Source organism: Paenibacillus sp. E222, from assembly GCF_013401555.1.
Classification (GTDB): domain Bacteria; phylum Bacillota; class Bacilli; order Paenibacillales; family Paenibacillaceae; genus Paenibacillus.
Genome location: NZ_CP058552.1, coordinates 1845484 through 1903154 on the forward strand (window position 1 = coordinate 1845484; position 57671 = coordinate 1903154).

Consider the following 57671-nt stretch of genomic DNA (forward strand, 5'->3'; position numbering starts at 1 on the left):
CCATTCAGCAGGAAGAGAGCCACGGTGATATCATCGTATGGCCGCTGAAAGTGCTGGCGGACTACCTGACAGCGACTCGTGACTATGCGATTCTGGATGAGAAAGTACCATATACTGTAAAGCACAGCTTCGGATTCACGGAAGAAACGGCAACTGTATTGGATCACGCGAAAAAAGAGATCGAATATATCCGTTCACACTTCCTGCATGATACGTTCCTGTCTTCCTACGGAGATGGCGACTGGGATGATACGCTCCAGCCAGCCAATGCACAGCTCAAACAATATATGGTGAGCAGCTGGACCGTTGCTTTGACTTATCAGTCCGTGAATGTGCTCGCACAGGCGCTGCAACATAAAGACGCTGCATTTGCACAGGAGCTGGACGTTCTGGCTCAAGGCATCCGTGAAGACTTTAATCGTTACATGCTGGGTACAGATGTGATCCCAGGTTTCGTATACATGGAAGAAGCGGATCAGGCCAAGCTGATGCTTCACCCAACAGATACGGAGACAGGCATTCAATATCGCCTTCTGCCGATGACGCGCAGCATGATCGGTGAATTGCTGAATGCAGAACAGGCAGAGTCGCATTACGCATTGATTCGTGAGCAGTTCCTGTGTCCGGATGGCGTGCGTCTGATGAATCGTCCGGCTCAATATGCAGGCGGTGTGAGCAGCCACTTCAAACGGGCAGAGCAAGCGTCCAACTTCGGTAGGGAAATTGGTCTGCAATATGTACACGCCCATATCCGTTACGTGGAAGCGATGGCTAAGCTCGGTAAGACGGATCAGGTGTGGAATGGTCTTGCCATGATTAACCCGGTTGGCATCGGCGAAGTTGTACCTAATGCAGAGATTCGTCAGGCGAACGCGTATTTCAGCAGTTCCGACGGCAAGTTCAACACGCGCTACGAGGCGCAGGAGCACTTTGATCAACTACGCAAAGGAACAGTACAGGTGAAAGGTGGATGGAGAATCTACTCCAGCGGCCCTGGAATCTACATGAACCAACTGATCTCCAACGCACTTGGCATTCGTCAGGAAGGCGGAGATCTGGTTATTGACCCGGTACTGCCGGCTGAGCTGAATGGCATGCAATTCGAATTCGAATATGCAGGAGAGCCAGTAACCTTTATCTACCATCTGAACGAAGGTTCGGTTAACCGTGTAACGGTAAATGGCAAGGACATCCGCACCGAGCAAACGGCGAACCGTTACCGTCAAGGTGGGGCTCGTATCTCGCTGGATGAGTTCAAACAAGCGCGTAATGCTTCGGAGCGCACGATTGTTGAAATTTATATGTAAATTTAATACAAGCTCGATGTTTCACTAGAGTGGAAGGTCATCCTCCTTAACAGGCAGGGTGACCTTTTTTTTATTTGAGAAGGATTCATTGGCGGGTCAGAGGGACTTGTTACGGTGGGATGATCATTCTAACGCAAAGGAACGGCCAGTACCGTGTGCAGAAGCGCATTATGGCGTATATGCTTCGTCACATAGCCTGCGCCCTCCAGCGAGCCGCACAGCCCGTCCAGCAGTGGGAAATGGCGTTCCCTTATCGTTTGCAGCTGGTCCTCATGACCTGCTGCCTCAGCCTGTTGGATATACGCCTGTCGGTGAGCTGCATCAGCAAACATCAGATCTGTCAGGCAGATCCGTCCACGTGCAGTTAACACCCGCTGCATTTCCTGTAAAGCCAGTAGCTGCTGGTCTGGGCTCAGGTGGTGGAAGGCGAAGCTGGATACAACAAAATCGAAGGAATGGTCGGCGAAAGGCAGCGCCAGAAAGTTGCCAAGCTTCACGTGCATCTCTGGATATTTGGTGCGGCATGTACGCAGCATCTCCCGGGATTGATCGATGGCGGTCATTGCTGCGCCGCGCTCTAACAGTTTGCCTGCCAAATTCCCCGTGCCTGTACCGATATCGATTCCTTTTTCGCCGGGCACAGGAGATATCCAGCTTGCCGTCTGCTCCAGCGCCTCGTCATAGTTGTTATATATATTGAAAGGTGCTGTATCTACTCCTACTCCGCATTCTTTCAATCCTGATCCTGCATCTTCTGGATACGTTGCATCGCTGTTTGATCTGTGTGCTGTCAGGCTATTTTTCTTCTGACTGCGAACTTCATCGCCATAATGATCTGGTCCTCCTTCTCGATCTGACTCAACCGTTGCTTGCATGGCTCCAGGCCCCGAATCAATGCTGCCCTTAGAAGCAGTTTGACCGGTCATACGGCCATTCGCCGCCTGCACCCGCTGATCGTGGATGGCCGCCTGCGTATCGTAGTTCCAGCGATCATGCCAGTTCTGACGGGCTTCCCTGAGGCGGCGTGCACTGTCTGCAAGATCATGCAGATGGCTGACATCCAGTGGCCCCTCCTGGCGGTTGAGATCAATCATGCGCTGGGTTGTATCCAGCATGCGTTTGAGCTCGACCCACTGGGCATACATGACTGCCTGCTGCAGCTCCAGATATTCTTCCAGCCGCTGCTGATTGCCCTGGTCAATCTCTCCAAGTGCTTGGGTAATATCCTGAAGTGACATTCCAATCTCACGCAGGGCTGTAATGGTTTGCAGCCGCCAGATATCATTCTCGGTATATGTACGGTATCCGTTATTTGTCTGTTTGACGGGGGAGATCAGTCCTTTTTCCTCATAGAAGCGAATGGCTCTCGCCGATATGCCGAGTCTGTCCGCGGCTTCTTTGATGTTCATCACGTACACCTCCTTATCAATTCAGTATAAACGATGACGTTACGGCAAGGTTAAGTGTTCATTTCTTTCCACCGAGTGTAATTTTAGTCAAGCCTGAGGCTATGCTACAATATAAAGCAAAGGAGCATTTTGCACGTATTCAGCTGCAAAATGTCGAAATGAGTAAGGAACAAGCCATTTTTCTAACGCTGCTTTGCGCAGTGTTATCGACTATTGCACGAAAGGTTGAATTTTTATGCTTATCAGCCATACGTATACCATTCGGCCATCCGAAATCAAGGATGCTGCCCAACTAATGGAACTGGATGCACTGGTATGGGATAAGCATACCTCTCCGGCCCCGTTTCAGTGGCGATCCAGACAACAATATTTGCAGCATTGTCCGCCAGGAAGTCAGCTGATTGCCCTTCAGGGAGAGCGGGTATGTGGTTATGTGGGCTTTTATCTGCCAACAGGAATGCCCGTTAACCGCCATGTATACGAGATTAATATCGCCGTTCATCCCCATGATCGTCGCTGTGGTATTGCCACAGCTCTGATGGATGCCATGAAGCAGCATGCCTCTGAACAAGGGATCACCAAGCTTAGGTTGCGGGTGTTATCCAGCAATCCGGGGGCGATTGCTTTTTATAAACAGTGCGGATTTGTGACGGAAGGCAGACTGGTGTCGGAATTTTATATTGCAGGCAAGTATGTGGACGATATTCTTATGAGTTATTTCATCCAGGCCAACGGATAGAACAGAGTCGAAGGAGGAACAACAATGGACATGGGACTTCGAGGTAAAAAGGCGCTGGTGCTTGCATCCAGTCGAGGACTGGGCAAAGAGGTAGCCGCTCAATTGGCGGCAGAAGGCGCTGATGTCATGCTCGCCAGCCGGAGCGAAGAGAAGCTTGCAGCGGTGAAGCAGGAGCTGCTGGCGCTCGGTGGTGGCGGACGTATCGAATATTGTGCCACCGATGTGACAAGCAAGGAGGATATTGATGCCCTGATTCGCGAGACAGGCGAACAGTTTGGGCAGATTGATATTTTGGTGAACAATTCAGGCGGTCCGCCTTCAGGAACATTCGAGTCATTGACGGATGAAGATTGGGAACGTGCATTTGAGTTAAATGTACTCAGCTATGTCAGACTGATTCGCGGTGCACTTCCTTACATGAAGGAGAACGGCGGACATATCGTGAACATTGCCTCCACCTCTGTGAAGCAGCCGATTCCAGGTCTGATTCTGTCCAATACGTTCCGTACGGGTGTGTTCGGATTGGCCAAAACCTTGTCACAGGAACTTGCGCCATATGGCATTCTGATCAATACGGTTGCACCGGGTAGAATCGGGACGGATCGGATACATGAACTGGACGCAGCGCGTGCAGAGCAGAACGGAATAAGTGAGGAAGAGGTTGCCGAGCAATTCCGTAAGGAAATTCCACTGGGACGTTATGGTCAACCCGAGGAGTTCGCCAAAGCGGTTGTGTTCCTCTTATCAGGATCGAATACGTACATTACAGGTACATCTCTTGTGGTGGACGGTGGCATGGTACGTGCGCTCTAAGAAGAAGTCGGATCGAGAGATTACAAGTTATATGGATGCATAAATGCGCAAATAAGATAAGCCCCTCTTTAATCTCCACATGTTGTGGAGGAGGAGGGGCTTTAAGATTTAATGTATGCCTATGCCATTGTGTGAGGACCATATTCGCAATAAGAAATGGTCCTCCAACCATTTAAATTATGTAAGTCTAATTAGCGCAAAAGTTCCCATTCATGCTGCAGCATGCCATACACCGCATGGTTAACATAGCCCTTAGGCAGCTTCTCAGCCTGACGAATGACGCCTTCAAGGACGAATCCAAGCCGTTCAGGGATGGCCCGGCTTCGCTTGTTGTTGGTTGCTGAACGAATCTCGACACGGTTCAGATCCAGAGTGACGAGAGCGTAGTCCACCAGAACACGGCATGCGCTGGTCATCAGGCCTTGACCTTCAAAACCTTTGCCAAGCCAGTATCCGATGCTTACCGAGCGGTTGGTCCAGTTGATTTCGTGGAAGCCGATGATGCCTGCAAGTTCACCTTTCAGCCAGACACCTGCGGTGAAACCGCCGTTGTCCGCGCCCTGTTTCAGTGCATTGCTGATAAAATTCGAAGTGTGCTCAATCTCGGTCACGTTGTCCACCCACGGTAACCAATGTCTCAACTGATCCCGCGAGCGGTCCGTGAGTTCGAACAACGGTTTGGTGTGCTCCATGGCAAGTGGGCGGAGTTCGGTATATTCATCCAATGAATAGGTAAACATGAGTGCAACCTTCTTTCTTTGAAATAATGTATTATCGGGAAGTCTTCGGTAGCTTGCGCTCCAATGCAAACAGGTCTTCTTCCATCGAGGCCATGCGTTGATTCACCGTAGTACGGGCGTCACCCAGTGCCTGATTATATATGAAGGGAGCCAACTGGGTCATGAAAAGATCCAGCACACCCCAGGCTGCCAGATCGCCCAGTTCTTCGCCGCGTTCCTCTTCGAAATACGACTGGATGGTACGTATGGCTTCATCCTGTTGTTCTTTGGACAGTTTTAGCGCGTTCAATGGGAAACCCTCCCTTAAATTCTGTTTTTCTATCATGCTACATGATTCGCGCGAACCCGTCAAAATGGTTTTGGGCCTATCTTGTGTGTAACTGATCCTGATTTTGGGGCGTTATTTATTGAACTCCTCCCTCGTTAAAGGTATATTTAAATGAAACGCGTACGAAACTTTCCAAGAAAATAGATTTTTTCAGGAAATGACTTCGTTATAAAGGAATTTTAGCCGGAATTGCTGCAATTCCTGAAAGCTCCAATCAATTCATGAAAGGTTTGATACCTGTGGACAATCGTACAACCCCACCTAACTTTATCAAAAATATTATTACCGAAGATCTCCGGTCAGGGAAAGTCCAGGAAGTCATTACCCGTTTTCCTCCGGAACCGAACGGTTATCTGCATATCGGCCATGCCAAAGCGATCTGGATTAACTTTGCGCTAGGCGGCGAATTTGGCGGCAAAACAAATCTGCGCTTCGATGACACGAATCCGGTCAAGGAAGATGTAGAGTATGTCCAATCGATTCAGGAAGACGTGAAATGGCTCGGCTATGAGTGGAGCGAGAAACGTTTTGCTTCCGATTATTTTGATGAAATGTACAGACGCGCGGTCTTGCTGATCCAAAAAGGCAAAGCTTACATCGACGATCAAAGCGCCGACGAAATCCGTGCTATGCGTGGAACGCTCACCGAGCCGGGCAAGAACAGCCCATACCGTGACCGTCCGGTAGAAGAGAACCTTGACCTGTTCACACGGATGCGTGCAGGCGAGTTCCAGAACGGTGAGAAAGTGCTGCGAGCCAAGATTGATATGGCTTCACCGAACATCAATCTGCGTGATCCGGTCATTTACCGTATTGCTCATGCACATCATCATAATACGGGCGACAAATGGTGCATCTATCCGATGTACGCATTTGCACATCCACTTGAAGATGCCATTGAAGGAGTAACCCACTCCCTCTGCTCCCTGGAGTTTGAGGACCAACGACCATTCTATGATTGGGTTATTGCCGAATGTGAGATGGAGAACCAACCACATCAATATGAGTTTGGCCGCCTGAACCTGTCGCAAATGGTGACAAGTAAACGGAAGCTGAAACTGCTCGTGGATGAAGGACATGTGGATGGATGGGATGATCCGCGCATGCCAACGATTTCGGGTCTGCGCCGCCGGGGATATACACCGGAAGCCATTCGTGATTTCGTATTCGAAACAGGCATTTCCAAAAGCCAAGGCGTTATCGACCTGCAAACGCTGGAACACTTTGTACGTGAAGACTTGAAACTGAAAGCTCCGCGCACAATGGCTGTCCTGCACCCCCTCAAAGTGGTCATTACCAACTACCCTGAAGGGCAAGTGGAATGGCTCGAAGCGGAGAACAATGTGGAGAACCCGGAGATGGGCAATCGCCAAATCCCATTCTCCCGCGAGATTTATATTGAACAAGACGATTTCATGGAAAATCCGCCGAACAAATATTTCCGTTTGTTCCCGGGCAACGAAGTTCGTCTGAAACATGCGTATTTCATCAAGTGTAACGATGTAATTAAGGATGCAGAAGGCAATGTGACTGAAATCCATTGTACCTATGACGTGGAAACGAAGAGTGGCAGTGGCTTCACTGGCCGTAAAGTTAAAGGGACCATCCACTGGGTAGAAGCGACTCAAGCGGTACCGGCTGAATTCCGTCTGTATGAACCTCTGATCTCCGCAGAAGCACCGGAAGCCGATACCGAGCCAGAAGTGGCCGTGGCAGGCGCTGAGGTGGAGGTTGTGGAAGAGCAACCGGAGAAAACGTTCCTGGATCAATTGAATCCAAACTCTCTTGAAGTGGTTCAAGGGTTTGTGGAGCAAGAGATGAAGGAAGCGAAAGCACAGGATAAATTCCAGTTCTTCCGTCACGGTTACTTCAGCGTTGACCCGAAACATTCCGAGCCAGGCCGTCCGGTATTTAACCGGGTTGTATCCCTGAAAAGCTCGTTCCAACTGCCGAAGGCATAAGGTCGATGGATGAAATTAAGGTTGTTCATCAGTGTGCTGGTAAGCAGCCAAGTTATTAGTTAAATGAAGGGCATCCTTCGTCATGATTCATGGCGAAGGATGCCCTTTTGTTTTTCAGGTACAGTCAGGTTCAGTTTTAGACTGAGCCTACAATACGGCATGAACATGAGAACAAGCGTATCTGTGCGTATGAGGTAAGAATCTAACGAACCGAGAACACGCTATTCATGTGTATTCGGGCGTTCCAGCAACGTAACGAATCGTAGACACCTTATTTCCTCGTTTGGCCTGTCTTTATTGGATTTTTAGCGTCTCTTATGCGAAATAAGGTGGATGAGATTCCTTAGCTTTAGAATTTCGTGAAATTGCTGTAAATAAGGCGTCTAAGGTTCGTTAGGGGCGACAAACGCATGGAGACGCCTTTCTTTTTATTACTACTATTCTTAATCTTTTGTTTGATTGTTTGAACTTTATTTACACCATAACGGAGAGGACAGAATAAAGCTGGAGAAGCGTAGCGTTCGCCTTTATCCCTGGATTTTACCCTTTGAAAAAGGGAATCCAAAAAAATCCGGGGATAACAGCGATCGAAAGATTGTTCTGTCCTCGTAGTGCTCCAGTGTAAATCTTGAAAGGTTCAACCTTTGCCAACAAAAGATTACCTTTCACCCATTTCCGTCAACACAGTTGGCTGATATCCGTTGCGGCGGTTCGAGAACCACATGATTGCAAAACCAACGGCACCAATCAGGGAGAAGAACACTCCGATGTTATACATCACCTCAGCACCGAAGCTCTGGAACAGCCAGCCGCCGAACAGGCCGGCAATGACACCGGATATGCCGCCCCAGGCCATCGTATACACCGCCTGACCAGAGGAGCGATACGGCCTTGGAATGAACAGCATCGTCAGTTGGGTACCTACATAGAAATACCCGCCGAACGTAATGGAGTGCATGAGCTGAATGAACACAATCTCTAACGGGTTGTTCGCTAAGGCCATGAGCTCCCAGCGGATGGCGAACAACAGACTGATCAGGACAAGTGATGAGAGAAGCATGCTCATTTTGCGTTTGAGAAAACGGTCCAGGAGCAAGAATACACCCACTTCAAGGATGGATGATGTGAAGATGGCCCAGCCAACCATCTGTTTATCGCCACCCATTTCCACGATGTATAATGACATAAATGTACTGTTCATGGCGTTGGGTACGGAAACGAGCACCCCAAGCCCGATAAAGATCATAAAGTAAGGATTGAACATCACCCTGCCGAAACGTCGAAAGCTCACTACAGGTGTATCTGAAGCGATTGGCTGTCTGGGTAGAAACAAGGCAAAGACAAAGGCAATGACAATCATGAAGGCAAATACAATCGATACACTGCCTGCTCCCAAGCGGTCAATCAGCGGTCCGGCAGCCGCAGCAGTCAGAGCCCAACCCAGCGACCCCCAGAGCCGAAACGTACCGAATTTCTGATTCGTGCCATCGATATAACCGAGAATCAGGCTGTTGGTTTGGGCAAACAACGGACTTTGAAAAAAATAAAAAAAGATCATGGCTGCATAGATCCAGGCATACGTAGGCGCATAGAATACGGCCTGAGCAAGCACAAAGGTGCCACCCATCATCATCATCAGAATAATGCGAATATTGCGTGATTTATCGCTCCAGAAGCCCCAGAACGGATTAGCAAACAAGGATACAAACGGACCAATCGCCATCAGACTGCCAATCTCCAATTTGGTCATCCCGATTTCCTGCAAATACAACTGAAGAAAACCGGCGAAGATTGAAATGGCTCCATAAATGAAAAAATTATATAGTTTCAGCGAAACCAAAGAGGGATTGCCTCTTCCGGGTGCATATCTATCCAATAGAGCCATTCCTTTCAGAATCATATTCTTCAATGTATCATTTGTTGAAAGGGTATTCAATGTATAGAATAAGTTTATTGAACGAGGAGGATGACCATGAGCACGATGGAATGGACAGGTATTATACTGGCAGGTGGCTTATCCCGTCGTATGGGTTCCAATAAGGCATTGTTGCAATGGAATGGTTCCAGCGTGCTGGAGCAGATCATTCAAGCGATGGCACCAGCTGTGAATAGTATTATCGTTTCCGCAGGAACCAACACAGCTGTATACAACGCATTGCCCTACAACTGCGTCCAGGATCACTTCCCGGGGAAAGGGCCGCTCGCAGGGCTGCATGCCGCGCTGGATGCCTCGGAGACAGACTGGAACCTCATCTGCGCCTGTGATATGCCGCTGCTAGAGCCATCTTTTTTCAAAGGTATGAAGTGGCTCGCCGAGTCAGGTCAAGAGCATCATGCCATCGTTCCACGATTGGCAGGGCGTGTTCATCCGCTTGCAGGTGCATATCATAAACGTGTTCTCCCCGAACTTGAACAGTGTTTACGCCATGACAGACTGAAAGTAACCCAATGGCTTGAAGAGATCCGCTGCCGATATGTCGACGTCGATGAGCTGGAAAGCGCTGGCGTCTATGAGGTGGCCATTCAGCTTAGTAATATGAATACCCCGGAAGAGTACGAGCATATTCGTAACCGATGTTACGGCCCTTAACCCATAACATTCATTCATTCATTCATTCATTCATTCATTCATAACCTCTTTTAACATTAGCCCATCTTCCCATTTCTTCCTCATTCTGATTCTGACTCCCAACTCTGGTCCACTGGACCCGATTCGTTGGATAGATCCTGAACGGCGTTGCGATATTGAAGTGGACTCTGGCCTGTCCATCGTTTAAATTGCCGACTGAAATGCGACAGATGGGTGTAACCCAGCTTCCATGCGATTTCCCCCAAAGAGAGCTTTGGCTGTTCGATCAGCACTTTGGCTTCCTGCAGCTTCAGGCTGGACAGATAGGCCCGTGGAGATTGTCCGTACACCTTGCGAAAGATCTGCAGCCCATATCCCGGACTGATGCCAAACGAGGATATGATCTGCTCCACTTTGACGGTGGATACATTTCCCTCCTTGACTCGAAGCTGTGTATGGAACGCCTGCTTGATGGCTTCTGCGATGGCCCCTGCATAATGCATGGCTGCGGGAGCTGGAGCACTGGGCGAAGCATCAGAGCGGGTGGTCAGTGGTTCACGGTCGGCCGCCCGGGACAACAGGGCAAACAATTCAAACATGCTTGCCTGCATGATAAATTTGTCTGTGGAAGTGTATGCCTCCGATGTTCTGATCATGTTCATCCAGTTTTCCAGGACAGGGCGCATTTGCATATTATCTGTGGTGCCTGCCTCATAGATTCGGCTGTGATGTGACATCAGCTTCAGGGTAAATACGGGATCATCCACATTGAAATGAGCACTGAAATACGTCATGCCCTCTGATGATACACATTGGTTCGTATGTTTGAATCCCGGTGGAATCAGCAAAATGGAACCTTCCTCAACCGTATAGGTATACCCGTGAATCACGCTTTCCTGGGTCCCCTTTATAATTAGCATAATTTCAAAGCCCGGATGGGATTCCTCCGGCATCGCCCAACCGTATGGAACTTGTTGGCTGTGCGCTCCATAGAATTTAATGTTACAGTCGATAATAGGCAGCCAGTGAGCCAGTGTATGATGTGGCATTTCTCGAAGCTGCGATCGGATATCCATGACATTCACCTCGGAAAAGGGTAAAAACAACTCGCCTTGTACAATCGGCACCCATAGTATACTTCATTATAATCAGTTTAACGCCAACATTGAAAAATGGCAGAACGGAGGGCGTTCGACCAGATTGCTAAGCATCTAATGTACTTCAATAGATATTAATGTAAACGTTATCATTTTTCAATTGAATCATTTCATTTTGTATAAATGCCAAGCAAAACATACTTCCCGATGAAAAGGAGATTTTAACATGGACAAGTTATTGTACGGAGTAGCCTACTATGATGAATATATGCCTTATGAGCGATTGGATAAGGATATCCAGATGATGAAAGATGCAGGCATCAATGTGGTGCGGATTGCGGAATCCACCTGGAGTACGCATGAACCACAGAATGGCGTATTCGACTTCTCCTCAGTAGATCGTGTACTGGATGCCATGCATGCGGCGGGCATTCAGGTTATTGTGGGTACGCCTACGTATGCTGTTCCAACGTGGATGGTGAAGGAGCATCCGGATGTTCTGGCCACAACGGTACAGGGACCGGGGAAATATGGAGCGCGGCAGATCATGGATATCACACATCCAACGTATCTGTTCTATGCGGAACGCATTATTCGCAAGCTGATCTCCCGTGTTAGCAAACACCCTGCCGTGATTGGCTATCAGACGGATAACGAAACGAAGCATTACAACACTGCCGGTGATAACGTACAATTGCAATTCGTCAAATATATGCGTAACAAGTTCAGCTCATTGGATGATCTGAACAAGGAATTTGGTCTCGACTATTGGAGTAACCGTATCAATAGCTGGGAGGACTTCCCGTCTGTTGTCGGTACAATCAACGGCAGTCTGGGAGCTGAATTTGCCAAGTTCCAGCGCCAACTGGTAACCAACTTTCTAGCGTGGCAGGTCGGAACTGTAAATGAGTACAAACAGGAGGGTCAGTTCGTCACCCAGAACTTTGACTTCGACTGGCGTGGATACTCGTACGGCATTCAGGGAGATGTGGACCATTTTGCCGCATCCAAACCTTTTGACATCACCAGTGTGGACATCTACCATCCGTCGCAGGATGATCTGACCGGCATTGAGATTTCATTCGGCGGTGACGTGGCACGTTCCACCAAACAATCGAACTATCTCGTACTGGAGACGGAAGCGCAGGCTTTCTGGCATTGGGTTCCCTACCCGGGACAGCTTCGCCTTCAGGCGTTTAGCCACCTGGCATCGGGAGCAAACATGGTCGCCTATTGGCACTGGCATTCCTTGCATAATTCATTCGAGACGTATTGGAAAGGATTGCTGAGCCATGATTTTGAACCAAATCCGGTCTACAATGAGGCCAAAACGATCGGCCGGGATTTTGCCAGACTTAGCCCACAACTGGTGAATTTGAAGAAAACGAATCGGGTAGCCGTGCTGTTCAGCAATGAGGCGTTGACGTCGATCAAGTGGTTCGGGTTTAATTTTACGAGTGACAAAAAATACAACGACGTTATCCGCTGGATGTATGACGAATTATACAAAATGAATATTGGCTGTGATCTGATTGATCCGTCCGTGGAGAGTTATGAAGGCTATGATGTGATCGTTGTGCCTGCTTTGTACGCAGCTTCCGATGTCTTGCTTGAGAGGCTGAACCAATTCGTACAGGATGGTGGGCATGTCGTTTACTCCTTCAAGAGCGGATTCGCCAATGAGCATATTAAGGTCCGCTCTACCCGCCAGCCTGGACTGATCAGTGAGGCTTGTGGCATCAGTTACAACCTTTTTGTAGAGCCGAAAAATGTTTCGCTTCGAGATGATCCGTTCGAGGTTGGAGAGGAACAGAATCAGATTCACACCTGGATGGAGCTCATCACACCAACAACTGCAGAAGTGCTGGCCTGGTATGATCATCCTCACTGGGGAGAATATGCGGCAATTACCCAGAATACCTATGGCAAGGGCAAAGCAACGTACGTTGGATGTTATACCAGCTCCGCGGTGATACGCAGCGTGCTGGAGCGAGTCATGAAGGAAGCTGGACTATGGGGAACTGATCAGGAATTGGCTTTTCCAATCATCGTGAAGAGCGGCGTGAATGAGCAAGGGAATACGATTCGATATTTCTTTAACTACTCCGATCATGCGACTTCGTTCGTAAATGCCTACGGAGACGGAACGGAACTTCTGGCAGGAACAGCGGTGTCCGGAGAGCAGAATATTGACCTGGAACCTTGGGGTGTGCGCATTATTGAGCAATAATGGGAAATCATAAATGAATTGACAAGTTCATGTTCAATGACTATAAAAAGAATACAAAGACCAAAGCGCCCTCGGCTTCATGCTGGGGCGTTTATCTTATTTTAGCTCATAGCTCAGGAGTGGATGCCTTGTGTTTACCGAATTATACCGGAAGCTTACTGATCCGTTCAAACGCAGCATTCGCAACAAATTAATCCTCACCATGACGTTTCTGGCCATTCTGCCCGTAATCGCCATGACAGTTGTAGCGGCCGAAAATACCCGCTCTTCCATGGAAGAAGAGATCATGGAGACCAACCGTGCGAATATGAATTGGGCCTCTATCTATTTGGGTGAACAATTCGCGCGGATGAACAATCTCATCTATTCCATTCAGATCAGTGATGAGCTGCATCAGTATTTGGCATTGAATCAGGATGCTCCAGCTGCCAGCCGATTCGATGAGCAGAAGGCCGTGTTCAACATGCTGAACAGTGTATATTATTCGGCTGGCAACTATGTATTTGGCGTGGAATTATACCTAAAGGAACTGGACACAATGTTCACCTTCAACTCGATGGAAAGCCGAATCCGATCGGTGCCGGACATTCCTGCGGCATACCATGATCTTTTTGAGCAGCATAAGGACTTTACGATTATGAATGATCCGAATGATCCGGAGAAGTTTCATATGACCCGCAGCATGAACCGTTTCGAGGATCAGGCGCAGATTGGCGCAATCAGTCTGGAAGTCAAGTGGGCCGAATTCAATCAGACGCTGGAATTGCTGGACAGCCGGGGGGATTATGCGGTGTACATCGCGGATAGTACGGGAAGTCCGGTCTATCAGCCAAACAAGGAGATACAGCCTTCAGCAGAGGCACTGGAAAAGCTTGCAGTTACGAAGGACAGTTCCGGTTTCATTCGAACAGCCAAGGAATATGTATTCTATCATGCCATTGATCCGTCAGGGATGCGTCTGATCAAAATTGTCCCTTCCCATGTCATCAATGAGAGTGCACTGGAAACGATGAAATATGGTCTTGTTGTGGGTGGGCTGGCTACCGTGGTTTCGGTGTTGTTGGCAGCATTTGTGGCTTGGCGAACATCCAAACCGATTGTCAGACTGGCGAATTCCATGAAGGGAATCCAGTTGATCAAGGACAAGGAAGTGGTCCGCAGTGGTCGGGTGGATGAGATTGGCCTGCTGGAGAAAAATCTGCATGGTATGGCAAGCCGCATTCGGGAGCATATCCGGGATAACTATCTCATGAATCTGGAGAAACAGACGGCCGAGCTCAAAGCGCTTCAGTCTCAGATTCACCCGCATTTTCTGCAAAATACGCTGCAGATGATCGGAGGTATGGTGTACTCGCAGAAGCCGGCAGACAGTTATAAAGTGATTCGTGCATTAAGTGAGATGTTCCGATATATTGTCAGAGCGCCGGATGGACTCGTGCCATTGCAGTCCGAATTGGACCAGCTGGAGCATTATATGCTCATCCAGATGCAGCGTTTTGGCAGCAGACTTGAATATAAACTGGAGATTGAAGGCGTGCTCAGTGACTGCTACATTCCGAAGTTGTCCCTGCAGCCGATTGTGGAGAATGCATTTGTCCATGGTCTGGAGAAAAAGCAGGGAGAGTGGAAATTGAACATTCAAGTTGTCCGACTAGATCATGAGGTAACCATCCGCATTTCCGATAATGGGGTGGGTGTGGATCAAGAGAGGTTGGCCGAGATGCAATCGAGACTGTCCAAGCTGTCCCGGCAAGGAGACAGAGTATGGAGCTCGGGCACCAGCATTGGCCTGGTCAATGCCGCATCACGCATCGTGATGCACTTTGGGCCTGCATACGGTATGAACATGGAGAGTGGGGAAGGACAGGGAACCCGTGTCACTGTTCGAATTCCTTGCCATACAGGAGGCGAGATCACGTGAACAAGGATCATTATAGAGTGCTAATAGTGGACGACGAGCCATGGAACAGAGATATTTTGCGCAATTTGGGCACGTGGGATGAGCTTGGCATGGTGGTAGCAGGTGAGGCAGAGGATGGCGGAGAGGCGATCCGGCTGGTTGAGCAGCATCAGCCCCATATTATCATTACAGATATGCGTATGCCGGGTAAAGATGGCGTGGAACTGCTCCAGACGCTGAGTGCACAATATCCGCATATCAAAGTGATTGTGGTCAGCGGTTATGATGATTTTAATTATGCGAAACATGCCATTCGCCACCGTGCCGCTGATTATCTGCTCAAGCCGGTGAATCCCGATGAATTGAATAACGTTCTGGCCAAGTGTAAACGTGAATTGGAAAAGACCGAGTCCGGGCCAGAATCCTGGGAACCTTATCCTTCCGCTTTTTCTGGCGAGTTCTCGCTGTTTCAGCAGCAGGCGCGCTTACGTTTTAACGACTTGAACGTTCAGGGATTGCATGAGCTGTTCGGGCAGCTGGAGCACCGCCTTGATACCAGTGATATCCGAAGACCGCAACAGCTTGGACGGGTCGCATACGAATTGCAGACGCTGCTGGGCGAGCTGTGTGTTTCCAACGGCTTATGCGAGCAACCTGTAGCAGCTGTACTCCCGCCGCCAACGGCTCTGGCGTCCATCACATCGGCAGTGGACTGGATATCAGCGCCTTATTATACTTCGTTGGAGCAGCTGATTGCGCAGCGCAAATTCAAGAACAAGCTGAACCTGGATGAGGTGAAGCAATACATTGAGCAGCACTGCATGGAGATGATTACACTGGAGCAGCTTGCCCAGATCTTTTTTGTCAGCAAAGAATATCTCAGCAAGGTGTTCAAAAAAGAATACGGCGTGAATGTGACCGACTATATTGTCCAGTTACGCATGGCAAGAGCCAGGGAGTGGGTGCTCGATGATCAGATTCCATTCAAACATATTGCCGAGATGACGGGGTATGAGGATGTATCGTACTTTTATCGGGTATTCAAGAAACACTTCGGGATTTCGCCTGGAGAGATGCGAAAGGGACAACCTCGTAAATCAGATAACAGCCCCAAATAATTCGTTCACAGACAGTTTACTTATTGGATTAAGGTTTAAAATAATCCAATAAACGAGTCTAATAATGTCCAATGAAGCGCTTTCATTTCGTGATATATAATGATCCTATGAAAGACAAACCAGTTACACCGGGAGGTCATAAGAGATGAAAGTATGGAAAAGCGTAGCAAGTGCGGTACTGGTGAGTGTTCTGCTCGCAGGCTGCGGTTCCAATGCGGGTACGGATGGTAAGGAAGAGGGAACTGCATCGGGCAGTACGGTGTCCCTCAAAGTATTCATTGCACAGCCGCGGCTGAAAGAACATTACGATAAATATATAGAACAGTTCAAAGCCAAGGAGAAAGCCGAAAAGAATATTGAGGTCAACGTACAACTGGAGATGCCGCCAGCAGATAATGCGCCGCAGATTCTGAAAACACGACTTGCCTCCAATGATGCACCGGACGTGTTCGCACTTCATGCGGTCAATGAAATCCCACCGTTCAGCAAAGCAGGTTATCTGGAAGACCTGTCGGGTCAGCCTTTTGTCGATAAATTATTGGATTCCGTTAAGCCTTCCGTAACAGATGCGTCGGGCAAAGTCGTGGCCGTTCCTTTGGAAACGTTATCTTGGGGATACCTGTACAATAAGGATATTTTCAAAGAGCAGGGGCTAGAGGTTCCAACCACTTTGACGGAAATGAAAGCAGTCGTGGAAAAGCTGAAAGCAGCCAACATCACACCGTTTGAACTTTCGTACAAAGAGGCCTGGATTCCGCAACTGTTCTTGCCACTTACCGTAGGTGCACTGACTCAGTCAGAGCATAAAGACTTCTTGGATAAGATGAATCAGGATCAAGGTTCCTTCTCGGATATGAAAGCCTTGTTCGACATCTTCGATCTCGTCAATGCCAATGGAACGGAGAAAGCGCTTGAAGTGGGCGGCGATGATGGTTCAGCAGCCTTTGCAACAGGCAAAGCAGCAATGTGGATTCAAGGACCTTGGTTCGCGGAAACCATCCTGAAGTCCAATCCGGATATCAACTTCGGCGTAGCTCCACTGCCGATCAATGACAACCCGGATGATACCAAAATCAACCTGAGCACATCGACTTCACTGGCGGTATCTTCCTCCAGCAAAAACAAAGAAGTGGCGCTCGACTTCGTAAACTATATTCTCGATGACAAGGATTCAAGTGCATTCTACGAAGCACTGAAATTCAATCCGGTTGCCAAAATTCATGACTTCAAAAGTTTCCCTTGGGTAGACGATGCCCTGAAATATGTGAATGAAGGCAAAGCGTATCAAGATCCATCCATTCCTCAAGCGGTTAAAGATGAATCAGGCAAAGCGCTGCAAGGTTACTACTCCGGACAACTGAACCAGCAGCAGGTGATCGATGCGCTCGACAAGGCGTGGAAATCCTACAACAAAGTCAACAAGTAAGCAGATGAAACGGCTGGCAGAACGGTCTTCGTTCCCCCGTTTCCGCGAGTCTGCTTATAGTGAAAAGGGGGAGAACCAATGGCTACGAATGTATTCAAGAAGTATCTGTCGCTGCTAGCGTTCACTGCGCCTGCCTTTGTCATCTATGCGATTTTCCTGCTGTATCCCACATTTAGCGGTTTGTTCTACAGCTTGACGGACTGGAATGGTCTGAACCGGGATTACAGTTTTATCGGTCTGGGAAACTTCGTGGAGCTGTTCAAGGAAGATCCCGACTTTCTGAATTCCCTGTGGTTCACGTTAAAATATGTGGTGTTTATGCTGATTCTGCAAAATGGAATTGCCTTGCTGCTCGCCGTGTTCATTGAGACACGGACGCGCAGCAAGGGGTTATTCCGGACCCTGTTTTTCATGCCGAACATGATCAGTACGATCATCAGCGCCTTTATGTGGACGTTCATCTTCTCCCAGGTGCTGCCGCAGCTGGCCGAGAAGTTGGCGGTCTCTTTTTTGGACCAACAGTGGCTGGGTGATCCGAAATTTTCATTCTACTCCATCCTGATCGTATCGCTCTGGAATGGTGTGGGGTATATGATGATCATCTATCTGGCAGCACTCCAGGGTGTGCCGAAGAGTCTGAAGGAAGCGGCTGTTATTGATGGAGCCAATGCGTTCCAGGTACTTCGTAATGTCGTATTGCCGATGATTACTCATGCCGTGACGATCTGTTTCTTCCTGACACTGAACGGTGCTTTCAAAGTATTCGAAGTTGTGTACGGTCTGACAGGTGGCGGTCCAGGCAGAGCCACTCAGGTGATTACGATGAATATTTATGAAGAGGCATTCTCCAACAATTTTAGATACGGATATGCCAGTGCCAAGTCGGTTGTGTTATTCGTCATCGTGCTCATCTTCACACTCATTCAGATTACGGTGATGAAGAAGAAAGAGGTGGAAGCATGAGGATGCAACGAATTAACAGCTACCTGATTCGACTGCTGCTGGTGCTGGGCTCCCTCGTCGCAATGCTGCCAATCTACATGGCGATTGTGAACTCATTCAAAACACAAGGCGAAATGTTCCAGTCTTTTATAGCTCTCCCAACAACCTTTCATTGGGAAAACTATTCGGATGCGTTTAACAAAATCAACCTGCTGGGCAGCTCATTGAACTCGGCGATTGTATCCTTCCTGGGGATTGGCGGTATTGTATTCTGCGCTTCATTGGCCGGATACAAGCTGTCGCGTACTTCAGGCAGATTGAGCAACCTGATCTTCTTCCTGTTCGTGGCATCCATGCTCGTTCCTTTTCACTCGATCATGATTCCACTGACACGGGTTGCCAAAGGACTTCACGTCCAAGGAAGCACATACGGATTGGCTCTGATCTATATCGGACTTGGTGTGAACATGGCGATCTTCCTGTATCACGGGTTTGTTAAGTCCATCCCGCGTGAATTGGAAGAGTCGGCACAGATGGATGGATGTAATGAGTTCCAGACGTTCTTCCAGATCATCTTCCCATTGTTGCTGCCAATTACGGTCACCATCGCCATCTTGGACTTCTTATGGATCTGGAATGACTTCCTGCTGCCACTGCTCATGCTGACGGATGTGAATCGTTATACGCTGATTCTGTCCACGAACATGCTGTTTGGCGAGTACAATAAGGAATGGCCGTTGATCCTGTCCTCTCTGGTACTGACTGCGATTCCGGTGGTTCTCATCTATGCGTTCTTCCAAAAGTTCATCATGGAGGGTATTGCAGAAGGTGCGGTAAAAGGATAAAGGAAATCTGTCTGCGATCTAGACGAGACGTATCTGTCTTATTAATAACAAAACATGAAAGAGCCGCCTTGATCTGAGGGATGATATTCCTTCCGGTCAAGGCGTTTTTTTATTTCATGATGACATTAGCTTCTTGACTGCCTGTGCCAGCAAGTGAAGACCACGCTCCATCTCATCCGGTGAAGCATAGGCATAGGACAGACGAATGTGCTCTGCATCCAGGCGGTCATAGAGATAACCCGGATGAATCAGCACATGATTCTCCAGACAGGCATGGAACAGTTCGCGAATGGATAGAGGACTGGCGGTAAATCGGAGCCAGATATAAAAGCCTCCGGCAGGTATGCTCCACTCGGCGAGTTCACCGAAATTGCGTTGCAGAAGCTCAAGCATAAAGTCCCTGCGTCTGCGCAGTTCTGGCCGCAGGCGATCCATATGCTGCTTGTGGTATCCATCGGCAAACCAGAGTGCAGCAGCCTCCTGAGCGAGGGAGCTGGTGCCATAATCCGTCTGCATCTTGATGTCTGCGAGGCGACGGATGACCGGCTCCGGCCCAACCAGCCAGCCGAGGCGCAGACCTGGGCTGACCGCCTTGGACAAGGTGCCCATGTGCAGCACCCTTCCTTCTTTATCACGCGCCTTCAGCGATGGCGGCGGGGGCTCGTCCAGCCACAGGTCGCTGTAGGCGGCATCCTCCAATATGGAGATGCCGGTGTTCCGCGCTGTGGCGAGCAGTTCTTCCCGGCGGCTGTCACTCATGACGGAGCCGGTAGGATTGTGGAAGCTCGGAATCGTATAGAGCAGCGAGATGCTGTCCCTGTTTGCATTGTTCTGTACGGCATCTTCCAGACGCGGAGTGTGTAATCCTTGGGCATCCATCGGAATGCCACTCATTTTCAATCCGGCGGATTGGAAGGCATGAATGGAATACAGATAAGACGGTTTCTCCAGCAGGACTGCCGATCCGCGGGGCAGAAGCCCAACTGAAATAAGATGCAGTGCCTGGAGAGAGCCGGATACGATCAGAATGGAGTCAGGGGAGGCTTGGATGCCTCTTGCTTGCAAGTAAACGGACAAAGCCTGACGGAGCTCCAGACTACCCTGAGGTTCGAGGTAGTTTAGTGTACGAGAACGACTGGATAGAGCATGGAGGATGTCGTTAAAAGCCTCCTGGGGCATCAGCTCAGGCGCAAGCTCACCTGTACCAAGCCTGATGATGCCTGGCTGGAACTCAGCCCGGTTAATCTGCTGTACCTCTGGCAGATTGGGGTAATACCAGCCTTCTTCTATGGCTTCCTCCCAGTTGGGTAGGGCTCCGTGAGCCAGCGCATGCCAGCCAGAGCCACAGACATATGTTCCGCCGCCATGTCTGCCTTCAATCATCCCTGAGGCGGCCAGGTTTTCCAGCGCAGTAACCAGCGTGCTGCGATTCACACCCATGGTTTGAGCCAATGTCCGTTGTGAAGGAAGCCGATATCCAGCTGTCCATTCGCCGGCAGTAATTTTCTCGCTGATATAGACTTCAATCTGTCGGTACAGAGGTAGGGAATGGGAGGGGTCCGGCTTCCAGCTGCCCCCCTGTCGAGAATCAGAACGATTCATGGGCAGTTTTGCCTCCTTTATAGAATGATTGATGGGATTTACGTTTCCTCTTATTTTGAACACTATATCATTTGGTTGGGTCCAGTGCCATCCAAGTGGTTGGTTACGCCTGATGTTATCTCTACTACTATGGAGACATATCTAAGGGGGATGAACGATGGGGGTAATTATTCACGCGGCAGTGCTGGCATTTGGCCTGATTTTGCCACTCGGTGTACAAAATGTGTTTATTTTTAATCAGGGCATGAGTCAGCGAAGTTATGCACGGGCGCTGCCAGCGATAGTAACCGCAGGACTCAGTGATACGTTGTTGATTGGAGCAGCCGTCGGAGGGGTGTCCCTCATTTTACTGCAATGGCCGGTGCTGGCGAATGTATTGTATGCAGGAGGGAGTGTGTTTTTGCTCTATATGGCATGGAGCATTTGGAAGTCTTCCGAGCCTGCGAATAGTTCAGCAGCAGTGCTGTCTGCGGGAAGACAGATCGCCTTTGCTGCTTCCGTTTCCTTACTTAACCCACATGCCCTGCTGGACACGGTAGCCGTAATCGGCACCAGTTCACTTCAATACGAGGGGGTGGCACGCTTTTATTTTGCAATAACGGCGGCAGTGGTATCATGGGTATGGTTTCTGGGACTGGCAGGTGCAGGCAGGCTAGTAGGTAGAACAGATCGTACAGGCCGGATCAGTATTTTCTTCAATCGATTGTCTGCTGTAGTCATGGTCGGAATGGCAGGCATGATGCTGTGGAAGCTGATCGTATCGTAAAAATAGAAAAGAATGAGGCTGTCTCAGAAGGAATTCTGCCTCGCTCCAAGCGCTAACGAACCTACCGTACCTTAAAAGGCGGATCATCAACGTTTGCAAGATTTAACGAACCTCCGTAACGCTATTTCGTCATAACACGTTGTCAAAACCTAAAAATCGACGAAATAACGTCTCTGTGATTCGTTAGATCTCAGATCTGGGCCAATGGAAGCGAATAGCGTGTCTCAGGTTCATTCAAACAAAATAACACGAACAAGGGATGTCCCTGTCATATTCATGACTTATGGGACATCCCTATTGTTTATATGCTGGCCTTATAGTTAATGCGCCAAATGAGTATTCTATCTTATTCTGCCTGCAATAGCATGGATTCAATGAAAGACTTGAGATCCTTGGATGCGTTGTTCAGTTGATCAATCACCTCGCTGAACTCGGTGACGAGTTCGGCCTGCTGGTTGCTGGATTGGGCGATGGAGGTAATCTCCTGTTCCATCTGACGAATGGAATGCTGTACTTCCTTCAAGGAGCGTTCAATGTTCACCGTAGCTTCTTTGGTTCCGGTGGATAATTTGCGTACTTCGGTAGCCACGACGCCAAAGCCAGCTCCTGCTTCTCCTGCTCGAGCCGCTTCAATGGCAGCATTCAGACCTAGCAGGTTCGTCTGCTCCGAAATTTCACGAATGAATGAAGCCACTTTGGTGACTTCACTGGAATTTTGCACAGCCATCCGTGTGTTGTCCAAAATCTGTGAAGATGAAGCGGTCAGTTGCTGGGACTGAGCAGCTACGGTCTGAACCATATCGGTTAACTTACCGCTGATTTCCCCGATCAATTCGGTGAAGTGCTCCAGTTTTTCCTCGTTTTTGAGTGAAAATCCAATGGCCAATGCGCCTACGATCTGGCCTGCCTCATCGCGAAGCGGGGTAGCCGCCGAGTTAATGGGAGTCCCGTAGTGATGCGCTTCAATACGATTGGCTGAAGTCTCACCATGCATAAGTGCCCGGCGTAGTGTAGGATCTTCAAGCGAGATCGGATCTCCAGCCTTGATACCCAGATCAAGATCTTCGCTCCGTACGTAATACCGGAACTGCTCCATATCGGTAACGGCAATCATCAAATCATTTTCCTTGAGCATGATTTTAAAATACGGGCTTGCTGCAACAAGTGCTTCAACAATATTCAATTGGATCAACTCCTATATATGTGTGCGTATGATCGTGATGTATTGTATATTCATCGTCAGAATTGCGGGATTCTTGAAGGCCTGAAGTGGGCATATGGCAGATTAATTTTATTTTAATCTTGGAATCAGGAATGCTATATAAGTTCAACTAATGAATATTACACAGGTACTCCGATGACAGAACAACCTTCCGATCGCTGTTATCCCCAGATTTTTTTTGGATTTCCTTTTCCAAAGGGGAAAATCCGGGGATAAGTGTATGCTTCCGATGTAGCTTTCTTTCAGAAAGCTTTTAGGCGAACGCTTCGCTTCTTCAGGTTATTTCTGTCCTCTCCGTTATAGTGTAATGTTTAGTTGAACAAGTACAGAAAAAAGATAAATACATAATCCAAAAAGCTGCTGAAGACAGAACATCCTCAGCAGCTTTTTGTACAACAATGATTGTTACAATCATGAAGTAAATCGAAATTTTATATTCTTTATTTCTTCCTGCTCTGATGCATTTAAATGATGAGCAGGTACCCGCCAGATCACGCTTTGCCTATCCACCAATCTGGGACATGCGTCGTACCGTCGGTGTATGGCTTTGCATTTTCTGCTCCAGGGCCAGCGCCATTTCATGGTTCTTCGGTTTGGTGCCAAGTGCCTTAAGGAAGAGTGCCGCCATAGCATCGGGAGCATCTACGTAGCGGCGCACGTTGTATTCATCCGACCAGTACAGACAAGCTTTGATATGTCCGTCTGCTGTCAGGCGGAGACGGTTGCAGTTGTCACAGAAGTGATCACTGACCGGATGGATCAATCCGAATGTCCCTTGTGAACCGGCAATCTTCATGTTTCGTGATGGACCATTACCTGCAGGACCTGCCGTATTTTCCACCGTCCAGCCAGCCTCAGCACATACCTCCGTGACTGCCTCCAGCGGCAAATACGATTTGCGCCATGAGTCCGAAGCCTGCCCAATCGGCATATATTCAATGAAGCGCACATGCAGTGGCTGATCTATGGTCATGGCAATGAAATCTTTGATCTCATCATCATTGATGCCCTTCATTAACACGACATTCAGCTTGATCGGAGCAAGTCCAACTGCCGTGGCGGCTTCAATGCCTTTCAGCACCTTGTTTACATCCCCGCCGCGAGTAATCATGGAGAAACGGCTCGCCTGCAGGGAATCCAGACTGATGTTAATTCGGTTCAGTCCAGCGTCTTTCAAGGCCTGAGCTTGTTTGTCCAGCAGCAATGCATTGGTAGTTAACGCAATATCTTCAATCCCCTCAATGGCCGAGATCATACTTACGAGTTGATGCAGATCTTTCCGTACCAGAGGCTCGCCTCCGGTCAGTCGGACTTTCCGCATCCCCATTGGAGCCAGCACTTTGAGCACCTGGGCAATTTCCTCATAGCTCATAATTTGGTCATGCGGGGCAAATTCCATGCCTTCTTCGGGCATACAGTACACACAACGCAAATTACAGCGGTCCGTAACAGAAATACGGATGTAGTCATGTATTCTGCCAAAAGAATCCTGGAGCATTTCCATGCAGACCACCCTTTCATTGAATCAGATTGGAAAGCTTCTATATGAAATGAACCGACAATGTACTAAACGAACAGTTGCATCAAATTTTAGCTATTTCTCCAATCCGCGTCAATGATAACGTCAGATAATCGCGTTTTTATCGGGATGGGTCAGTTGGAATTGCCCCACAAGCTGCTGCAAGAAGACCGTGATGGCTTCTACATTGTGCGATGAATGCTGAACGTGCAGCATGTCGTTAATAAGCTCAACCATCTCGGCTTCCACCTCCGAAGACGTGGAACTGTTTTTGTGGCTGATGGCGGCGATATTCTCCATCAATACCACGACCTGATCTACAACCTGTGTTCTTTGGGGTTCTTCAGCCGTAGCACTTTGCAGTAACCGTGAAGCAGCCTGAACAAGCGTGGTGCCTTCAGCCAGCACCTGATCGCCTTCCTTGATGGATTGCGAGGCTGCTCCTGCTGCTACAGATATATTATCCAGAATCTGATGAATATCTTCCGTGGAGGAACGAGATAATTCCGCAAGCTTGCGGATCTCACCAGCAACGACGGCAAATCCGCGTCCATGTTCGCCGACATGGGCTGCTTCAATGGAAGCATTCAGTGCAAGCAGGTTGGTCTGTGCCGAAATTTCATCAATGACAGCAAGTGCGCGGTAGATGTCCTGCATGGTCGCCATAAAGGATAAAATCGTATGGTTGGTGTCAGACACGGCTCCCGAGATCTGGGTCATTTTGTCTCCGATACGCTCCACTTCCTGACGGGCAACGTCAATCTGCTCTGTGGCAGACACTTCAAGCTGCTGTAGAGTGAGGCGCATTTCGTCGGCGGCTACTTTGGCCTGATCCAGGTCCTCTAGCTGCTTGCGTATCCCCTTGATCATGGAGCCAAGTTTGAGATTTACACGTTCGGTTGTACCCTGTGTAGTTTCCGTTGAGGCTCGCATCTGGTGCTGGTTGTTCATCACATCCACGGTGGCAAGCTGTACCTTGAGCATGATTCCTTCCAGAGAGTCGATCATATTGTTGATCCATTTCGCCAGTTCACCTGATTCATCCTGGGCAAAAGCCGACGTGTCCAGACGCTGGGTCAGATCGCCTTTGCCTTCGGCGTTAATCCGAATAAATCGGCTAATGCGGCGCAAATCCTCATGGACCCGTTGAACATGTTTGCGTTGCAGTTGGTTTGCAGTCAGGAATCCATAGATGATATTAAAGGCAGCGATGGCTGCTGCGCTCCATGCACTTCCAGTCAGCGCATATACAAGTGCCGCTCCTGCAATGCCTGACAACAGGATGTACAAGCTGTGCTGCTTGAATTGGCGCCAGCCAATGCTGCGTATCCGATACACTTCCTCCAGATCGCCTTCACACATCATGCCCCACAGATCCGGACAGTGGGGAAGCTGGAACGTGATGCCTTTACCGATAACTGAAATATGACGATAATCCGAATAACCCGGAAATGCTACAAACAGATTGGAGCCATTGCGAATGGTATTCGCTACACCAGGATGAAGTTCGTTGGTGGAAGGATCGGTAAACATCAGTTCCAATTCGGTATGTTCTTTAACAGATACCACGCCCCATTCGGTGGTTACGCCGTCTTTCAGATTCTCCCCATGGGTGAATGTATGATCCTCGAAGCGGCTGCGGGACAGGGCAGTCCCGGGTTGAAGCGTGGGTCGCAGTCTCGACTCAGCCATGAATAGATAATTATCCCCGGAATCGGGGTAGATGTGGCCTGATTCACGCTGGATAAGATCGCCCAAGACATCATTAGGCACGCGATTGCATAGGGAGCCGATGTAACGGCCGTTTTCCATGATCGGTACGATAAACATCAGGGTTACATCATCGTGAAACGTGGAAGAACGTGGTCCAATTTCTAGTGTGAGCGGATCAGAATAAGGTCCAAACAGGCACTTTTGTCCGTTGATATCCGCTTGGGTATACCTCAGTCCTGGCCCAATCAAAGCATTTCCATCTTCGTAGACTTGTCCAATATGTTTCTTATATGTAGAAAATACAACCTGGTTTTGCTCGTTCAGCATAAAAAGCTCAGTACTATCAGTAGCGCGTGCATAACTTGCTGCGAACCATACCTCCAATCCGTGTACATCTTCCGTGCCTTGCAACATACCTTGCGGATGAACAGCTCGTACCTGCTGAAGCAATCGATCCAGATGATTCCACTGCTCCTCAGCCCAATCCATCAAGAGCTGCCGCCGGGTCTCGGCGATGCCCTCAAAGATTTCCTCTACGTCTTGCTTCATACTTGCATTCAACCGATACGACCGCCACAGCGGCCACCCTTTTCTCCATCCCAGCCAATCAAACATACGGACCACCCCGATTTCTGATTTTGAAAATCCTTTGCGAGACTGTTCGGAAACGCGATTATCCAGCCACTATGGGTGGTGGAAGGGAATCAATGACACCGCCTTCATGATCCCGGAACCAGACACCGTATCGGGGCGAGAGTTCACGTCCTTCTATATGAGCATTTTGTAAAATGCTGTTATCAATGTTTATACAAGAAAATCAACAAGAATACGAGGGTATATGTCATATTTTCCGAATATTTATTCAATAAATACAAATGATTATCCGCCTTTATTGAACATGACAAGAATTCTGTGTGAGTGAAGCAGATGTAAGATAACATACACGAAAATTAACATGCTTAGGACTGAGAATCGATATCATTTTACACTGTGTAACATGAACAGGCCCATACTCAAAACAGTCTGTATAATGTAATCCCTGCCCAAAGATATATAGTATTACCTAACAAGCAAAACCTGTTACGTTCGTGTATATAAACCTTCCATTCAGCCTTGGTGTGAAAAGATTGCGAGCTTCCCGCGAAAAGGAGAATGCCCATGTCCTCAATCATCGTCCCCGACACCTGCCATATTGAGCTGGATCACGTGTCCGTTGTATTTGGCAGTGGAGCACAACAAGTTACCGCCCTGTCTGACGTTTCGTTTCAAATCCATTCCAATGAATTTGTCTCTCTGCTTGGCCCCTCGGGGTGTGGCAAGTCTACACTGCTTCGACTTGTAGCCGATTTGCTCCAGCCAACGACAGGCAGCATCCAGGTTGCCGGGGAAGAACCGGAGCGGGCGCGGTTGCAGCGCCAGTTCGGTATTGTCTTTCAGACGCCAGCTCTGTTCGATTGGCGCACGGTACGTCACAATGTGGAGCTTCCCCTGGAGCTGCTCGGCACAAGCCGGAAGGAGTGCCGCCGCTTGAGTGGTGAACTGCTTGAAATGGTCGGGCTGACCCGCTTCGCTGACCATTATCCATGGCAGCTCAGTGGGGGCATGCAGCAGCGTGTTTCCATCGCACGGGCACTGGCGCTTGATCCGCCATTGCTGCTTATGGATGAACCTTTCTCCGCACTGGATGAATTCACGAAGGAGAAGCTGCAACTGGAGCTGCTTGATATTAAGCGATCTACAGGCAAGACATTCCTTTTTGTTACACACAGTATCCCCGAAGCCGTATTTCTATCTGACCGCATCATCGTCCTCTCCGCACACCCTGGTCAGGTGCACTCCATTCATTCCGTTAACCTGCCAGCCGAGCGGGATCGAGAGCTGAGGGAAACCGAAGCCTTTTACCGCATGATGACCACCATCCGCAATTGTTTCTATGAGGAGCGTGATCCAATCCATGTTCCTGCACACCAATAAGCTGGGTTTTCGCTCATGGGTAGTGATCTGGATTTTGTCCGTATTGCTGCTGTGGGAAGGTATCGCCTGGATTCTCCACTTGTTCTTGTCATCCCAGCAGGCAGCATCCCGTCTTCCTTATCTGCACGAGGTTCTCGCAGCCCTGTTTCGTTACTCAGGCACATTGGCTGAACAGGGGGCCGTAACGTTTGGGAATGCAGCAATTGGTTTTGCCGGTGGAACTGTGTTAGGTCTGCTTCTGGCCCTGCTCATGAGTGTGGCGGTTTGGGTGGAACGTACCTTATCCCCGTATGTCATCTCTTCCCAGATGGTTCCCGTAATCGGTCTTGCGCCCATTGTCTATGGCATTATCCATAACGCCGAGTGGGCCCGAATTATAATGGCGGCTTACGTTACGTTCTTCCCGATTATCATCCACACACTCAAAGGATTAAAAAGTGCAGCGCCGGAGCATCTGGAGCTTATGCGTTCCTGTGGAGCTTCCCTGCCTGCGCGTTATATCAAATGTCTGCTGCCTTCTGCGCTGCCGGGTCTGTTTTCGGGTATGAAAATAGCTGCTCCACTCGCAGTCACCTCTTCCATTGTGGTGGAGCTGATGGGAGCCCCGGATGGACTTGGTGTACTAATGGTCAGTTCCTTGTATTACGGCAGTGCCCAAATCGGCATGTTCTGGGCAACCATCATGCTCAGCATTGGCATTGGACTTATCTCGTACCTTGCCATCAGCCTCGCTGAGCGCTGGCTAACCCCATGGCAGCCCGAATTTAGGGCCAAGGGAGGGCGTGCTGCATGATGAATGAACGTGTGATGGTAAGTCGCAAAGGTGAGGAGGGTGCGACTGTCTCTGTCTCTGGCACGGCCTCCATGGGGGAGTCTATCGCGGATTCGGTTAGGGTACCATCTCCTTCAAGTGCGGATATCGATGGACATCAGGGACAAGCCGCACAGAGGCCGCTGGGCAGTAGTGTTCGCAAAAGATCAATTGGATTGCGCCTATTGCCGTGGCTTGCAGGAGCCTTATTTCTAACCCTGTGGCAGCTTCGATTGTTCCATCAGTTATTCTCGCTTGAAAGTTACCAATTGCCTGTTCCGTCAGCGATTGCAGCGTCCATCAGGGAAAATGCAGAGATGCTTTTCCGATATGCGATGTACAGCGGAACCGAGATGCTGGGTGGATTTCTGCTCGGCTCCTTGCTGGGAGCCTTGGCCGCTGCGGGTGCATCCTTCTTTCCGACGAGCGGCAGGGCGGCGGTTGCCGTGATGTCAGCACTGAATGCCGTTCCGATTGTTGCGCTGGCCCCGATTATGAACAACTGGTTCGGGGACGGGATATGGTCCCGTATCGCCGTTGTAGCTGTAATTACGATGGCTGCTATGGCTGTGAGTTTATTCAAGGGATTAACCTCCATTCAGCCGCAATACAGTGATCTGATGGGTGGTCTTGCTGCCAGCAGGATGCAGGTTTTCGTGAAGCTGCGCTGGCCACATGCGCTGCCTTCCCTCTTCGCGGGTCTGAAAATTAATATGTCGACCAGCATTATTGGCGCCATTGTGGGTGAATTTTTCATCGCCTCCCAGGGGCTGGGATACTTGCTCTCGGATCAGATCCGACTGGCAAACATGCCACTTGCCTGGTCCTGTATTGTTATCGCCGCCGCGCTCGGTATTGTGTTGTATGAAGCCGTCGTTCTGGCCGAAAAACGGCTGACCCCGTGGAATCGTGCACATACAGACCCGTAAGCTCATCAAGGTGCCAACCTTCCACAGATCGATTGACTCGTGAAGCAGCGCTTCACAGTACCTGATTGAAAATCCTTATATAAACAGGGGGTTGTTCTGTATATGTACAAAACGTTAAAACCGGGTTTTCTGGTGTGGGTACTGTTGGTCGTTGCGATGCTGGGAGCGTGCTCCGCAAAATCAGAGCCTGTCACTCCTGCTGCTGCCAGCTCGGAGGGAGCGGGAGGGTCAGATCAGCCCTTAACCAAAGTGAAAATTCAGCTTAAATGGGTACCGCAGGCTCAGTTCGCCGGGATATACGCCGCTAAGGAGAAAGGTTTTTTTGCAGATGAAGGTATTGATGCCGAGATTATTCCGGGTGGCCCGGATATCGTGATCGAACAGCAGGTGGTCAACGGCGCAGCCGATGTGGGCATCACCGGGGTGGACAGTTTGCTGGTCAGCCGGGATAACGGTCTTCCGCTCGTCTCCCTCGCCCAGATTTCGCAGAAGAGCAGTTATCGATTGATTGCCAAGAAGTCCGCAGGTATTACCGATCCCGCCCAGATGAAAGGCAAGAAAGTGAGCACATGGTTTGGCAGCCAGCAGTTTCAGGTTCTCGCTTTTATGGAGAAGAACGGCCTTGATCCCAAGAAGGATATTGAACTGGTGAAACAGGGCTTCACGATGGATCAGTTCTTCAACGATCAGGTGGATGTTGCCACGGCGACAATCTATAACGAATATCACGTGGTACTGGAAAGTGGGACGAAGGAGTCCGACCTGGATGTATTCAACATTGAGGATGCCGGGGTAGGCATGCTGGAGGATACGCTGATCGCCAAGAAGGATTGGGTGGACAGTAATAAAGAGCTCGCGGTGAAAGTGACCCGTGCCGTTCTGAAAGGCTGGAACTACGCTATCGACAATCAGAATGAAACGGTGGATATCGTCATGAAGAACGTAACCGACGGCAGCACGACCCGTGAACATCAGGTGACCATGCTCGAAGAGATTGCGAAGCTGATTCGACCGGAAGGATTTACGGAGAAACAGGTGGGCAGTTTCGTGGATGAGTCTTTTACCCGGACTGCGGATATTGCCCTGAAGTATGGCCTGATCAAGAAAGCCGCTAATCTGGACGAAGCATTGGAGAAAAGCATCTATGAAGAAGCGGTGAAGGATGTGACGAACTAAATAAGTGTGGAGCGTTCGGAAGATGGTACTGCAATCGAAGTGTTCAATTGTAAAGTCTTAGGTTCAGCTTGGAGAGGAGGATGACGAATGAGCTCAGTGGATCAGCAACCCCAGCCTTTTGGTGGTACGAAGGAAGAGTGGCTGGAGAAGGATCGCAAATATGTGTGGCATCACATCTCGCCTCATAACGATCATCCGATGATTGCCGTAAGCGGGGAGGGCAGCTGGATCACGGATCAGGATGGCACACGGTATCTGGATGCGATGTCGGGACTGTGGTGTGTGAACGTCGGGCATGGACGCGAGGAAATTGCCCAAAGTGCCTATGAGCAGATGAAAGCTCTTGCGTACGTGCCCATGACCCAGAGTCATGAGCCGGCGATTCTGCTGGCAGAGAAGCTGAATGACTGGCTGGAGGGGGAATATCGCATTTTCTTCTCCAATTCAGGTTCGGATGCCAATGAAGTGGCGTTCAAAATAGCCCGTCAGTTTCATCACCAGAATGGTGAGCCCACTCGTCACAAATTCATCTCCCGTCACCGTGCCTATCACGGCAACTCCATGGGCGCACTGGGCGCTACCGGGCAAGCCGCCCGCAAAATCAAATACGAGCCGCTGGGCGTAGGCTTCTCTCATGTACCGCCTCCTTATTGCTACCGCTGTCCATTTGGACGAAACAAGGATGGATGCGGATTGGAATGCGCCACCATCTATGAGGAGGTTATTCGCTGGGAAGGGCCGGAGACGGTAGCTGCGGTCATTATGGAACCGGTCATTACAGGGGGCGGCATGATTGTCCCGCCTCCGGATTACATGCGCACTGTACAGGAGATTTGTCAGCGCTATGGTGTGCTGTTGATTGTGGATGAGGTCATTTGCGGGTTTGGTCGCTCCGGGCAAAAATTCGGTCATCAGAATTATGGCGTGCAGCCCGATATCGTCACGATGGCAAAGGGCATGACGAGTGCGTACGCTCCACTATCGGCGACAGCCGTTCGAGCGGATCTGTATGACACGTTCAGAGAACCCGGAACCGATTCACACTTTCGTCATGTGAATACGTTCGGGGGCAATCCTGTATCCTGCCGTGTGGCACTGGCGAATCTCGAAATTCTGGAACGAGAGAATCTGGTCAGCCGTGCCGATGAACTTGGATACCTGCTTCGGGATAAGCTGGAGCCGCTGCTGGAGCTATCGGTGGTTGGAGATATCCGCACATTTGGCTTCGCCTGCGGGGTGGAGCTGATTGAAGCCGATGGTTCGCCTGCTCATGCGGATAAGGTCATGAACGTGCTGGCAAGCTGCAAAAAGGACGGCATCCTGATTGGCAAGAACGGCGATACGGTGCCGGGATTTGCGAATATTTTGACCATCTCTCCGCCGTTTGTCACCACTGAGGAGGAATTGGACCTGATCGCTGGCAGTTTGCTGGCTGCACTACGCAGTCTGGATGCAGGGTAGTGAGGGTGTCGAAGCGGAAATTCAGGTGGGATTTCTATATATATCGTGATTTTGAATAGGCATAAGGAGGCGATGGAGGATGCAGACCACCACCGGCAAAATTATTAATCAGCTGCGTCTGGATGATCGAATTGAACAGCTGTCCCGTATTGGCCGAATAGTGGAGACGGGTGTCTGTCGACTAGCCTTAACTCCGGAAGATATGGAGGGCATTATCCAGGTTCGTCTATGGATGGAAGAGGCCGGACTTGTGACTCGGCTTGATCCGTTTGGCAATCTGATTGGACGTCTTGAGGGTACAGATTCGTCCCTGCCGATCCTCATGATCGGTTCGCATATCGATTCCCAGCCGTATGGCGGTCGGTATGATGGGGCCATCGGCGTCCTTGGCGCGCTGGAAGCTGTGCAGTGTCTGATGGAACAAGGCATTCGCCCAAGGATGCCGATTGAAGTCATTGCTTTTTGTGATGAAGAGGGGTCGCGTTTCAATAAAGGATTATTTGGCTCACGTGGCATAACGGGACAGCTGGAAGAGGGAGAATTGGAGCGGGAGGACAAAAATGGGGTGACCCGACGAGAGGCATTGGAGGCCTTGGAGGCCTTTGGGTGTGAACCAGAACAATTTACAGAAGCGATCTATCCGGCAGGTTCCATCGGCAGTTATCTGGAGCTGCATATTGAGCAAGGACCTGTTCTCGAATCGCTGGCCGCTCCGGTAGGTCTGGTGACTGGCATCTCGGGCCCGCTGTGGCTCACGGTGACCATGAAAGGCATGGCAGGGCATGCCGGGTCTGTACCGATGGGGATGCGTCATGATGCGCTGGTGGGCAGCGCCAAGGTCATTGCGGCTTTTGACGATATGGTCAGAGAAGAACCGGAAGCTCCGACAGTAGGGACCGTGGGGAGCCTCCGTGTCTTCCCGGACTCACGCAACATCATTGCTGAGCAGGTCAGCTTTACGGTTGATTTGCGAGATATGGAGATGGAGCGCAGAAATCGGCTTGAAGGAAGGTTAATGAGCCTCTTGGATGACGTCAGCTCGCAATACGGCCTGACCTACTCCTTGACCGAAGATACCAACAGCGAGCCGCGATATTGTGCAGAACGGATCAAGAATGCCATTCGCTCGTCTGCCGAAGAGATCGGCCTGCCTTTACCGGAATTGATGAGTGGACCGTTCCATGATGCGTTGGCCCTTTCTTACGTGTGTGACTATGGCATGATCTTTGTTCGCAGCAAGGATGGGGTCAGCCATCATCCAAGTGAGTATTCTTCGCCCGAGGACATTGCTCTCGGTACAGAAGTGCTGTACCGCACGATCAGGCAGATGTGCAGCCCGGAAATTGGCGAATAACGAGGGGAACATACAGGAGGGAGGACGATGGAAGTTCATTTCTTTCAATTCTTTGGTAACGATCCGATGGATACTTCAAATGCAATAGAATCGGTGGGATTTACAGTCATATAAGATGATGGTGATTTTCATATAAACGGACAGTTTCTTAGAGGAGGCGACGTGGCGTTATGGGTAAAATCAGCATCGGGATGATTCAAGCCTCTCACGAGGTGGAGGGCTCGGCCCCAGTTGAAGTGCATAAGGAGGCCGCCATTCAGAAACACATGGCGCTGGTGCGTGAAGCGGCTGCTCGGGGAGCACAGATTATTGGGTTGCAGGAAGTGTTCTACGGACCTTACTTCTGCACAGAGCAGAGCCCCAAGTGGTATGCATCTGCCGAGCAGGTGCCGGAAGGACCGACGACCAGGCGTTTTCAGGAGCTTGCGAAGGAGCTTGGGGTGGTAATCATTTTGCCTGTATACGAGGTGGAAGGAATTGCTTCGTATTACAATACGGCTGCTGTTATTGATGCGGACGGCTCCTACCTGGGAAAATACCGCAAACATCATATTCCGCATGTAGAAGCGGGCGAAGGCACGAATGGGTTCTGGGAAAAATATTATTTCAGGCCCGGCAACCTGGGGTACCCGGTATTTGATACAGCCTACGCCAGAGTGGGCGTGTATATCTGTTATGATCGTCATTTTCCGGAAGGAGCAAGGCTGCTCGGGCTTGCGGGTGCGGAGATTGTATTCAACCCTTCCGCAACGGTAGCCGGAACATCGGAATATTTGTGGAAGCTGGAGCAGCCTGCCCATGCGGTGGCTAACGGCTATTATGTGGCTGCCATCAACCGAGTGGGCGTAGAATCGCCATGGAATATGGGTGAATTTTATGGTCAGTCGTATCTGGTGGACCCGCGAGGCAGGATGGTGGCCATAGGCAGCAGGGATCAGGATGAGGTCATCATTGGCGAGATGGATACGGAGTTGATTCGGGAAGTACGCAATGTATGGCAATTTTACCGGGATCGACGGCCCGAGACCTACGAACATCTCGTTAACTTGTAGCAATGACCTGGGATAAAAATCCGGAGCTAACAGCGATGGATCGATGATCGTTCAGCCATTGCATTACCCAGTGTGAGTGAGTCGTTACCTTGATCCGGCGACGAAAGGATAACAGAGATCAATCTTGGAGGTGTAAGACATGATGAACAGCACAGGAGCAACGTTGTCCGATTACGGATGGGAGAGCCGTTTTACCGAAATGAAGCCTGCAATGACGGGCAAGGAAGCGATGGAGGAATCGAACCGCTGTCTGTACTGTTATGATGCACCCTGTATCAAGGCATGTCCAACCGACATCAATATTCCTTCGTTTATCAAAAAAATATCGACAGGTCACCTCAAAGGCTCGGCGCGGACCATTATGGAAGCCAACCCGGTGGGAGCAAGTTGTGCGCGGGTGTGCCCGACAGAGGAACTGTGTGAAGGCGCTTGTGTACTGAACGAGTCATCCAAACCGATTCGGATTGGTGATTTGCAGAGATATGCAACAGACTGGGCACGGACGAAGAATGAACCGTTATTCAAGGCAGCGCCTGCCAACGGAAGAACTGTTGCGATTGTAGGAGCAGGGCCTGCGGGATTGTCTGCGGCCAGAGAGTTGGGGCGTGCAGGGTACGAGGTGACGATCTATGAAGCCAAAGCGAAAGGCGGAGGGCTGAACACGTATGGTATCGTGTCCTTTCGCCTGCCGGAATCCGTAGCTTTATGGGAAGTCGAACAGGTGCAAGCACTGGGTGTGCAGATTCGGTATGGTGTGCGTATCGGGGTGGATGTGTCCGCTGAAGAGTTATTGGAGCAGCACGAAGCCGTTATTCTGGCTTGCGGAATGGGCGCTGTTCCGATGCTTGGCATTGAAGGAGAGACGCTGGAGGGCGTCTATGATGCCATTGAGCTGGTGGAATCCACGAAGCAGGGGGTGCCTCCGGCGCTGAACGGTCTCAAGGTTGCCATTATTGGTGCGGGCAATACGGCAGTGGATGCAGCAACCTGTTCGGTGCGTTTGGGGGCCGAGCGTGTGCAGATGCTTTATCGACGTGGGGAGAGCCAGATGACGGCTTATGCCTTTGAATATACATTTGCGAAGCAGGAAGGTGTTGAATTCCGCTGGTTTACCATGCCGAAGCGCATTATTGGAGACGAGAATGGGCGAGTTCAGGCGATAGAATGTGTGAAAATGAAGCTGGTTACTCCACCTGGAGGTGGTCGGGCACTGCCTGTGCCGATAGAGGGATCGGAGTTCATGCTTGAATGTGACACTGTTGTTCGAGCCATTGGACAGAACCGTTTGCTGCCATTAATTGAGGCATTTGGCCTGCATCATCACTGGGGTGTTGTTGAAGTGGAACCACAGACGTACCGTACGTCCCATCCACAGATCTATGCGGCAGGTGATGTGATCTTCGGACAGGGGCAGGGTGAAGCGATGGTGGTCTCCGCAGCACAGCAGGGCAAGTTGGCGGCTGCATCGGTGATGAAGGTGTTGCCCGGACAGGTGGAAGAGACGGCGTGAGCAGCGAGGGAGACAAGGGAAAGTGGAGATTGCACGGAAAGCGTGCAATGAAAGGGTGCAAGGAGAGAGTACGGGTGGGAGAGCGCAAGGGGACAGCGAGAGTGACAGAGGAATAAAGCTGAGCAAGAGGTGGGGGTGTGCATCAAATTCTCGTGTCCCTGACGCGCTAACGAACCCCACACATCTTATAGTGGCGATTATGAAGGATTGAAGAAACTAACGAATCTCACACGTCCTATTTTGATGAAAAACCGTTGAAATAAAGCCGAAATGAGTTATTACAGCAATATAAGACTTCTACGATTCCTTAGATTTTGAATTCACCACATATGAGTCAAATAAGAGGTCTGCGGTTCGTTAGAATTTAGGTGCTATCCAGAAACACCATTACTACGCAGAGAGCCTGAGCACGACCAAATATTCTAGTGTAACTAGTGAGTTCAAACCACACCAAGGAGGGATCGTTATGGCTGACTTATCCATTAATCTGGCAGGTATTCGATCGCCCAATCCATTCTGGCTGGCCTCGGCGCCGCCTACGAATACCGGATATCAGGTTCAGCGCGCCTTTGAAGCAGGCTGGGGTGGTGCCGTCTGGAAGACGTTGGGCGAGCCAATCATTAACACCTCTTCGCGATTTGCAGCCGTTCATTTTGGCGGACAGCGCGTCGCTGGTTTTAACAACATTGAGTTAATATCCGACCGTCCACTAGAGGTGAATCTGCGTGAAATTGCCGAGACCAAGAGGCGTTTCCCGAATCGGGCAGTGGTTGCTTCTCTCATGGTAGAACCGAAACGGGAGAAGTGGCATGAGATTGTGAAGAAAGTCGAAGCTGTCGGCGTAGACGGGCTGGAACTGAACTTTGGTTGTCCGCACGGCATGGCTGAGCGTGGCATGGGGGCAGCGTCTGGTCAGCAACCGGATCTGGTTGAATTACAGACGATGTGGGTGAAGGAAGTGGCGACCACACCTGTCATTGTGAAGCTAACGCCCAATATCACCGATATTACGGCAACTGCCCGGGCGGCCGTGCGCGGCGGTGCGGATGCGATTTCCCTGATTAATACGATCAATTCCCTGGCGGGTGTGGATCTCGATTCCTGGAATACTGTGCCTCATGTAGGTGGCAAAGGGGCTCATGGCGGCTACTGCGGTCCGGCTGTGAAGCCGATTGCCCTGAACATGGTTGCCGAGTGCGCGCGCAATCCGGCAGTTGGAGTACCCATCTCCGGCATCGGCGGCATATCCGATTGGCGGGATACTGCAGAGTTTTTACTTATGGGTGCGACGGGGGTTCAGGTATGCACCGCAGCCATGCATCATGGCTTTCGTATCGTGGAGGACATGATCGATGGCTTGAACGACTATCTGGATGAGAAAGGTCTGGGAAGTGTATCTGAATTGATTGGTCAGACGGTTCCGCGTTATTCGGATTGGGGCAATCTCGATCTGAATTACAAAGTGGTAGCCCGTATCAACCGTGATGTCTGCATCAATTGCAACAAATGCCATATCGCCTGCGAGGACACCTCACATCAATGTATTGATATGTTGTCTGACCCCTCTGGCTCGTATCTTGAGGTTGTTGAGGAAGATTGCGTCGGATGTAACCTGTGCTCGATTGTCTGTCCGGTGGACGGCGCAATTGAGATGGTAGAGATCGCACATGAACAGGAACCGTTAACCTGGAATGACCGTCAGTCTGCGATTGCCCTGCTGCAATCGGCCAGAGATCAATCCACCAAGGAGGCGATATCATGAGTACCCGCAAATTGATTCGTAATGGAATGTTGGTCACGGCGTCGGATACGTTTGAAGCGGATATCTGCATTGAAAATGGAAAGATCGTGCAGATTGGCATGGGACTTGTGCCGGATGAACGAACGGAGGTTGTGGATGCGTCCGGCTGTTATGTTATTCCTGGCGGGATAGATCCGCATACTCATCTGGATATGCCGTTCGGCGGAACGGTGACGGCGGATGATTTTGCAACAGGAACCGCAGCTGCTGCCTTCGGCGGCACAACGACGGTCATTGATTTCTGTTTGACGCAAAAAGGCCGACCTTTGCTGGAATCCCTTCAGGAATGGCATGCCAAAGCCGAGGGCAAAGCCGCCATTGATTACGGGTTTCATTTGATGATTGGCGAGATGAATGATCAGGTGCTGGAGGAACTGCCACAGATCATTGAAGAAGAGGGTGTGTCTTCCTTCAAGGTGTTCATGGCGTACAAAAACCAGTTCCAGGCCGATGACGGCATTCTCTTTCAGACGCTGCAAAAGGCCAAAGAGTACGGCGCACTCGTCATGGTACACGCCGAGAACGGCGATGTTATTGATCTGCTGGTCCGGCAGGCGCTGGCGGATGGGAGAACCGAGCCGATCCACCATGCGCTTACCCGACCATCCATTCTGGAGGGTGAGGCTACAGGACGTGCGGCCCGATTGGCAGCACTTGCCGATTCACAGCTCTATGTGGTGCATGTTACTTGTGCGGAAGCCGTGGAGCAGATTGCGCGTATGCGAGACATGGGCTACCGAATCTGGGGCGAGACCTGCCCGCAGTACTTAACCCTGGATCAATCCAAGATGGATCAACCGGATTTTGAAGGTGCGAAGTATGTCTGGTCCCCACCGCTGCGTGAAGCCCCTCATCAGGAAGTGCTGTGGAATGCACTCAAGAACGGTCAATTGCAGACCATTGGCTCGGATCATTGTTCATTTAACTTCAAGGGACAGAAGGATCTGGGACGGGATGATTTCAGCAAAATTCCCAATGGCGGGCCTGTCATTGAAGATCGGCTCAGCATTTTATATTCCGAAGGGGTAATGAAGGGGCGGATTTCGCTTAATCAGTGGGTGGATTTATGCTCTACACGGGCAAGCAAGCTATTTGGGTTATTTCCGCAGAAAGGAACCCTTGCTGTGGGGACAGATGCGGATATCGTTATTTTTGACCCATCGATCTCAAGGGTGATCTCGGCAGCTACCCACCATATGAATGTGGACTATAGCGCCTTTGAAGGCATGCCAATTCAGGGATGTCCGGTGACGGTGTTATGCCGCGGGGAATATGTGATTCGGGACCGGCAGTTTGCCGGAGTGGCAGGCGCGGGCCGTTATGTGAAGCGTGACAAATATGATGCCGGTGCACCATTACCTGTGAGACAGCCAGTGACGGCAGTGAATGGAGGGTGAAGCTGATGTCTGACCATGTTGTATTTGAAGCGGAAAAGATAGCGATTGAACGAATGGTGGCGCAGGGTTATCGCATTTATGCCGTTCGGGAACATCTGGAGGGTGCTCATGTCGTGTGGGGGCACCCCGACCTTCCCGGAGAGAAACAGGAGCAATATGTGGGTACGGCGTCTGGGCGGAAGTGGTTCAGCCAGATCCTGATCCGGCAGCTTCAGGAGCAAAAAGGAGCGTAGAGGGTCACGCGAGTGGCCCATGAACGTATTCATATGCATAGATGGCAAGTTCGATGGCGACGCGTTTCTCGGGGAGGGTATAGTCATCACCCAGGAGTGTCTCAATTTTGTGTAATCTGTGATATAACGTCTGTCGGACGATAAACAAAGCCGTGGCCGTCTCCTGCTTGGAGCAGCACAGAATAAAATATTGTTTAAGCGTACGCAACAACTGGCCGCCTTTTTCGGCATCATAACGAATGACCGGCCCGAGATATTCCTCAATGAAGTCATCCAGACTGCCGCTCTGCTTCATGCTGGCTATAATGCGATAGCAGTGAAGATTGCTGTAAAAGGGCTGCTGCATCACCCCGATGTCCTTCTGAATGCGCAGGGTATCCTTGGCTGCCTCAAGGCTGTCTTTCAGACGTGATAGATCAGCACAGCTGTGACCGATGCCGAACAGACCCGAGAAGAGGCGATGGGTCTGTTCCTGTTCATGCTGCTGCAATTGTTCAATGCACCGCCAAAGACTGCTTTTACGCTGCGATCCAGGCAAAGGGTCAAGGATAATCAGAATGATCTGGTGGTTTAAAACCGTGCTGTACAGGGCAAATCCTTCCCGCGAGAACACGGAACGGGCAACAATATTGCGTTGAATCAATAACTTTTGTAACTTGAGACTGTCTGTGTAGCTGGGATGGCTATCGAACAAAATGACGGTACCTTTTCCAGAAGCAAGCTGGGCGTTGGCAGCAGATACATATTCATGAATTTCTTTCGCAGAATGATGCCCGTTAAGCCAGTCAATGACCCACATATCTTCCTTATAGCGTCGTTTTTCCTCCATGTATTTGGTGCGCATCCAGTCCTGAGCAATGGCGGCTGCACAACGTTCCAGTGCCTGAATGATGAACTCATCAGAGGGTCTGTTATGCAGATCCTGATCGTGATCCGGTAGCCTGTTGAGCATCAGCACCAGATCGGCAAATACATAATCAAGCGCCTGAACAGGCAGGGTGAGTGCATCCAGTGAATGCACCGAGTGATTCCTCTGCACAGAATGATCTCCCAAATGATCTCCATCGGCCGAATGACCACGACGTGTCAACCACTCCTGCCGACGAATCTCCAATTGGGCTGGAGGGCAGTAGGGAACGGCACTTGCTTCCCCATCCAGTGGATATAACGCTACAGGGTAACCCGTTGTGCGAGACAATAGTCGGAGCAGTGGTTGTACACCGTCTCCATTCAAAAGAAGTTGGTTGAACGAGGTGGTGAGGCTGTCGAGCTCGGCAAGCATACGCTGGTGGCTGCGAATCAGGGCGAAATGCAGGTCCTGTGTAATATCGATATAACGCACTTGTTCGTGGAACCAAATCAGTGGGAAATCCTCTTCTGCTGCAAGTTCCTTCATGGGTCCAAGCTGGGACTTGGTGTGAGCCCCCAGTTCGATACAGAGTCCCGCAGCTCCGCGAGCAATCAACTGCCGCAGGAAAGACAGCCCCTGTTTCTCATCATCCTGCCAGCCAATGCCGGTCGTCAGCACCAGTTCCCCGCCATTTAGCAAATTGCCTACTTCGGTAACCTCCATGATGTGCACCCAGCGCACGTATCGCTCCAAGGCCCGTTCACTGGCGAGCACCTCAGCCTTGCGGAACACTGGACGTTTCAGCATGTCTCTCATCTGAATATGCAGCGTCGTTTCCCCCACACCATCACCGTCCTTCCCACAAATACATGCAGTTTTCCATACCCGTTTTGTAAGTCGGGCTTCTGAAGAGCGTTTGTTTTGATTATAAGTCTGTTTACAGCAGATGGGCTTAAATCTCACGTTCATTTGTTTTATTTTACAAAAGGACCTCTTCCTTTTATGAAATAAAACAAAATGGATTATTCCTATGTAGTTCTATCTAACATCAAGATGTTTCTATGACCGATGCTAAGAAATTATAGCTAAATGTAAAACACCCCTTAGCCGGAGATCAGAATGTAAAACCATTCTAATGTGGACTAAGGGGTGTTCTAAGTTAGAAGCTCATCTTAATTCTGAATGATGATTTGATTTGATCAACAGAAGGTGTCGATTAATCTTCAATTCTTTTCTTTTTGAACTTCATCAGGAACTCATACACGATTGGCACGATAACCAGAGTCAGCAGCGTGGAGCTGATCAGACCGCCGATTACGGTAATTCCGAGACCTTTCGAGATGATCCCTGCGCTTTCTTCGAGTCCTGTCACCAGTGGCAGCAAGGCACCAATGGTAGCCAGAGCTGTCATCAGAATTGGACGCAGACGCGTTGCTCCGGCTTCCAGCAAGGCTTCACGAGTAGGCATTCCCTCTTTTTCCTTGTGAATAACACGGTCGATCAGGACGATGGCGTTGGTGACCACGATCCCGATCAGCATCAGTCCACCCATCATGGCAGATACATCAAGCGTACCACCAGCCACGAACAGGCCAACCATAATACCAATGACGGTAAATGGCAGGGAGAACAGGATGGCAAATGGCGCCAGTCCACCGCCGAACGTTACGACAAGCACAAAGTACACAATTGCAATGGCTGCCAGCATGGCCAGACCAAGTTGGGTGAACGTGTCATTAATCTGTTCGGTTGTACCGCCAAACTTCACTTCAACACCATCTGGCAGATCCAGTTTGTCGATGTTCGCCTGCAAATTTGATGATGCTTTTTGTACATCGGAAGCGAGAATGTTGGCAGTCACCTGTGCGACAACCTTACCGTCAATACGCATGATGGAGTTCGGTGAGGTGCCTTCTTCCACTTTGGCGACATCTTTGATTGGTACTTCGATGCCGAGTGGTGAAGTGACTTTTTCGTTTTCAATATCAGCAATGCTGCTAAATGTCTTTTTGTCAGTCTCTACATAGACTTTATACGTTTTGTTATCGATATCTACTTCTGTGAGCACAGGGCGTTCACGTGCAGGGCTGAGCGTCATAGCCAGTTGGCCAGCAGTCAGACCCAGCGAGCTCAGTTTCTCCTGATCCGCGACGAGCGTGTATTGCCCGTAGGTATCGGAGAGTGTAGTGTCGGCTTTTTCAAAAGATTCCGTATCTGCTTCAACCAGTTTCAGAATTTCATCCGAGACAGGTTTGATCTGATCTACATTGTCACCATAGATGGAAAGGCTCAAGCTGCTGCCTCCCAGACCGCCGGACATGTCAAGCTCACTCCAGGTTCCTACAGTAACTTCTTTCTTCAGACCTTCCACAAGTTGTTCTTTCACTTTTGTAAAGTCTTTCGTATCTTCGTTATATTCGATATAGAAGAGAGCAGAGTTGGAGCTGCCTCCACCCATGCTGCTCAGTGGATTACTGCCGCCGATGGAATACTGCATTTTCTCCAGACCTGGCTGCGTCAGCAACCACTTCTCGGCTACAAGTGCTTCTTTTTCTACATCCTCACGCAGAGCTCCAGTTTCCGGGCTGTACGTAATGGTCACATATTTATCCTGTTGTTCCGGTAAGAAACTTGCACCGATGAACGGATAGAGGAACAAACTGCCGACCAGCAGCAATACAGCAACGCCAACCGTGATGAGTTTATGTGATAATGTCCAGTTCAAGAGTCGTTTGTAACCTTCTGCCATCTTACCTGGTTTTTCCTCATGATTCTGCTTGTTCTTCAGACCTTTGCGGAACAGCGTGTGTGCCAGCATTGGTACAATCGTAACTGCCACAATCAGGGATGCCAGCAAAGCGAAGACCATCGTCAGGGCAAATGGCATGAACAGCTCACCGACCATACCGCTTACCAGTGCCAGCGGCAGGAATACCGCAATGGTTACGATGGTGGAAGAGAGGATCGGAATGAACATTTCCCGGGTAGCTTCCCGGATCAAATCACGGCCTTTGAGTTTTTCTCCCTTGAGTGTCAGTCTGCGATAGATATTCTCGATAACAACGATGGAGTCATCGACAACCCGTCCAATCGCGACCGTCATGGCACCCAGGGTCATCATGTTCAGCGTAATGTCCATCATATTCAGTGCTGTCAATGCAATGAGCAAGGAGAGCGGGATAGAGACAATGGAAATAATGGTGGAGCGAATATCACGCAGGAACAACAGGATGATCAAAATGGCAAACAAAGCACCAAACATCGCTTTGAACAACATCGTGTTTACGGAGTCCTGAATAGGTTTACCTTGGTCAAGCAAAACAGTCAAATCGGCGTTTTTGAACTGCGTTTGCAATTCTTCCGCTTTGTCTTTAACCGCCTTAACGACATCTACCGTATTGGCATCATTGGACTTAACGATGGAGATCCCGATGGATTCCTTACCGTCTGTCCGGGAAATGGATTCCGCCTGACCAATGACTTCAATTTTGGCGATCTCGCTTAATTTAACCGTTGGAATTCCAGGTGCGTTAGCGACACCTGAAGTACTGCCCACGCTGGCATTTCCGCCAGCGGCTTGTCCTGCAGCCTGGTCAGCACCTTGCGCAGAGCCTTGAGCTGCCCCGCCAGCTTGTGCGCCGGCGCCTTGTGGTGCTGTGGCAGAACTACTGCCTGCTCCTGCACCGCTTGGTACAACCGGAATGGCGAGATTTTTCAAATCATCCAGATCGATGATATTGCCATCAACAACAACAGCTTTCTGCGCTTTGTCCAGTTCGAACAGTCCGAGTGGTACACGGACAGAAGAGCCTTGAACGATACCGTTGACTGTATCTTCAGTCAAACCGAGTTCATTCATTTTTTTCTGGTCAAACTTCAGTTGAACTTCCTTAACATATTGGCCGGAAACCTGGACTTGAGCTACACCCTCAATATCTTCGAGTGCAGGCTGGATATCCGTTTCAACAAGTCGAGTCAATTGTTCCAGATCGCCGCCGTCCTTGTCAGACAAGCTGAGCGAGACAACCGGGAAGGAGTTGATGCTGAACTTCGAGATAGTTGGTTTCTGTACCCCATCCGGCAACTGCACCTCATTCAGTGCTTCGCGTACCGCTGCGGTAGCATTGCCCAGATCAGTACCATAGTCAAATTCGAGGGTGATGGAAGAGGCGTTCTCCATGGAGGTGGAGGTGAGTGTCTTAATTCCCTCTACATTTCTTAAGGTCTGTTCGAGTGGCTTGGTGACATCCTCGACAATACCTTCTGGAGCTGCCCCTGGATCAATGGCCGTAATACTCAAGAAGGGCACATTGATGTTTGGAATGGTCTCCTGTTTCATCGTCAGTCCGCTGTACAAACCGGCGAAGGAAACGATGATGGTCAGAATCCAGATCGCAAACTTGTTGTTCAGTGAAAAATTAATAATTCCTTTCATACGATGGTTTCTTCTCCTCTCTGTTTCTCCCTGTATTTCTTTATTGTTGTGACGAGTCAGCCTGGATGAACCGGCTATACATGGCATCCATAATATGCTGAAGCTCGGAGTGCAATGGCTGGATGACAGGAATGTGATCCAGATTGCGCATCATGCCCAGAATAATGGCACGTCGCGGTGTGAATTCCATCATTTCCTGTCTCAGGATGGCGATGGTCTCCAGCGCGTCATTGCGCAATTGCCCTGGAGGCATATCCGAAGTGATGATATCCTTCATTTGTTTGATGATATGAATGGGATGACGCATCATTGTGGAATCTGTATCTGAATCGCTGCTCCATGCTGGCCAATGTTCCAAAGGAACCAGAGGGGTAGGGCGTTGATCGAGCAATCCGCGAGCTGCATAATCAATCGTTTGCAGCATGTTGCTTGCCATCTTGGATACGGTAAGGGAAGGCATTTCCGTAAACCAGATTTTGATGTAGGAGAGGAACAGACCATGCGTGAGCAAAATAAGGTCTATGGTATAGGGTTCAATCTCCGGTCCGTACATATCTTCCAGTTTGTCCTTAAACCAGTGCAAGGTACGGATCTCCAGATCCTTGTTCTGCGGTTTGCACTTTTCCTTGCGATTCTGCTCTTCATCCATCATCATGCTGCGCATTTGCACGCGTAAAAATTCCTTCAGCTCGGATACATGGCCAAGCAGTGTTTCAATCTGTTTGTGCAGACGTTCTCTCGAAGTGAGCCCAGCTTCGTGTTCAATCTGGGACATTTCGTCCATGAGCGTGAATATGCAGTACTCCATTGTACTGGCCTCTAATTCCTCTTTGGATTTGAACATGAGGTAGAGGCTGCCTTTCGACATCCCGCATATCTCTGCAATCTCCTGCATAGAGGTTGCAGCACTGCCTTTGGCCGAGAACAGCTTGAGTGCTGTGGTAATAATGAGCTTTTTCTTCTCATTCATTTCATGGATAGGGTTCATTAACGATACATCCACCTCACCTGCGGAACTTATGAGTTCTTGAATTGACTTTAGAGTCAAACCAAGTATAAACGATATATACAACGGAATTCAAATGGGATATAAATGGAAAAAGAAGAGGGTGTGTTTTAAGGGGGCTGGAGCATTTTTCCTACGTCATGAAGACGCCATAAAGGCAGTATAATGAGTGACGATATGTTCATTGCAATGCAATATGTATCAAATCATGAGTATCGATGGTTGGTGCAAGAAGTTGGCATGATGAGTTCAAAATGATTTTTTTCAGGCTCCGCCCTTAAAGACGTATATGGCTAGGAGAATGATGGCTACAAGAGCAAACAAATAAAAGGCTCCCACAGCAATCAGGAAGATGTACCCGGTTAAAGAACCCATGCGCGCGAACAATTTCTTCATCAACACGACATCCTTTCTTACGTAACAGAGTGTGAGGAGGTTTCCTTTTATATCATATCCCAAAAAGACGACTTACTGATTAAACTGAACGCTATGTAAGGGATATTTAAAAAAAGACTATATAGCTTCAAGAAGATGATCTCTGTATTCTACAGGGGTCGTCTTTTTTTAAGTTCCATTGGTATCAGATGTAGTAGACGCCGGGGACGTCGGCAAACGTTCGCTCCTAACTTTAAGTATAACTAGTGAACTAGTGTAAACCGATATACTAATATAGTATTGAGAGGTGAGCGGTTGAAGCTCAATACTGTAATCCAAAATCGCTATAATGACCAGTAATTGGAGGGGGATAGTCTAATTTATTCCGATTGATTAATTAAATGGCTTTAAATTTGAACTGGAGGAAGTATATGTTTTTTAGAAAAACGACTCGAAAAGTAAGCATATTCATTTTAGCTACGAGTATGCTATCCCTGTTTGGTGGGGTTGCATATGGTCAGAATACCCATCTAGATATTGAAGGACATTGGGCAGAACATACCCTTAGTAAATGGCTTTCAGAAGGATTGATTAAAGGTTATTCTGACCAATCACTCAAGCCCAACAATGTGATTACACGTGGGGAATTTATGGCATTGGTTAATCGCCAGTTTGATTTTAATGAGGTAGAAGAAATACATTTCACTGACTTGTTGTCTTCAAATTGGAGCTATTTAGAAGTACAAAAAGCTGTAAAAGCAGGTTACATAAAAGGTTATAAAGATCAAACTATACGTACTTCTAAACCGATAAGTCGTCAAGAAGCTGCAGTTATTGTAGCAGGCTTACTAGAATTACCGAGTAATGAAAAAGCAACTTTAGAATTTAAGGATTCCTCAGAATTTGTATATTGGAGTAAGGGTGCCATAGGTGCTTCATTCTCAAAAAATATCATTACTGGTTATACAAATGGTACATTCAGACCCGTATCTCCAATTACGCGAGCTGAGGCTGTTGTGATGTTAGATAAAGCGAAAACCTTGATTCAAGAACAAGAACAAGAACAAGAAACAGAAAGTGAAAGTGAAGGTAATGAAAATATTGCTTCACCATCTATACCTACTGTGAGTTCGAATTCAGGTTCAACCAGTACATCCAATGGATCTGGTACACCTTCGACTACGACAGGAGTGAAGACATCTACAGTAATCACCACCGAAGGCGTCAAAGCCATTCAAGGTATAGCTCAAGTTGTCACTTTGACAATAACAAGTGGTGCGAATGCGCCAGGTTCATTGCGTGTAATGTTTACGGATGGAGTAAATCCAGTGACCGTTTATGTAGAACTCGATGGAACTGAAATGGATTCTGAGGTAGCTTCTAAAATAGCCAGAGTGTTTGATAATACGTTAACAGGATGGGATGTGGATGTTGAGCGTGCAAGCATTTATTTCACAGCAGTATATCCAGCCGTTAACAACGATCAGGTTAAAGCCACTGTGGAAAGCACCATGACGGGTGTAGTCTCGAGTGGCAGTGTCATTACTGTCCCAGGTAGTATTCATAACAATGCAGGTACGGCTCAAGTAGCAACATTGGAGATAGAGAACGGTGCAACATCTCCGGGTTCATATTATGTCTATTTTACAGATGAAGGAGTATCTGTCCGAAAAGATTTCTACATGATGGGAACAGAAACAGCTGATGAAGTAGCTTTCAAAATAGCAGGAGCATTTGGAACGTCCGTAGCGGGATGGAGTACAGAGGCTGATGGGTCCAAGGTACATTTCACATCGCAAGTGCCAGGTACTCATAATGAAAGTGTTCGGATATATGCACTGGAAGCATCAGGTGTTGGGACTCCCTCGAGTACACTTACGGTTCCAGGAGATCCTAACACCAACACGACTCAAGTGATTACGCTGAGTCTTCCCAATTCAGAGACAGGTGATGGGCCGATAGGGGTCAAATTCACAGATGGAATATCCTCATGGACAGCCTATGTGTCTTTGATGGGCAGTCCTGAAACAGGGAGTGAACTTGCTGACAAGATAGCAGCAGCATTCGGGAGCACGATTCCTAATTGGATCGTAACTTCAAGGGGCAGAGAAGTGATTTTCACAGCAGAGCTTCCGTCAGAGAATAACATAAAGGCTATGGCGAGACTTTCGGGATTAAACACAGGAATTGGAATGCCAGATAGTACAGTTACGACTGTAGGAGCTGCGCATCCTGTTGGTGATGCACAAGTGGCCACTTTAGTGATAGATTCAGGGGCAACAGCTGCTGGGACCATTACGGCTAAATTTACAGACGGCCACATTACTATTCTCCAAGATGTTAAATTGCTGGGTACAGAGAATGCTGCGGAAGTGGCAATGAAAATATCGATGGCATTTAATAACTCTTTAGCTGATTGGGACGTCAGATCAAATGATAGAAATGTTATATTTACAGCCCGAGTACCTTCGGAGAATAATCCTAATCTATCCGTGGTAATAGAGGAAGCAACAGTAGGTATTGGAGTTGTATCCAGCTCGATCACCACACCGGGAAATGATATGTATGCGGGTGTTAAGCAAGCTATAACTTTAAAAATTGAGGCTGCTCCTAGCAATCAAGGGATCATTAGAGTCTTGTTTCAGGACGGTACAAACGAAGTTTCCAAACGTGTAAGATTATTAGGAACAGAGACATTAGATGAAATAGCTGACAAAATTGGTTCTGAATTCGGAGATTCAATTGCAGGATGGAATGTCACCACAATTGATCATAATGTCATTTTTACAGCAAACACGCCAGAAGATAATAAGCCTAATGTAAGTGTAGTTGTCTTTCAGGAGTAAACGAATTAATAGAAAACCATGTCAACATAAAATGTACCCTATGCAAAGGACATTAAAAAAAAGACTATGCTGCTTTAAGAAGATGATCTTTGTATTCTACAGGGGTCATCTTTTTTTAAGTTTCATTAGTTGTAGTACGTCATATAAACTTAATTTCTTGTTTGACTTCGTCTAGCGTTGTACAGTTCTTCAGGGTAAATACATCCTTAAAATAACCTAAGAACGATCCTGCGGAGCGTTATCCCGCAGTTTCCTCGTCTTGACAAGGATTGAGCACCCTCATGCAATTTACTTTTTTTGAAAGTCAGGGTGTATGGTGGGTGCCTTGATCGGAATAAATGAAGGTATCTTCGGTCATCTTGAATCTGCGATTTTTCTGTAAGTAAAGCAAGGTATTTGTCGCGTCATTCGCTCTTTCACATGATAAGACAAGATAAGGACTTCACATACCGATTTGTAGAAAGCAGCTTCACTTCGCCTACTATAAACATTTTTAAACTCATATTTTACCATTTGAACCTTTTTATTGAAATATAAACAAAAAAGCCCTATAGATAGACTTTTTTAATTGTCTACTCTATAGGGTACATTTAGATTAAATTCGTCATTTTTTATCATTAATTTATTTAGATTATCGAAGTGAAGTTAAGAACCGCACGATAACGGAGAGTAGGGAACCCATTATATCTTACGTAATCAGTTTCAATCCAATCGCCGCCACCAAAATCATGGCAATAAACAGCAACCGCTTTGCTTCCTTCCGCTCACCGAACAGGAACATACCTGTAAGCGTACTGCCCACCGTACCAATTCCAGTCCACACCGCATACGCGGTACCCATGGGAATGGACGTCATCGCATAGGATAACAGGGAGAAGCTGAATACGAACGATACAAGCATGAGCACGATATAAGGCCAGCCCTTCCGGGAAGAAGCACCATTAATGCCGATGACGCCAAAAATTTCACATATGCCTGCACCCACAATTGCCATCCAAGCCATTATGCTTCACCTCCTTTTGCCGATTGTTGATCCGTGACCAGTTTCAGTCCGATCACACCACATAGCAGCAGACCGATTAACAAAACTTTGGCTAGTGAGAATGCTTCACCAAATAGCAGCATTTCAGTCAGTACCGTACCTGCGGTACCAATCCCGGTAAATACGGCATACACCGTACCCACAGGCAATCTTTTGGAAGCAGCGATGATTAATCCAAAGCTCAGGATGATGGCCAGGGCCGTCAAAGCCCATTCCCAAACATTGGAGGCGTGTTTCAGCCCACTTACCCATACAATCTCAATGAGCCCTCCGACAAATACATATAACCAGTTGCGGTTCATGATGATGAATCTCCTTTCGGCACAACGGGCTGTGCCTCTTGTTTCAGATGATGAATGCCATGCCAGTAAACAGGCCAGGAAGCTTCAATCCGTCTCTTGTATCGACGTGAACTTCCATAAATAATCTCAACTGTGATGCCATCGAGAAAAGTCATAAAGGCAATCGCAGCTTGTTCCGCTGGAACAGCCTGTAATTCTCCCTTGCGTGTCGCCCTTTGCAGCAGCCGTGTCAGTGACCGCTCCATACCGTCGAGAAACGGATAAACTAGATCCATCACTTCGTTATATAGCGAAAGCGGCGGGAAATAGCACATACGCAGCATAAAGCGGGCAGAGGCGTTACAGTTATACTCTTGCTCAAACCATATCAGCAGACCCTTCAACCTTTGTTCCAGAGGAAGATCGGCGTGGTCACGGAAGTATTCCAGCGTTCGACGCTGAACCTCCTTGAAGGCATGCGCAAGGGTGTGCAAAAACAAGTCATCCTTGCCGCTAAAATGTGCATATATGGACGGTTTTTTAATCCCGACTTCGTCAGCAATAGCTCTTAAGGAAGCTCCTTCATATCCATCTCTTGCAAAATAGAACAGGGCAGCATCCCGAATCGAATGTGCAGTCATTAATATCACCTTCCTAACGGTCGTTAGGTAACCTATATTTTCACATTTTACATTCGCTGTCAAGGCACAAAAAACGCCTGCACGATAGTGTACAGGCGGGTTTATGCTTGAGATTTTATCTTCAATTAGAAGGTCGTTAAACCCAAAATCAGTTGCAGCTTATATACGATTTCTTTCAAAAATGTAGTCTTCTCCTGAAATTCATCCAGGTTCAGGGTGAACTCGGCATCTTCATTATTCCAGATTCGATCAAAATAATTCGCGATATCTTGAGTAAATGAGTTGTCTGGTGGGGCAGCCACCCAGAGGTCATTTTCCAAATTATAATCATTCATGTTTCTGGGGGTGAAGTTGGTCGATCCTCCAAGGACGATGTGATCCCCGGTGCCTTTGGCAATGTACATCATCTTGGTATGATATTGCTCCTTGGTTGTGTTATACCAGCGAATTTGGATTTTGCCATCCGATTTATCATGCAACTCCGCAGCTACAGGACGATTGGGAATGCCGGTTTTCTCCTGACCAAAAGCATTTTCGTTCGGGTCGAGCACAAGCCGTATTTCGGTTCCCCGTTTCGAGGCTTCGAGCAGGGCGTCCAGAACTTTGGGTGAAGCGATGTAGAACATGCCCATCCATAAGGTATCACCTTTTGTGGATTGATTGATCTCATGGAGCGCTGCGTCATTCACTTTGCCCTCGGTCAGATAGCGAATTCGCAAATCTCCCTTATTCGGATCTGTCGAAGGAGCAGTGTAGGAAGGAAGCTTTCCCCCGCCTGAGAAATTCAGCACAGCCTGTTCCGACTCAAGGATATCTCCGATGATCGGTCCGCTTATTTCAAAAGCAATGTTCGAATGATAGGCACTGGCATCATGAACATTGCCTGAGGACACAATAGCCGTCTTCTCACTGACCACCACTTTGCGATGGTTGGCCTTCACATTGAGCAATTTAAGGTAGGAACGCACAGTAACATCCGGTCCATCGGTTGCCATCAGGTTCGGAATCCAGCCATTCCCGGATTGTCCAAACCACTGGAAGAAGGTGCGCCAGACTGCGGAGTAGACAGGAGTGGAGTCACGTAAAGGGTCCACATTTGTAATGGCCACGTGAATTCCGGCCTGTTTCATCTGCTCCAGTAACGGGTTGGGTGCAGAGTTGTAGTTGGTGTTCACTTCATCCGTAATGAACCAGATATCCATATCGGGTTTTTGAAGCTTTTTGGCAATCAGTGTTTCCGTAAACTCGGTGCTGATGGGTGGAAATTGCTGACCTTTGTGCTGGTAATTATTGAATAAAAACATATCAACGACGACGAACTGTTCAGCGTCTTCAACGATCTGTTGCATGCGCTGGAAAATCTGCTGTTCGTGCTCCATCTGTCCATCAGCGGATGGATAGGTCAGATCATGCAGAAATTGCACCTGATCCACACGGTATTCAGGGCTTTCATAGGAAATGCCAGCTGGTAACGGTTTATACGTCTGGTAGAGCATGACGCCGATGAGCCATAGCACCAGTAGTAGGAGACCTGTTCGTATGTATGGAAATTTGCCTCGTGAAGATTTGCGGTCGGATGTTTGGCGGCGATAAGAAAACAAAAATAACTCCCCTTTCTGAACGTGCTGACTTCTATTACCACCCGGATGACAACATTGACGCAGAGAGACTAACGGATTATTTATATCGTCAGGAGATCGTTCGTCTACATCTTGTACCCGGGAAAGAGTTGAATGGTATTTGGATGGATCGGGCAGGTTTAAGAATAGTATGGATGCATCGACAGTAATATGACCGTTGTGTATAATGAGTGTATTATTTTTGTGGAATGTTCGGATTTTCATATACCTGACAAGGACGGGATAAGGATTCGTTTAACCTGCGAAAGTCTGGCTATTACAGGAAAGAAAGTGGGTAATAAGGTGTATTCCATCAAACAAGTCGCTGCCATGCTGGGTATTCCGACGGTAACGCTCCGGGCTTGGGAGAATCGGTACAGTGCGGTCACCCCTGAGCGGACGGAATCGGGTTATCGCTTGTACACCGAAGAGAATGTTGCAGATCTGCGCTGGTTGAAAGAGCAGGTGGAGCAGCACCAGACGAATATTTCGGAAGCGGTACGCATGCTCAAGGAGAATAAAACCAGTCCACATGAAGCTGCGTTACCTACGTCGTTAACGCCTCCAGTACCCACGATGGAAGAGGCATATGTACGTATAGCCGATCAGATCTACGACTCGCTATACAACTTTCAGGGCGAACGGGCCAATGGTCTGATTGATTTTGGCTTTACCATGTACGGGTATGATTCCATGTTTTATCATGTGCTGGTGCCCATTCTGGTTCGGGTTGGGGATGCATGGGAGCAGGGCAGGGCTTCGGTCGCTCAGGAGCATTTTATGACTCAGTTGATCTCACAGCGCTTTTATCAGTTTTTCCATCTGTTCCCGATCTATCCGCATTTGCCCAAAGTTCTGGCCTTGTGCCCAGAAGGGGAGCATCATCAGGTGGGGTTATTGCTGTTCTCCCTGTTTATGCGTAAAAATGGTGCCGAAGTGCTCTATCTCGGAGCCAACACGCCGGAAGAGGGGCTATTCCCAATAATCCGGGAGCAGAACATCCGATTGGTCTGTCTATCGGTTACCAGTTCCGAACTTCTTGAGCGGTGTGATCAACTCATAGGGCGAATTGTGGACGAGTTCCCGCATATGCGCTTTGTACTTGGAGGCAAGGGCTATGAGCGTACAGAGAACGCACGATATCCGCAGTGGATTATGCCTGGAGATTCAGCGGATTGGCAATCGTGGATGGAACGTGAGTATTTTGTTGAACAATCGCCTGGACGAAGATACTGATGGGTATGCTTTTATGAAATGTATTTTAAAATAGAATGTATAGGTTTAGGTATACAGGACATCCTTTGACGCAAGAGCGCAGAGGGTGTTTTTTTTGTATCCCAAAATATCTTTTCAAGAGAATTTGACCAGCGGGTCATTTTTTGTTTTAATAGGTGTATAATATTTGTACTATATTTGTATAATGTTTTTGCGTTTACCCGCTTGAACTGTTCATGGGCGGTTTAATATAGGTTGAAGACTATAGTCCTAGAGATAGTTCTTAACATAGGAAAGGTGAGTGGCATGATACCGAATCAGCAACGTAAACGTGCAGCTGTCATTGGTGCAGGTCCGGGTGGACTTGCAGCAGCGATGTTATTGTCCGGCCAGGGGTACGACGTAGATGTGTATGAGAAACAGCCAGTCATTGGGGGACGTTCCGCCAGACTGGAGCTGGGCGAATATCGGTTCGACCGGGGTGCAACGTTTTTGATGATGCCTCAGCTGATTGAAGAGATGTTCGATGTTGTAGGACGCAAGCTATCCGACTATGTGGAGATGAAAGAGCTGACTCCGCTGTATGCTCTGAACTTTGGCGATAAGGTGTTTACGCCTTCCCGCAATCGTGAAGATACAGCCGCACAGATCAAGGAACTTTTCCCCGGCAACGAGGACAATTACCTTCGGTTCATGCAGGAAGAAGAAGTGAAGTTTGGCAAAGTCATGCCTTTGCTGCGCAGGCCTTTCGGAAAACTGGCCGATTATTTGAGAAAAGACGCCATATCGGCTCTGCCGAAACTGGACATTAACAATACAGTATACGGCATCCTGTCCCGTTACTTTACAGACGAGCGTCTCCGCTGGGCATTTACGTTCCAGTCCAAATACCTCGGCATGTCCGCTTGGGATTGCCCGGGTACGTTTACGATTCTGTCGTTTATTGAGCACCATTATGGATTGTTTCATCCTATTGGTGGGGTCAATCGCGTATTTCAAGCCATGGCTGATGTCGTGGAGGAGTACGGAGGACGAATACATACATCCTGTCCAGTTCAACAGGTCATTGTTCGCAATGGGAGAGCAGAAGGTATTTTGCTTGAAAACGGTGAACGCATCGAAACGGATCATGTCGTTGTTAATGCAGACTTCGCACATGCGGTGAATCATCTGTTTGAACCAGGCGTACTCAAGAAATATACACCCGAGAAAATGAAACGCAAGAAGTTCTCCTGCTCCACAGCGATGTTGTATCTGGGGGTAGACGGTGATGTCGATCTGCCGCACCATTCCATTTATTTTCCCGAGGACTATCGACTGAACGTCGACGAGATTACGAAGCACAAAGTGTTGTCTGCTGATCCATCTCTCTATATTCATAACCCGTCCAGACTCGATTCGACGCTCGCACCGGAAGGAAAATCTGCTCTTTATGTTCTCATGCCTACACCGAACCTGACTGGCGACATCAATTGGGAGGTGGAACGGGAGAACGTGCGGGAGGCGATGATGAAGCGGATGGAATCGATTCCTGAGCTGGCAGACATCCGCAGCCGTATTGAAGAATCCATGATGTTTACGCCGCTGGACTGGCAAAATGAACTGGATGTGTATCGCGGAGCAACGTTCAACATGGCTCATAACCTCGGACAGATGATGTACTTGAGGCCGCATAACCAGTTTGAGGAGTTGAAAAAAGTGTGGCTGGTGGGTGGCGGAACCCACCCGGGCAGTGGATTACCGACCATCTTCGAATCAGCTCGGATCAGCGTGAAGCTAATTCAGGAAGAGGACGCTCGCACGAGCTCTAAACCATCCTCGTATGTGAAGACGGCGGAAGCGGGAGGCCATTCATGAAACGGGCTGCCATCGTAGGTGCGGGCATTGGTGGACTGACTTCAGCGTTGCTGCTGAATAAACAGGGTTGGGATGTAACGGTATACGAACGGGGTTCCAGAGTTGGAGGTCGTATCGGCTACGAGCAGGAAGGGGACTATCGAATCGATCAGGGCCCTACGATCGTACTTCTGCCCGAGATGCTGCTTGGCATTTTGGAGGAAGCGGGGGTGGATCGTTCGAAGGTTGAGCTGCTGCGTTGTGATCCATTGTACAGGGTGCATTACAGTAGTGGACGTGTGATGACCAAAATGACGGCTCGTGAACAGCAGGCCGAAGAGATTGAACGTCTCTTCCCTGGAGAAAGCCAAGGATTCTCGAAATTTATGAAAGATATGGACACGCTGTTTCCGGCTGGACGGGCTGCGTTTCTGGAACGGGCTTTTCCACGAAAAAGGGATTTCTTCACTCCCTCTCTGATGTCCCTGATGGGCCGATTACGCGCACACAAGAGTGTACGGAAGGCTGTAGGTGATTATTTTCAGCATGAGGAACTATTGGATGCATATTCGCTGCAAAGTCTCTACATTGGAGGCTCTCCCTTCGGTACGCCGGGCATTTACTCCCTTCTTCCTTATGCAGAGCACGAATATGGCATTTGGATGGTGAAAGGCGGTTATGCTGCATTACCTGCCATACTGGAACAGGAACTAATATCACGTGGTGGACGTGTCGTATTAAACACCGAAGTGACGGGACTGAATATTAAAAATGGTGTATGCGAAGGTATAGAAACCGCCGCAGGCGCAGAAAATGTGGATGCAGTTATCTACAATGGTGATTTCCCCCACCTGTCTGGTCTGCTTGGTCAGACGCCTGATGGTTCACGCAAACGAAAGCCATATCGTCCCTCATCGGGATGTGTGTTGATCTATGCGGGGGTAGACAAAACCTGGGAGGATGCCACGACGCATCAGTTTTTCCTGCCCCCAAGTCTGGACGGCAGTTTACGGGAAGTGTTTAACCAGCGCCGCATTCCGGCAAAGTCCTCTTTTTATGTATTCAATCCGGCTGCATTGGACGAGACGGCAGCTCCGCCAGGTCAGAGTGTGTTGTACTTCCTCATTCCGGTGCCGGATGCCGATGGTGTCGACTGGTCTCGGGAGAGCGAGGCGCTGGCAGAGCGTGTGCTGGAAGAAGCGGAACAACGTGGATTTCCGGGACTCCGTGAAGCGATCAGGTGGCAAAAAATACGTACTCCCGCTGACGCTGAGCGTGACGGGCTGTATGGCGGCGGCAGCTTTGGCATCGCACCCGTACTGTTCCAATCCGGTGTATATCGTCCGCAACCGAAGCCGTTCCCGGCAATTCGGGGACTATATGCGGCAGGAGCGTCTGTACATCCGGGAGGCGGGGTTCCTATTGTGATGCAAAGTGCACGGATGGCAGTAAATCTACTCACGAAGGAGATGGAAACATGAATGAAGCGATTTTGAACAAATGTGAGGAATTAATGCAAAAGGGCTCGTCATCTTTTTATCAAGCCTTCAGAGGTCTGCCCAGCCCACGCCGCGAGGCCGT

General features: G+C 49.0%; 45 protein-coding genes (2 of these 45 only partly in view). 28 read left to right on the plus strand and 17 right to left on the minus strand.

What is annotated here, in order from left to right; genetic code table 11:
- Positions 1-1307, plus strand: partial view of a GH36-type glycosyl hydrolase domain-containing protein gene (locus HW560_RS08135; protein WP_179262719.1) — the final stretch only. It extends 2095 nt beyond the left edge of the window; only the last 1307 of its 3402 coding nucleotides appear in the window; the start codon falls outside the window, past its left edge; the stop codon is at positions 1305-1307.
- Positions 1308-1435: 128 nt separating this feature from the next.
- Here HW560_RS08135 and HW560_RS08140 read toward each other — a convergent pair whose 3' ends face one another.
- Entirely contained in the window at positions 1436-2716 is a 1281-nt protein-coding gene (locus HW560_RS08140; protein WP_090903453.1) for a methyltransferase domain-containing protein, read from the minus strand.
- 235 nt (positions 2717-2951) lie between these two features.
- Here HW560_RS08140 and HW560_RS08145 point away from each other — a divergent pair, with 235 nt between their 5' ends.
- Complete coding sequence (locus HW560_RS08145; protein ID WP_090903454.1) at positions 2952-3455, plus strand: GNAT family N-acetyltransferase; 504 nt, start codon at positions 2952-2954, stop codon at positions 3453-3455.
- 24 nt (positions 3456-3479) lie between these two features.
- On the plus strand, positions 3480-4268 hold the full coding sequence (locus HW560_RS08150) for an SDR family oxidoreductase (protein WP_179262721.1): 789 nt from the start codon (positions 3480-3482) through the stop codon (positions 4266-4268).
- A gap of 191 nt (positions 4269-4459) precedes the next feature.
- Here HW560_RS08150 and HW560_RS08155 read toward each other — a convergent pair whose 3' ends face one another.
- Positions 4460-5008: a GNAT family N-acetyltransferase gene (locus tag HW560_RS08155; protein ID WP_090903456.1), complete on the minus strand. Its 549-nt coding sequence runs from the start codon at positions 5006-5008 to the stop codon at positions 4460-4462.
- A gap of 31 nt (positions 5009-5039) precedes the next feature.
- Positions 5040-5297 carry a DUF2164 domain-containing protein gene (locus HW560_RS08160; RefSeq protein ID WP_024632769.1) on the minus strand — a complete coding sequence of 86 codons (258 nt, stop codon included), beginning with the start codon at positions 5295-5297 and terminating at the stop codon, positions 5040-5042.
- A 260-nt stretch (positions 5298-5557) separates the two neighbouring features.
- Here HW560_RS08160 and HW560_RS08165 point away from each other — a divergent pair, with 260 nt between their 5' ends.
- Positions 5558-7297 (plus strand): glutamine--tRNA ligase/YqeY domain fusion protein, encoded by a 1740-nt coding sequence (locus HW560_RS08165; RefSeq protein ID WP_090903457.1) that lies wholly within the window; start codon positions 5558-5560, stop codon positions 7295-7297.
- Positions 7298-7955: 658 nt separating this feature from the next.
- On the opposite strand, the gene HW560_RS08170 is transcribed toward HW560_RS08165, so the two are convergent.
- Positions 7956-9182, minus strand: a complete 1227-nt coding sequence (locus HW560_RS08170; RefSeq protein WP_179262723.1) for an MFS transporter — start codon at positions 9180-9182, stop codon at positions 7956-7958.
- 87 nt (positions 9183-9269) lie between these two features.
- Here HW560_RS08170 and HW560_RS08175 point away from each other — a divergent pair, with 87 nt between their 5' ends.
- Positions 9270-9887, plus strand: a complete 618-nt coding sequence (locus HW560_RS08175) for a molybdenum cofactor guanylyltransferase (protein ID WP_179262725.1) — start codon at positions 9270-9272, stop codon at positions 9885-9887.
- An 80-nt stretch (positions 9888-9967) separates the two neighbouring features.
- Here HW560_RS08175 and HW560_RS08180 read toward each other — a convergent pair whose 3' ends face one another.
- Entirely contained in the window at positions 9968-10942 is a 975-nt protein-coding gene (locus HW560_RS08180) for a helix-turn-helix domain-containing protein (protein WP_179262727.1), read from the minus strand.
- Between the two features lie 247 nt (positions 10943-11189).
- Between HW560_RS08180 and HW560_RS08185 the strand changes: the two genes are divergently transcribed.
- The 6 genes from HW560_RS08185 (at position 11190) to HW560_RS08210 (ending at position 19424) form a co-directional block, all read left to right on the plus strand.
- Entirely contained in the window at positions 11190-13193 is a 2004-nt protein-coding gene (locus HW560_RS08185) for a beta-galactosidase (RefSeq protein WP_179262729.1), read from the plus strand.
- Positions 13194-13323: 130 nt separating this feature from the next.
- Positions 13324-15114, plus strand: coding sequence for a sensor histidine kinase (locus HW560_RS08190; RefSeq protein ID WP_090903462.1), 1791 nt, complete (start codon positions 13324-13326; stop codon positions 15112-15114).
- Entirely contained in the window at positions 15111-16211 is a 1101-nt protein-coding gene (locus HW560_RS08195) for a response regulator (protein WP_090903463.1), read from the plus strand. Before HW560_RS08190 ends, HW560_RS08195 begins: the two co-directional genes overlap by 4 nt.
- 145 nt (positions 16212-16356) lie before the next feature.
- Positions 16357-17637, plus strand: a complete 1281-nt coding sequence (locus HW560_RS08200) for an ABC transporter substrate-binding protein (protein ID WP_090903464.1) — start codon at positions 16357-16359, stop codon at positions 17635-17637.
- A 78-nt stretch (positions 17638-17715) separates the two neighbouring features.
- Complete coding sequence (locus tag HW560_RS08205) at positions 17716-18600, plus strand: carbohydrate ABC transporter permease (RefSeq protein WP_064641854.1); 885 nt, start codon at positions 17716-17718, stop codon at positions 18598-18600.
- Positions 18597-19424: a carbohydrate ABC transporter permease gene (locus HW560_RS08210; RefSeq protein WP_024632759.1), complete on the plus strand. Its 828-nt coding sequence runs from the start codon at positions 18597-18599 to the stop codon at positions 19422-19424. Before HW560_RS08205 ends, HW560_RS08210 begins: the two co-directional genes overlap by 4 nt.
- A 114-nt stretch (positions 19425-19538) precedes the next feature.
- On the opposite strand, the gene HW560_RS08215 is transcribed toward HW560_RS08210, so the two are convergent.
- On the minus strand, positions 19539-21026 hold the full coding sequence (locus tag HW560_RS08215; RefSeq protein WP_090903465.1) for an aminotransferase-like domain-containing protein: 1488 nt from the start codon (positions 21024-21026) through the stop codon (positions 19539-19541).
- A 157-nt stretch (positions 21027-21183) separates the two neighbouring features.
- Between HW560_RS08215 and HW560_RS08220 the strand changes: the two genes are divergently transcribed.
- Complete coding sequence (locus tag HW560_RS08220) at positions 21184-21792, plus strand: LysE/ArgO family amino acid transporter (RefSeq protein ID WP_179262731.1); 609 nt, start codon at positions 21184-21186, stop codon at positions 21790-21792.
- A gap of 346 nt (positions 21793-22138) precedes the next feature.
- Here the strand turns inward: HW560_RS08220 and HW560_RS34220 are convergent, their stop codons facing one another.
- From HW560_RS34220 to HW560_RS08235, 3 genes are all read right to left on the minus strand, one after another.
- On the minus strand, positions 22139-22975 hold the full coding sequence (locus HW560_RS34220; protein ID WP_090903467.1) for a methyl-accepting chemotaxis protein: 837 nt from the start codon (positions 22973-22975) through the stop codon (positions 22139-22141).
- 541 nt (positions 22976-23516) lie between these two features.
- On the minus strand, positions 23517-24518 hold the full coding sequence (gene moaA, locus HW560_RS08230) for a GTP 3',8-cyclase MoaA (RefSeq protein WP_090903468.1): 1002 nt from the start codon (positions 24516-24518) through the stop codon (positions 23517-23519).
- 120 nt (positions 24519-24638) lie between these two features.
- Positions 24639-26861 (minus strand): methyl-accepting chemotaxis protein, encoded by a 2223-nt coding sequence (locus HW560_RS08235; protein WP_179262733.1) that lies wholly within the window; start codon positions 26859-26861, stop codon positions 24639-24641.
- 543 nt (positions 26862-27404) lie between these two features.
- Here HW560_RS08235 and HW560_RS08240 point away from each other — a divergent pair.
- The 11 genes from HW560_RS08240 (at position 27405) to HW560_RS08290 (ending at position 39944) form a co-directional block, all read left to right on the plus strand.
- Positions 27405-28220: an ABC transporter ATP-binding protein gene (locus HW560_RS08240; RefSeq protein WP_257031808.1), complete on the plus strand. Its 816-nt coding sequence runs from the start codon at positions 27405-27407 to the stop codon at positions 28218-28220.
- The gene (locus tag HW560_RS08245; RefSeq protein WP_257031809.1) at positions 28189-29013 is read left to right on the plus strand and encodes an ABC transporter permease; all 825 of its coding nucleotides are present in this window, start codon (positions 28189-28191) and stop codon (positions 29011-29013) included. The genes HW560_RS08240 and HW560_RS08245 overlap by 32 nt, the downstream gene beginning before the upstream one ends.
- On the plus strand, positions 29010-29960 hold the full coding sequence (locus HW560_RS08250) for an ABC transporter permease (protein ID WP_256222263.1): 951 nt from the start codon (positions 29010-29012) through the stop codon (positions 29958-29960). Before HW560_RS08245 ends, HW560_RS08250 begins: the two co-directional genes overlap by 4 nt.
- A 102-nt stretch (positions 29961-30062) precedes the next feature.
- On the plus strand, positions 30063-31136 hold the full coding sequence (locus HW560_RS08255; RefSeq protein ID WP_090903472.1) for an ABC transporter substrate-binding protein: 1074 nt from the start codon (positions 30063-30065) through the stop codon (positions 31134-31136).
- 87 nt (positions 31137-31223) lie between these two features.
- The gene (locus HW560_RS08260; protein ID WP_090903473.1) at positions 31224-32597 is read left to right on the plus strand and encodes an aspartate aminotransferase family protein; all 1374 of its coding nucleotides are present in this window, start codon (positions 31224-31226) and stop codon (positions 32595-32597) included.
- Positions 32598-32676: 79 nt separating this feature from the next.
- Complete coding sequence (locus tag HW560_RS08265; RefSeq protein WP_090903474.1) at positions 32677-33951, plus strand: M20 family metallo-hydrolase; 1275 nt, start codon at positions 32677-32679, stop codon at positions 33949-33951.
- Between the two features lie 170 nt (positions 33952-34121).
- Complete coding sequence (locus HW560_RS08270) at positions 34122-35003, plus strand: nitrilase-related carbon-nitrogen hydrolase (RefSeq protein ID WP_090903475.1); 882 nt, start codon at positions 34122-34124, stop codon at positions 35001-35003.
- Positions 35004-35145: 142 nt separating this feature from the next.
- On the plus strand, positions 35146-36513 hold the full coding sequence (locus tag HW560_RS08275) for an NAD(P)-dependent oxidoreductase (RefSeq protein ID WP_090903643.1): 1368 nt from the start codon (positions 35146-35148) through the stop codon (positions 36511-36513).
- A gap of 466 nt (positions 36514-36979) precedes the next feature.
- A complete protein-coding gene (preA, locus tag HW560_RS08280; RefSeq protein ID WP_179262737.1) occupies positions 36980-38275 on the plus strand; it encodes an NAD-dependent dihydropyrimidine dehydrogenase subunit PreA in 1296 nt (431 codons plus the stop codon).
- Positions 38272-39711, plus strand: coding sequence for a dihydropyrimidinase (gene hydA, locus HW560_RS08285; RefSeq protein WP_179262739.1), 1440 nt, complete (start codon positions 38272-38274; stop codon positions 39709-39711). The genes preA and hydA overlap by 4 nt, the downstream gene beginning before the upstream one ends.
- Positions 39712-39716: 5 nt before the next feature.
- Positions 39717-39944: a hypothetical protein gene (locus HW560_RS08290; protein WP_090903479.1), complete on the plus strand. Its 228-nt coding sequence runs from the start codon at positions 39717-39719 to the stop codon at positions 39942-39944.
- Between the two features lie 4 nt (positions 39945-39948).
- Here HW560_RS08290 and HW560_RS08295 read toward each other — a convergent pair whose 3' ends face one another.
- From HW560_RS08295 to HW560_RS33755, 4 genes are all read right to left on the minus strand, one after another.
- The gene (locus HW560_RS08295) at positions 39949-41637 is read right to left on the minus strand and encodes a PucR family transcriptional regulator (protein WP_179262740.1); all 1689 of its coding nucleotides are present in this window, start codon (positions 41635-41637) and stop codon (positions 39949-39951) included.
- Between the two features lie 373 nt (positions 41638-42010).
- Positions 42011-45229, minus strand: a complete 3219-nt coding sequence (locus HW560_RS08300) for an efflux RND transporter permease subunit (protein ID WP_179262742.1) — start codon at positions 45227-45229, stop codon at positions 42011-42013.
- A gap of 40 nt (positions 45230-45269) precedes the next feature.
- On the minus strand, positions 45270-46217 hold the full coding sequence (locus HW560_RS08305; protein ID WP_179262744.1) for a TetR/AcrR family transcriptional regulator: 948 nt from the start codon (positions 46215-46217) through the stop codon (positions 45270-45272).
- A gap of 282 nt (positions 46218-46499) precedes the next feature.
- On the minus strand, positions 46500-46631 hold the full coding sequence (locus HW560_RS33755; protein WP_256222266.1) for a hypothetical protein: 132 nt from the start codon (positions 46629-46631) through the stop codon (positions 46500-46502).
- A 410-nt stretch (positions 46632-47041) separates the two neighbouring features.
- On the opposite strand from HW560_RS33755, the gene HW560_RS08310 reads away from it, so the two are divergent.
- Entirely contained in the window at positions 47042-49456 is a 2415-nt protein-coding gene (locus tag HW560_RS08310) for an S-layer homology domain-containing protein (protein WP_179262746.1), read from the plus strand.
- Positions 49457-50144: 688 nt separating this feature from the next.
- Here the strand turns inward: HW560_RS08310 and HW560_RS08315 are convergent.
- From HW560_RS08315 to HW560_RS08330, 4 genes are all read right to left on the minus strand, one after another.
- The gene (locus HW560_RS08315; protein ID WP_090903482.1) at positions 50145-50459 is read right to left on the minus strand and encodes a DMT family transporter; all 315 of its coding nucleotides are present in this window, start codon (positions 50457-50459) and stop codon (positions 50145-50147) included.
- Complete coding sequence (locus tag HW560_RS08320; protein WP_090903483.1) at positions 50459-50800, minus strand: DMT family transporter; 342 nt, start codon at positions 50798-50800, stop codon at positions 50459-50461. Before HW560_RS08320 ends, HW560_RS08315 begins: the two co-directional genes overlap by 1 nt.
- Entirely contained in the window at positions 50797-51420 is a 624-nt protein-coding gene (locus HW560_RS08325; RefSeq protein WP_090903484.1) for a TetR/AcrR family transcriptional regulator, read from the minus strand. Before HW560_RS08325 ends, HW560_RS08320 begins: the two co-directional genes overlap by 4 nt.
- A gap of 125 nt (positions 51421-51545) precedes the next feature.
- Positions 51546-53021 carry a phospholipase D family protein gene (locus HW560_RS08330; RefSeq protein WP_256222267.1) on the minus strand — a complete coding sequence of 492 codons (1476 nt, stop codon included), beginning with the start codon at positions 53019-53021 and terminating at the stop codon, positions 51546-51548.
- Positions 53022-53342: 321 nt separating this feature from the next.
- On the opposite strand from HW560_RS08330, the gene HW560_RS08335 reads away from it, so the two are divergent.
- From HW560_RS08335 to HW560_RS08350, 4 genes are all read left to right on the plus strand, one after another.
- Positions 53343-54275, plus strand: coding sequence for a MerR family transcriptional regulator (locus HW560_RS08335; protein ID WP_090903646.1), 933 nt, complete (start codon positions 53343-53345; stop codon positions 54273-54275).
- Between the two features lie 285 nt (positions 54276-54560).
- The gene (locus tag HW560_RS08340) at positions 54561-56111 is read left to right on the plus strand and encodes a phytoene desaturase family protein (protein WP_090903486.1); all 1551 of its coding nucleotides are present in this window, start codon (positions 54561-54563) and stop codon (positions 56109-56111) included.
- Entirely contained in the window at positions 56108-57571 is a 1464-nt protein-coding gene (locus tag HW560_RS08345) for a phytoene desaturase family protein (RefSeq protein WP_179262748.1), read from the plus strand. Before HW560_RS08340 ends, HW560_RS08345 begins: the two co-directional genes overlap by 4 nt.
- Positions 57568-57671, plus strand: partial view of a phytoene/squalene synthase family protein gene (locus HW560_RS08350; protein WP_179262750.1) — the 5' end (the start) only. The gene runs 769 nt beyond the window's last position; 104 of the gene's 873 nt are visible here — the first part of the coding sequence; the start codon lies at positions 57568-57570; the stop codon falls past the right edge of the window. Before HW560_RS08345 ends, HW560_RS08350 begins: the two co-directional genes overlap by 4 nt.

Excerpts from the sequence above, each read along its gene's own strand:
- HW560_RS08240 (WP_257031808.1), top strand. The coding sequence starts at position 27,405 with ATGTCCTCAATCATCGTCCCCGACACCTGCCATATTGAGCTGGATCAC.
- HW560_RS08315 (WP_090903482.1), bottom strand. The coding sequence starts at position 50,459 with ATGGCTTGGATGGCAATTGTGGGTGCAGGCATATGTGAAATTTTTGGC.
- HW560_RS08185 (WP_179262729.1), top strand. The coding sequence starts at position 11,190 with ATGGACAAGTTATTGTACGGAGTAGCCTACTATGATGAATATATGCCT.
- HW560_RS08270 (WP_090903475.1), top strand. The coding sequence starts at position 34,122 with ATGGGTAAAATCAGCATCGGGATGATTCAAGCCTCTCACGAGGTGGAG.
- HW560_RS08320 (WP_090903483.1), bottom strand. The coding sequence starts at position 50,800 with ATGAACCGCAACTGGTTATATGTATTTGTCGGAGGGCTCATTGAGATT.
- HW560_RS08305 (WP_179262744.1), bottom strand. The coding sequence starts at position 46,217 with ATGAACCCTATCCATGAAATGAATGAGAAGAAAAAGCTCATTATTACC.
- HW560_RS08215 (WP_090903465.1), bottom strand. The coding sequence starts at position 21,026 with ATGAATCGTTCTGATTCTCGACAGGGGGGCAGCTGGAAGCCGGACCCC.
- preA (WP_179262737.1), top strand. The coding sequence starts at position 36,980 with ATGGCTGACTTATCCATTAATCTGGCAGGTATTCGATCGCCCAATCCA.
- HW560_RS08260 (WP_090903473.1), top strand. The coding sequence starts at position 31,224 with ATGAGCTCAGTGGATCAGCAACCCCAGCCTTTTGGTGGTACGAAGGAA.
- HW560_RS08300 (WP_179262742.1), bottom strand. The coding sequence starts at position 45,229 with ATGAAAGGAATTATTAATTTTTCACTGAACAACAAGTTTGCGATCTGG.
- HW560_RS08255 (WP_090903472.1), top strand. The coding sequence starts at position 30,063 with ATGTACAAAACGTTAAAACCGGGTTTTCTGGTGTGGGTACTGTTGGTC.
- hydA (WP_179262739.1), top strand. The coding sequence starts at position 38,272 with ATGAGTACCCGCAAATTGATTCGTAATGGAATGTTGGTCACGGCGTCG.
- moaA (WP_090903468.1), bottom strand. The coding sequence starts at position 24,518 with ATGGAAATGCTCCAGGATTCTTTTGGCAGAATACATGACTACATCCGT.
- HW560_RS08175 (WP_179262725.1), top strand. The coding sequence starts at position 9,270 with ATGAGCACGATGGAATGGACAGGTATTATACTGGCAGGTGGCTTATCC.
- HW560_RS08220 (WP_179262731.1), top strand. The coding sequence starts at position 21,184 with ATGGGGGTAATTATTCACGCGGCAGTGCTGGCATTTGGCCTGATTTTG.
- HW560_RS08345 (WP_179262748.1), top strand. The coding sequence starts at position 56,108 with ATGAAACGGGCTGCCATCGTAGGTGCGGGCATTGGTGGACTGACTTCA.
- HW560_RS08210 (WP_024632759.1), top strand. The coding sequence starts at position 18,597 with ATGAGGATGCAACGAATTAACAGCTACCTGATTCGACTGCTGCTGGTG.
- HW560_RS08200 (WP_090903464.1), top strand. The coding sequence starts at position 16,357 with ATGAAAGTATGGAAAAGCGTAGCAAGTGCGGTACTGGTGAGTGTTCTG.
- HW560_RS08310 (WP_179262746.1), top strand. The coding sequence starts at position 47,042 with ATGTTTTTTAGAAAAACGACTCGAAAAGTAAGCATATTCATTTTAGCT.
- HW560_RS33755 (WP_256222266.1), bottom strand. The coding sequence starts at position 46,631 with ATGAAGAAATTGTTCGCGCGCATGGGTTCTTTAACCGGGTACATCTTC.
- HW560_RS08340 (WP_090903486.1), top strand. The coding sequence starts at position 54,561 with ATGATACCGAATCAGCAACGTAAACGTGCAGCTGTCATTGGTGCAGGT.
- HW560_RS08250 (WP_256222263.1), top strand. The coding sequence starts at position 29,010 with ATGATGAATGAACGTGTGATGGTAAGTCGCAAAGGTGAGGAGGGTGCG.
- HW560_RS08165 (WP_090903457.1), top strand. The coding sequence starts at position 5,558 with ATGAAAGGTTTGATACCTGTGGACAATCGTACAACCCCACCTAACTTT.
- HW560_RS08145 (WP_090903454.1), top strand. The coding sequence starts at position 2,952 with ATGCTTATCAGCCATACGTATACCATTCGGCCATCCGAAATCAAGGAT.
- HW560_RS08155 (WP_090903456.1), bottom strand. The coding sequence starts at position 5,008 with ATGTTTACCTATTCATTGGATGAATATACCGAACTCCGCCCACTTGCC.
- HW560_RS08170 (WP_179262723.1), bottom strand. The coding sequence starts at position 9,182 with ATGGCTCTATTGGATAGATATGCACCCGGAAGAGGCAATCCCTCTTTG.
- HW560_RS08205 (WP_064641854.1), top strand. The coding sequence starts at position 17,716 with ATGGCTACGAATGTATTCAAGAAGTATCTGTCGCTGCTAGCGTTCACT.
- HW560_RS08180 (WP_179262727.1), bottom strand. The coding sequence starts at position 10,942 with ATGGATATCCGATCGCAGCTTCGAGAAATGCCACATCATACACTGGCT.
- HW560_RS08265 (WP_090903474.1), top strand. The coding sequence starts at position 32,677 with ATGCAGACCACCACCGGCAAAATTATTAATCAGCTGCGTCTGGATGAT.
- HW560_RS08140 (WP_090903453.1), bottom strand. The coding sequence starts at position 2,716 with ATGAACATCAAAGAAGCCGCGGACAGACTCGGCATATCGGCGAGAGCC.
- HW560_RS08235 (WP_179262733.1), bottom strand. The coding sequence starts at position 26,861 with ATGTTTGATTGGCTGGGATGGAGAAAAGGGTGGCCGCTGTGGCGGTCG.
- HW560_RS08275 (WP_090903643.1), top strand. The coding sequence starts at position 35,146 with ATGAACAGCACAGGAGCAACGTTGTCCGATTACGGATGGGAGAGCCGT.
- HW560_RS08325 (WP_090903484.1), bottom strand. The coding sequence starts at position 51,420 with ATGACTGCACATTCGATTCGGGATGCTGCCCTGTTCTATTTTGCAAGA.
- HW560_RS08290 (WP_090903479.1), top strand. The coding sequence starts at position 39,717 with ATGTCTGACCATGTTGTATTTGAAGCGGAAAAGATAGCGATTGAACGA.
- HW560_RS08150 (WP_179262721.1), top strand. The coding sequence starts at position 3,480 with ATGGACATGGGACTTCGAGGTAAAAAGGCGCTGGTGCTTGCATCCAGT.